53 protein-coding genes (1 of these 53 cut by a window edge) are annotated in these 55,649 nt (G+C 72.7%); 24 read left to right on the forward strand and 29 right to left on the reverse strand.

What is annotated here, in order from left to right; translation table 11 throughout:
• The first annotated feature begins 322 nt into the window (after window positions 1–322).
• The 3 genes from ACFYNP_RS02280 to ACFYNP_RS02290 all read left to right on the forward strand — a co-directional run bounded on the left by ACFYNP_RS02280 (window position 323) and on the right by ACFYNP_RS02290 (window position 3,452).
• Window positions 323–1,927 carry a protein kinase gene (locus ACFYNP_RS02280; RefSeq protein ID WP_388781800.1) on the forward strand — a complete coding sequence of 535 codons (1,605 nt, stop codon included), beginning with the start codon at window positions 323–325 and terminating at the stop codon, window positions 1,925–1,927.
• 185 nt (window positions 1,928–2,112) lie between these two features.
• Window positions 2,113–2,775, forward strand: a complete 663-nt coding sequence (locus tag ACFYNP_RS02285; RefSeq protein WP_388781802.1) for a hypothetical protein — start codon at window positions 2,113–2,115, stop codon at window positions 2,773–2,775.
• A 137-nt stretch (window positions 2,776–2,912) separates the two neighbouring features.
• Window positions 2,913–3,452: a bacterial proteasome activator family protein gene (locus tag ACFYNP_RS02290; protein WP_388413724.1), complete on the forward strand. Its 540-nt coding sequence runs from the start codon at window positions 2,913–2,915 to the stop codon at window positions 3,450–3,452.
• A 111-nt stretch (window positions 3,453–3,563) separates the two neighbouring features.
• Here ACFYNP_RS02290 and ACFYNP_RS02295 read toward each other — a convergent pair whose 3' ends face one another.
• From ACFYNP_RS02295 to pdhA, 7 genes are all read right to left on the reverse strand, one after another.
• Window positions 3,564–4,541: an NAD(P)H-quinone oxidoreductase gene (locus ACFYNP_RS02295; RefSeq protein ID WP_388413727.1), complete on the reverse strand. Its 978-nt coding sequence runs from the start codon at window positions 4,539–4,541 to the stop codon at window positions 3,564–3,566.
• Between the two features lie 10 nt (window positions 4,542–4,551).
• Complete coding sequence (locus tag ACFYNP_RS02300; protein WP_388414276.1) at window positions 4,552–5,607, reverse strand: potassium channel family protein; 1,056 nt, start codon at window positions 5,605–5,607, stop codon at window positions 4,552–4,554.
• Window positions 5,608–5,748: 141 nt separating this feature from the next.
• Window positions 5,749–7,107 (reverse strand): molybdopterin molybdotransferase MoeA, encoded by a 1,359-nt coding sequence (locus tag ACFYNP_RS02305; RefSeq protein ID WP_388781805.1) that lies wholly within the window; start codon window positions 7,105–7,107, stop codon window positions 5,749–5,751.
• Window positions 7,104–8,006, reverse strand: coding sequence for a DUF6457 domain-containing protein (locus ACFYNP_RS02310; RefSeq protein ID WP_388781808.1), 903 nt, complete (start codon window positions 8,004–8,006; stop codon window positions 7,104–7,106). The genes ACFYNP_RS02305 and ACFYNP_RS02310 overlap by 4 nt, the downstream gene beginning before the upstream one ends.
• A gap of 69 nt (window positions 8,007–8,075) precedes the next feature.
• Window positions 8,076–9,419 (reverse strand): dihydrolipoamide acetyltransferase family protein, encoded by a 1,344-nt coding sequence (locus tag ACFYNP_RS02315; RefSeq protein WP_388781811.1) that lies wholly within the window; start codon window positions 9,417–9,419, stop codon window positions 8,076–8,078.
• On the reverse strand, window positions 9,419–10,426 hold the full coding sequence (locus tag ACFYNP_RS02320; RefSeq protein ID WP_388413739.1) for an alpha-ketoacid dehydrogenase subunit beta: 1,008 nt from the start codon (window positions 10,424–10,426) through the stop codon (window positions 9,419–9,421). The genes ACFYNP_RS02315 and ACFYNP_RS02320 overlap by 1 nt, the downstream gene beginning before the upstream one ends.
• Window positions 10,426–11,550: a pyruvate dehydrogenase (acetyl-transferring) E1 component subunit alpha gene (pdhA, locus tag ACFYNP_RS02325; RefSeq protein ID WP_388781814.1), complete on the reverse strand. Its 1,125-nt coding sequence runs from the start codon at window positions 11,548–11,550 to the stop codon at window positions 10,426–10,428. Before pdhA ends, ACFYNP_RS02320 begins: the two co-directional genes overlap by 1 nt.
• A gap of 180 nt (window positions 11,551–11,730) precedes the next feature.
• On the opposite strand from pdhA, the gene ACFYNP_RS02330 reads away from it, so the two are divergent.
• Entirely contained in the window at window positions 11,731–12,219 is a 489-nt protein-coding gene (locus ACFYNP_RS02330) for an Lrp/AsnC family transcriptional regulator (protein WP_100575515.1), read from the forward strand.
• A 108-nt stretch (window positions 12,220–12,327) separates the two neighbouring features.
• Here the strand turns inward: ACFYNP_RS02330 and ACFYNP_RS02335 are convergent, their stop codons facing one another.
• Genes ACFYNP_RS02335 through ACFYNP_RS02345 form a run of 3 tightly spaced genes read right to left on the reverse strand, consistent with a single transcriptional unit; the run spans window position 12,328 to window position 15,315 of the window.
• Window positions 12,328–13,131 (reverse strand): alpha/beta hydrolase family protein, encoded by an 804-nt coding sequence (locus tag ACFYNP_RS02335; protein WP_388781817.1) that lies wholly within the window; start codon window positions 13,129–13,131, stop codon window positions 12,328–12,330.
• Window positions 13,132–13,180: 49 nt separating this feature from the next.
• A complete protein-coding gene (locus ACFYNP_RS02340; RefSeq protein ID WP_388413747.1) occupies window positions 13,181–13,774 on the reverse strand; it encodes a TetR/AcrR family transcriptional regulator in 594 nt (197 codons plus the stop codon).
• The gene (locus tag ACFYNP_RS02345; protein ID WP_388781819.1) at window positions 13,771–15,315 is read right to left on the reverse strand and encodes a 3-hydroxyacyl-CoA dehydrogenase; all 1,545 of its coding nucleotides are present in this window, start codon (window positions 15,313–15,315) and stop codon (window positions 13,771–13,773) included. The genes ACFYNP_RS02340 and ACFYNP_RS02345 overlap by 4 nt, the downstream gene beginning before the upstream one ends.
• Window positions 15,316–15,513: 198 nt before the next feature.
• Here ACFYNP_RS02345 and paaN point away from each other — a divergent pair, with 198 nt between their 5' ends.
• Window positions 15,514–17,178 carry a phenylacetic acid degradation protein PaaN gene (gene paaN / locus ACFYNP_RS02350; protein WP_388781822.1) on the forward strand — a complete coding sequence of 555 codons (1,665 nt, stop codon included), beginning with the start codon at window positions 15,514–15,516 and terminating at the stop codon, window positions 17,176–17,178.
• Between the two features lie 60 nt (window positions 17,179–17,238).
• On the opposite strand, the gene ACFYNP_RS02355 is transcribed toward paaN, so the two are convergent.
• The 3 genes from ACFYNP_RS02355 to ACFYNP_RS02365 form a co-directional block, all read right to left on the reverse strand.
• Window positions 17,239–17,925 (reverse strand): TrmH family RNA methyltransferase, encoded by a 687-nt coding sequence (locus ACFYNP_RS02355; RefSeq protein ID WP_388781825.1) that lies wholly within the window; start codon window positions 17,923–17,925, stop codon window positions 17,239–17,241.
• On the reverse strand, window positions 17,922–19,064 hold the full coding sequence (locus ACFYNP_RS02360; RefSeq protein ID WP_388782228.1) for an HTTM domain-containing protein: 1,143 nt from the start codon (window positions 19,062–19,064) through the stop codon (window positions 17,922–17,924). Before ACFYNP_RS02360 ends, ACFYNP_RS02355 begins: the two co-directional genes overlap by 4 nt.
• 236 nt (window positions 19,065–19,300) lie before the next feature.
• Entirely contained in the window at window positions 19,301–20,206 is a 906-nt protein-coding gene (locus ACFYNP_RS02365; RefSeq protein ID WP_388781828.1) for a DUF5819 family protein, read from the reverse strand.
• A 513-nt stretch (window positions 20,207–20,719) separates the two neighbouring features.
• Here ACFYNP_RS02365 and paaA point away from each other — a divergent pair.
• The 6 genes from paaA (at window position 20,720) to ACFYNP_RS02395 (ending at window position 25,865) form a co-directional block, all read left to right on the forward strand.
• Window positions 20,720–21,853 (forward strand): 1,2-phenylacetyl-CoA epoxidase subunit PaaA, encoded by a 1,134-nt coding sequence (paaA, locus tag ACFYNP_RS02370; RefSeq protein WP_388781831.1) that lies wholly within the window; start codon window positions 20,720–20,722, stop codon window positions 21,851–21,853.
• A complete protein-coding gene (gene paaB / locus ACFYNP_RS02375) occupies window positions 21,850–22,137 on the forward strand; it encodes a 1,2-phenylacetyl-CoA epoxidase subunit PaaB (protein ID WP_100575521.1) in 288 nt (95 codons plus the stop codon). Before paaA ends, paaB begins: the two co-directional genes overlap by 4 nt.
• Window positions 22,134–22,853 carry a 1,2-phenylacetyl-CoA epoxidase subunit PaaC gene (paaC, locus tag ACFYNP_RS02380; RefSeq protein WP_388781834.1) on the forward strand — a complete coding sequence of 240 codons (720 nt, stop codon included), beginning with the start codon at window positions 22,134–22,136 and terminating at the stop codon, window positions 22,851–22,853. Before paaB ends, paaC begins: the two co-directional genes overlap by 4 nt.
• Window positions 22,847–23,359: a 1,2-phenylacetyl-CoA epoxidase subunit PaaD gene (gene paaD, locus ACFYNP_RS02385; protein WP_388413765.1), complete on the forward strand. Its 513-nt coding sequence runs from the start codon at window positions 22,847–22,849 to the stop codon at window positions 23,357–23,359. Before paaC ends, paaD begins: the two co-directional genes overlap by 7 nt.
• Window positions 23,360–24,412 (forward strand): 2Fe-2S iron-sulfur cluster-binding protein, encoded by a 1,053-nt coding sequence (locus ACFYNP_RS02390; protein ID WP_388781837.1) that lies wholly within the window; start codon window positions 23,360–23,362, stop codon window positions 24,410–24,412.
• A 310-nt stretch (window positions 24,413–24,722) separates the two neighbouring features.
• Complete coding sequence (locus ACFYNP_RS02395; protein ID WP_388781840.1) at window positions 24,723–25,865, forward strand: acyl-CoA dehydrogenase family protein; 1,143 nt, start codon at window positions 24,723–24,725, stop codon at window positions 25,863–25,865.
• Between the two features lie 16 nt (window positions 25,866–25,881).
• Here the strand turns inward: ACFYNP_RS02395 and ACFYNP_RS02400 are convergent, their stop codons facing one another.
• The 13 genes from ACFYNP_RS02400 to ACFYNP_RS02460 all read right to left on the reverse strand — a co-directional run bounded on the left by ACFYNP_RS02400 (window position 25,882) and on the right by ACFYNP_RS02460 (window position 40,421).
• On the reverse strand, window positions 25,882–26,226 hold the full coding sequence (locus tag ACFYNP_RS02400) for a rhodanese-like domain-containing protein (protein WP_100575526.1): 345 nt from the start codon (window positions 26,224–26,226) through the stop codon (window positions 25,882–25,884).
• A 44-nt stretch (window positions 26,227–26,270) separates the two neighbouring features.
• Window positions 26,271–27,014: a J domain-containing protein gene (locus tag ACFYNP_RS02405; RefSeq protein WP_388414282.1), complete on the reverse strand. Its 744-nt coding sequence runs from the start codon at window positions 27,012–27,014 to the stop codon at window positions 26,271–26,273.
• A gap of 189 nt (window positions 27,015–27,203) precedes the next feature.
• Complete coding sequence (locus ACFYNP_RS02410; RefSeq protein ID WP_388413774.1) at window positions 27,204–28,670, reverse strand: DUF2252 domain-containing protein; 1,467 nt, start codon at window positions 28,668–28,670, stop codon at window positions 27,204–27,206.
• A 220-nt stretch (window positions 28,671–28,890) separates the two neighbouring features.
• Complete coding sequence (locus ACFYNP_RS02415) at window positions 28,891–29,556, reverse strand: response regulator (protein WP_388781843.1); 666 nt, start codon at window positions 29,554–29,556, stop codon at window positions 28,891–28,893.
• Window positions 29,557–29,626: 70 nt separating this feature from the next.
• On the reverse strand, window positions 29,627–31,321 hold the full coding sequence (locus tag ACFYNP_RS02420) for a sensor histidine kinase (protein WP_388781846.1): 1,695 nt from the start codon (window positions 31,319–31,321) through the stop codon (window positions 29,627–29,629).
• 161 nt (window positions 31,322–31,482) lie between these two features.
• Window positions 31,483–32,958, reverse strand: coding sequence for an FAD-dependent monooxygenase (locus ACFYNP_RS02425; protein ID WP_388781849.1), 1,476 nt, complete (start codon window positions 32,956–32,958; stop codon window positions 31,483–31,485).
• Between the two features lie 31 nt (window positions 32,959–32,989).
• The gene (locus tag ACFYNP_RS02430) at window positions 32,990–33,403 is read right to left on the reverse strand and encodes a PaaI family thioesterase (RefSeq protein WP_388413786.1); all 414 of its coding nucleotides are present in this window, start codon (window positions 33,401–33,403) and stop codon (window positions 32,990–32,992) included.
• On the reverse strand, window positions 33,403–33,819 hold the full coding sequence (locus tag ACFYNP_RS02435; RefSeq protein ID WP_388413789.1) for a PPOX class F420-dependent oxidoreductase: 417 nt from the start codon (window positions 33,817–33,819) through the stop codon (window positions 33,403–33,405). Before ACFYNP_RS02435 ends, ACFYNP_RS02430 begins: the two co-directional genes overlap by 1 nt.
• A 22-nt stretch (window positions 33,820–33,841) precedes the next feature.
• On the reverse strand, window positions 33,842–34,342 hold the full coding sequence (locus ACFYNP_RS02440; RefSeq protein WP_388781852.1) for a nuclear transport factor 2 family protein: 501 nt from the start codon (window positions 34,340–34,342) through the stop codon (window positions 33,842–33,844).
• Between the two features lie 28 nt (window positions 34,343–34,370).
• The gene (locus ACFYNP_RS02445) at window positions 34,371–35,972 is read right to left on the reverse strand and encodes an AMP-binding protein (RefSeq protein WP_388781855.1); all 1,602 of its coding nucleotides are present in this window, start codon (window positions 35,970–35,972) and stop codon (window positions 34,371–34,373) included.
• A gap of 89 nt (window positions 35,973–36,061) precedes the next feature.
• Entirely contained in the window at window positions 36,062–37,558 is a 1,497-nt protein-coding gene (locus tag ACFYNP_RS02450; protein WP_388413797.1) for an MFS transporter, read from the reverse strand.
• A 67-nt stretch (window positions 37,559–37,625) separates the two neighbouring features.
• Window positions 37,626–38,828 (reverse strand): acyl-CoA dehydrogenase family protein, encoded by a 1,203-nt coding sequence (locus tag ACFYNP_RS02455; RefSeq protein ID WP_388413800.1) that lies wholly within the window; start codon window positions 38,826–38,828, stop codon window positions 37,626–37,628.
• Window positions 38,829–38,930: 102 nt separating this feature from the next.
• Window positions 38,931–40,421 (reverse strand): FAD-binding oxidoreductase, encoded by a 1,491-nt coding sequence (locus ACFYNP_RS02460; protein ID WP_388781858.1) that lies wholly within the window; start codon window positions 40,419–40,421, stop codon window positions 38,931–38,933.
• A 295-nt stretch (window positions 40,422–40,716) separates the two neighbouring features.
• Between ACFYNP_RS02460 and ACFYNP_RS02465 the strand changes: the two genes are divergently transcribed.
• Window positions 40,717–41,475, forward strand: a complete 759-nt coding sequence (locus ACFYNP_RS02465; RefSeq protein ID WP_388781861.1) for a ScbR family autoregulator-binding transcription factor — start codon at window positions 40,717–40,719, stop codon at window positions 41,473–41,475.
• Here ACFYNP_RS02465 and ACFYNP_RS02470 read toward each other — a convergent pair.
• Window positions 41,438–42,310 carry an NAD(P)H-binding protein gene (locus ACFYNP_RS02470; protein ID WP_388781864.1) on the reverse strand — a complete coding sequence of 291 codons (873 nt, stop codon included), beginning with the start codon at window positions 42,308–42,310 and terminating at the stop codon, window positions 41,438–41,440. The genes ACFYNP_RS02465 and ACFYNP_RS02470 overlap by 38 nt on opposite strands.
• On the reverse strand, window positions 42,307–43,278 hold the full coding sequence (locus ACFYNP_RS02475; protein ID WP_388781867.1) for a ScbA/BarX family gamma-butyrolactone biosynthesis protein: 972 nt from the start codon (window positions 43,276–43,278) through the stop codon (window positions 42,307–42,309). Before ACFYNP_RS02475 ends, ACFYNP_RS02470 begins: the two co-directional genes overlap by 4 nt.
• A 128-nt stretch (window positions 43,279–43,406) precedes the next feature.
• Here ACFYNP_RS02475 and ACFYNP_RS02480 point away from each other — a divergent pair, with 128 nt between their 5' ends.
• Window positions 43,407–44,171, forward strand: a complete 765-nt coding sequence (locus tag ACFYNP_RS02480) for a ScbR family autoregulator-binding transcription factor (protein WP_388781870.1) — start codon at window positions 43,407–43,409, stop codon at window positions 44,169–44,171.
• 37 nt (window positions 44,172–44,208) lie between these two features.
• Here the strand turns inward: ACFYNP_RS02480 and ACFYNP_RS02485 are convergent, their stop codons facing one another.
• Window positions 44,209–45,123, reverse strand: a complete 915-nt coding sequence (locus ACFYNP_RS02485; protein WP_388781873.1) for a shikimate dehydrogenase — start codon at window positions 45,121–45,123, stop codon at window positions 44,209–44,211.
• A gap of 250 nt (window positions 45,124–45,373) precedes the next feature.
• Here ACFYNP_RS02485 and ACFYNP_RS02490 point away from each other — a divergent pair, with 250 nt between their 5' ends.
• The 11 genes from ACFYNP_RS02490 to ACFYNP_RS02540 form a co-directional block, all read left to right on the forward strand.
• Window positions 45,374–46,987, forward strand: coding sequence for an AMP-binding protein (locus tag ACFYNP_RS02490; RefSeq protein ID WP_388781876.1), 1,614 nt, complete (start codon window positions 45,374–45,376; stop codon window positions 46,985–46,987).
• Window positions 46,984–47,373, forward strand: coding sequence for a hypothetical protein (locus ACFYNP_RS02495; RefSeq protein WP_388781879.1), 390 nt, complete (start codon window positions 46,984–46,986; stop codon window positions 47,371–47,373). The genes ACFYNP_RS02490 and ACFYNP_RS02495 overlap by 4 nt, the downstream gene beginning before the upstream one ends.
• Before the next feature lie 217 nt (window positions 47,374–47,590).
• Window positions 47,591–47,893, forward strand: a complete 303-nt coding sequence (locus ACFYNP_RS02500) for a LysR family transcriptional regulator (protein WP_388413822.1) — start codon at window positions 47,591–47,593, stop codon at window positions 47,891–47,893.
• Window positions 47,894–48,147: 254 nt separating this feature from the next.
• Window positions 48,148–48,687: a flavin reductase family protein gene (locus tag ACFYNP_RS02505; RefSeq protein WP_388413825.1), complete on the forward strand. Its 540-nt coding sequence runs from the start codon at window positions 48,148–48,150 to the stop codon at window positions 48,685–48,687.
• Window positions 48,688–48,789: 102 nt separating this feature from the next.
• A complete protein-coding gene (locus ACFYNP_RS02510) occupies window positions 48,790–50,328 on the forward strand; it encodes an FAD/NAD(P)-binding protein (RefSeq protein ID WP_388781882.1) in 1,539 nt (512 codons plus the stop codon).
• Between the two features lie 58 nt (window positions 50,329–50,386).
• On the forward strand, window positions 50,387–51,205 hold the full coding sequence (locus ACFYNP_RS02515) for a class II aldolase/adducin family protein (protein ID WP_388781885.1): 819 nt from the start codon (window positions 50,387–50,389) through the stop codon (window positions 51,203–51,205).
• A gap of 63 nt (window positions 51,206–51,268) precedes the next feature.
• A complete protein-coding gene (locus tag ACFYNP_RS02520; protein ID WP_388413834.1) occupies window positions 51,269–52,663 on the forward strand; it encodes a class II 3-deoxy-7-phosphoheptulonate synthase in 1,395 nt (464 codons plus the stop codon).
• Between the two features lie 45 nt (window positions 52,664–52,708).
• Window positions 52,709–53,092, forward strand: a complete 384-nt coding sequence (gene aroH / locus ACFYNP_RS02525; protein WP_100575548.1) for a chorismate mutase — start codon at window positions 52,709–52,711, stop codon at window positions 53,090–53,092.
• Complete coding sequence (locus tag ACFYNP_RS02530; protein WP_388782230.1) at window positions 53,092–54,252, forward strand: prephenate dehydrogenase; 1,161 nt, start codon at window positions 53,092–53,094, stop codon at window positions 54,250–54,252. Before aroH ends, ACFYNP_RS02530 begins: the two co-directional genes overlap by 1 nt.
• A 38-nt stretch (window positions 54,253–54,290) precedes the next feature.
• A complete protein-coding gene (aroC, locus tag ACFYNP_RS02535) occupies window positions 54,291–55,475 on the forward strand; it encodes a chorismate synthase (protein WP_388781888.1) in 1,185 nt (394 codons plus the stop codon).
• Window positions 55,472–55,649, forward strand: partial view of a hypothetical protein gene (locus ACFYNP_RS02540; protein ID WP_388781891.1) — the 5' portion only. Its footprint extends 11 nt past the window's final position; 178 of the gene's 189 nt are visible here — the first part of the coding sequence; the start codon lies at window positions 55,472–55,474; its stop codon lies off the right edge, out of view. The genes aroC and ACFYNP_RS02540 overlap by 4 nt, the downstream gene beginning before the upstream one ends.

Here is a 55,649-nt window from a genome sequence, read left to right on the forward strand (position 1 = left end):
AGTCCTCGCCGTCGTATCTGGCCGCGTCAGCGGTCTTCTTTACGGTCTTCCGTCGTGCTCATCACCTGGTTGTGCAGTAGTGCACGCTACAGCGTTCGCGCGGGGCGCCGGTCCGGGATGGACCGGCCATCCAATCGGTTCCGTGTGTACCCATGCAAATCCCGTACGTTTTCCATGCTGGTCCTGTAACGCTTGCGAGACGCTTCCAGCGCGTACGGTCACGGAACGGGCACGCGGCTTGACGTGTCCGACCCCTCGGGCAGACTTGGCCTGAAAAATCGAGGATCAGCACTGGCCGCCGGGCCAAGGGGGAAGCACAGTCATGAGCCAGGACGGCGCACACGGCCGGTATGCGGGCGGTTCCATCGCGGGCGGGCGCTACCAGCTGCGCGATCTCCTGGGCGAGGGCGGCATGGCCTCGGTGTACCTCGCGTACGACTCCGCCCTCGACCGCCAGGTCGCCATCAAGACCCTGCACACCGAACTCGGCCGGGAACAGTCGTTCCGCGAGCGGTTCCGCCGCGAGGCGCAGGCCGTCGCCAAGCTCCAGCACACCAACATCGTCTCCGTCTTCGACACCGGCGAGGACGAGCTCGGTGGTGCCCTCATGCCGTACATCGTCATGGAGTACGTGGAGGGCGAGCCGCTCGGCTCGACGCTGCACCGCGACATCCAGCAGTACGGAGCGATGCCCGCCGACAAGGCCCTCAAGGTGACCGCCGACGTGCTGGCCGCCCTGGAGGCCAGCCACGAGATGGGCCTGGTCCACCGGGACATCAAGCCGGGCAACGTGATGATGACCAAGCGCGGCGTCGTCAAGGTGATGGACTTCGGCATCGCCCGCGCGATGCAGTCCGGCGTCACGTCGATGACGCAGACCGGCATGGTCGTCGGCACCCCCCAGTACCTGTCGCCCGAGCAGGCGCTGGGCCGCGGCGTGGACGCCCGCTCGGACCTGTACTCGGTCGGCATCATGCTCTTCCAGCTGCTGACCGGGCGGATCCCCTTCGACGCCGACTCGCCGCTCGCGATCGCGTACGCACACGTCCAGGAGGAGCCGGTCGCTCCCTCCTCCGTCAACCGGTCGATCACCCCGGCGATGGACGCGCTGGTCGCCCGTGCCCTGAAGAAGAACCCGAACGAGCGCTTCCCGAGCGCCCAGGCCATGTACGACGAGATCCACCGGATCGCGTCCGCGGGCCAGATGGGCGCGGCCCCGGTCATCACCGGCGGCGCCCCGCCGGTCAGCGGCGCGGGACTCGGCGCGACGGTCTTCCCGCCGCTCGACTCGCAGGCCGCGCCCGGCCTCCAGGGCGGTGTGCAGACGCCGTACCAGCCGGGCCCCTACGGTCCGCCCACCCCGGCGCCGACCCCGCAGCACCAGCCCTCGTACGGCTATCCGCAGCAGCACGCCCCGATGGCCCAGACGCCGCCGCCGTACCCGATGTCCACGGCGCAGGCGCCCGCGTCCGGCTCGGGTGGTTCGAAGCGGAACACCCCGGTGATCGTGGGCGCGATCGCGGTGGCCCTGCTCGCGATCGGCGGCCTGATCACCGTGCTGACGCTGAACAACAAGGACAGCGGCGACAGCGGCGGCGGCAGCGCCAAGGCCAGCGGTTCCGCGGTCGCCGGCCACAAGGGCCCGGAGCGCGACCGCACGATGGACACCAACAAGTGCACCTCGCCGCAGATCTCCACGGTGGACCCGGGCAAGGTGCAGGCGCCCGACTTCACGTACAAGGACATCCTCTCGGTGAAGTCCTGCATCCAGGCCGCGGGCTGGAAGGTCAACACCGAGACGATCGACAGCGGCCAGTGGGGACAGGACGTGGTCGTCACCCAGTTCCCGGCGGCCGGGGTGGACGTGGACAAGAAGGAAGCGCAGTTCACGCTCCAGATCTCGTCGGGCAACGCACCCGCCCAGTAGGCGCACCGCTCGTTCCGTGAAGGCCCGGCACCCTGGTGCCGGGCCTTCACGCGTGGGGCCGCGGGTGACGGTCCGGCTCGTTCGGCGCAGGCCCGACGGCTCCCGGGATGCCGGGCAACTCCCCCCGTGTGACGCTGATTCGGTCACCCAGGCGTTTCACGTCCGTACGGGAGGGGGCCCCTCGCATGGCTCCAGGGATCCGGTCGCTGTCCGCGGCCGTTTCACTGACGGGAGCGCTGCTCCTGACGCCCCTGCCGAACGCGGTCGCCGTCGGCATCCCCTCACCCGGTCCGCCATCGAACGCGGCCCCCTCCGGCCTGGCGCACGCGCACCCGTCATCGCGGGCCGACCTCTCGTTGCCGACCGAGCCTTCCTTGCGGACCGGTCCTTCCCTGCGGACCGATCCGTCGCGGCGAACCGACGATCCCTCCGCAGCACGGGCGGACGCCTCACCGCAGGCCGTCTCCGAGGATCAGCACCTCGCCGGCAGCCGTGCGGGGGAGGGCCGAAGACGCCCGGGACGCGTGGAGCCGCAGCAGAATCTGGACCCGTACGCGTTCGAGACGGTGGCACCCGACGAGGTGGCTCCGGCCCAGGACGCGGGAAACCTGCCGCCCTCCCCACAGGTCCAGCCCCCCGAACCCGCGGATCCGTCGCCGCCTCAGCCGCCGCCGACGCCCGCTCCCACCCCGGACGGGGCTCTGCCACCTCCGCGCCACCATCACCGCCAGCCGCAAGCCCTTCCCAGCAGCTCCGACCTGCGCGCCCATGTCCTCTCCCTGGGGGCGGGGCTGACCCTGACCGGCCTGGGACTCGGATTCCTGGCGCTGCGGCTCCGCAGGCCGTGAAACGGGCGCGCGCGGGTGGTCGCCGTTTCACGTGAAACGTCGTCTCCTGGGCGGGAATCACCGCCCGTCAGACGGTGGATCACCCCTTCCCGGGGGCACAACGTGATGTGAGGCACGTGTGCGAGAGAATGGGCGGCATGGAGATGCCGAGGAACGATAAGTCGCCGGACAGCCCCCACATCCTGGTCGTAGGCCAGGACGGTATGGCCATCGGCGGTGGAGACGACGAGTCCCGCGAGGTCCCGGTGACGGAGATGGTCGAACAGCCCGCCAAGGTCATGCGGATCGGCAGCATGATCAAACAGCTTCTTGAGGAAGTCCGCGCGGCTCCTCTGGATGAGGCGAGCCGCGTTCGCCTCAAGGACATCCATGCCTCTTCGGTGAAGGAACTAGAAGACGGTCTGGCGCCGGAACTGGTCGAGGAGCTGGAGCGGCTCTCGCTTCCGTTCACGGAGGAGGCGATTCCCTCCGAGGCCGAACTCCGCATCGCCCAGGCCCAGTTGGTGGGCTGGCTCGAAGGGCTCTTCCACGGCATCCAGACGGCTCTGTTCGCCCAGCAGATGGCGGCCCGCGCCCAGCTGGAGCAGATGCGCCGTGCGCTGCCGCCCGGCACCTCGCACGAGGACGACGACGAGGGCGGCCCGCACGCGGGCGCACGTTCGGGCCCGTATCTGTAAGCCGTATCCGTGAGGCCGTATCCGTCGGCCCGTGTCTGGCAGCGGGCCGACCGGATTCGGCTGTGAGAGGGGGCGCCTTCCCGGCGCCCCCTCTCCACGTTCTGGCTGCCGTCAGGCCGTGAGCAGTACCTTGCCGACGTGGCTGGAGGCTTCCAGCACCCGGTGGCCCTCGGCCGCGTCCGCGAGCGGCAGCGTCCGGTCCACGACGGGGCGCACCCGGCCCCCCGAGATCAGCGGCCACACATGCTCCCGCACGGCCGCCACGATGGCCGCCTTCTCCGCCGCGGGGCGGCCACGCAGCGAGGTCGCGGTGACCGCGGCCCGCTTGGTGAGGAGCGCGCCCAGGTTCAGCTCGGCCTTGGCGCCACCCTGGAGGCCGATGATGGCGAGGCGGCCGTTGACGGCGAGGGCCCGCACGTTCCGCTCCAGGTACTTCGCGCCCATGATGTCGAGAATGACGTCGGCGCCGACGCCGTCCGTGGCCTTCAACACCTCGTCCACGAAGTCCTGTTCGCGGTAGTCGATGAGGATGTCCGCGCCGAGTTCGGCGCAGCGCGCCAGCTTGTCGGGGCCGCCCGCGGTGACCGCCACCTTGGCGCCGACTGCCTTGCCGAGCTGGATCGCCATGGTGCCGATCCCGCTGGCCCCGCCGTGCACCAGCAGCGTCTCGCCGGGCCGCAGGTGGGACACCATGAACACGTTGGACCAGACGGTGCAGACGACCTCGGGCAGCGCGGCCGCCGAGGCCAGGTCCACGCCGGCGGGCACGGGCAGCAGCTGCCCGGCCGGGACGGCCACCTTCTGGGCGTAGCCACCGCCGCTCAGGAGCGCGCACACCTCGTCGCCGACGCTCCACCCGGACACCCCGGGCCCGAGCGCGGCGATCCGCCCGGAGCACTCCAGGCCCGGGTAGGGGGAGGCGCCGGGAGGCGGGTTGTAGAAGCCCTGGCGCTGGAGCACGTCGGCCCGGTTGACGGCGGCGGCGGCCACCTCGACGAGGACCTCGCCCTCACCCGGTACGGGATCGGGCACCTCCGCCCAGATCAGCGCCTCGGGACCGCCCGGCTCAGGAATCGTGATCGCATACATGCGGCCGACGCTACTCCGGCCCGGCCTCCGCCGCCGTGCCGCCGGCTCGAACGATCGTGATGAGCCGGTCGGTCAGCTGGAGCGGGCTCGCCTTGGCGTCGTCGTACGCCAGCAGCCGGTGGCCGCGCAGCACGCTCACCACCAGGTCCTCGGTCTCCCGTACTCCACGCCCGACCTCGCTCTTCCTCACGGGCCGCTCCACCATGTCCAGCCCGCTGCCCTGCTGGATCAGGTCCTCCATCACGGTGCCGGCGCTCGGGCTGAGCACGGAGAGGCCGAGCAGCCGGCCGGCGGCGCTGGCGCTCGTGATGACGGCGTCCGCGCCGGACTGGCGCAGCAGGGGTGCGTTCTCCTCCTCGCGGACCGCGGCGACGATCTTCGCGCCGCGGTTGAGCTGGCGGGCCGTCAGTGTGACCAGGACCGCCGTGTCGTCGCGCTGGGTGGCGATGATGACCCGGCCGGCCTTCTGCACCTCGGCGCGCAGCAGCACATCACTGCGGGTGGCGTCGCCGATGACGCCGACGAAGCCTTCCGCGTTGGCGGTCTCGATCACCTTGGCGCTCGGGTCGACGATGACGACCTGGTCCTTCTTCAAGCCTCTCGCGCACAGGGTCTGGATCGCCGAGCGGCCCTTCGTCCCGAAGCCGACGACGACGGTGTGCTGTCGCAATTGAGCCTTCCAGCGGTTGAGCCGCCACTCTTCACGAGTCCGTTCGGTGAGGACTTCGAGAGTGGTTCCGACGAGGATGATCAGGAACAGCACGCGCAGCGGCGTGACCAGCAGGATGTTGGTGAGCCTGGCGCTGTCGCTGTAGGGGACGATGTCGCCGTAGCCCGTCGTGGAGAGCGTGACAGTGGCGTAGTAGACGGCGTCGAGGAAGTCGACCTTGCCGTTGGCGTTGTCGTGATAGCCGTCGCGGTCGATCCAGACGATGAACGTCGTCAGCGCCAGTACGGCGAGCGCCATCAGGATCCGCTTGGCGACCTGGCGCAGCGGTCGGTCGACGACCCGGCGGGGCAGCGCCACGCGCCGGGTGATCAGGTTCTCGCCCGCCTGGCGTGCCATGACGTCATGGCCGGGCAGTTTCACGTGAAACACCCTTCAGAAATCGGCGAGTTGAGCGGTCGTGCGTGGTGTTTCACGTGAAACGGCCTTCGGGGCGGCGGGAGTTGTCGGCGAGGTCGTTGACGCAGGTGGTCCCGTGTTTCACGTGAAACACCCGCCGCCCGGACCCGACTGAGCCCAGGGAAGGTCGAGGATCTCGACCTCCTCACCTGCCCGCGCCCCGCCGGGCGGCACGACCGCGAGGCCGTCGGCGGCCGCGACACCGCGCAGCATCGCCGGGCCGTTGTAGTGCAGCGGCACCACCTGCTCCGCGCGGTGCACCACCGGAACGAGCCGACTGTCGTGAGGATGCCCCTGCACCTCGTTGCGCAGCGGCGCCGTGTACGTCATCGGCGTTGCCCGCTGGGCGAGTTCACGCAGCAACGGCTCGGCCAGGGTGAGCAGCCCGGAGACGGCGGCGAGCGGGTTGCCCGGCAGCCCCACCAGATGCTTCGCCACGCCGATCCTGGCCAGCAGCATGGGGTGCCCGGGCCGCACGGCGACCCCGTCGACCAGGAGCTCGGCCCCCGCTGTGTGCAGCACGGGGTGGACGTGGTCGAGGGGCCCGGAGGCAGTGCCGCCCGTCGTGATCACCAGGTCGGCCGAGGAGCTGGTGACGGCCGTCAGCAGTGCCCCCGCGTCGTCCTTCAGACGCCGGGTCCCGATGACCTCCGCGCCCAGCGCCCGCAGCCAGAACCCGAGCATCGGGCCGAGCGCGTCGCGGATGAGCCCGTCGTGCGGAAGCCCCCGGGTGAGCAACTCGTCGCCGAGGACCAGGATCTCGGCGCGGGGCCTCGGTACCGTACTCAGCTCGTCGTACCCGGCGGCCGCGGCAAGTCCGAGCACGGCCGGGGTGACCAGGGCGGTGGCGGGCAGCAGTACGTCGCCCGAGCGGCACTCCTGGCCGCGCGGGCGGATGTCCTGGCCGTGCAGCACCACACGGTCGGCATGGAGCTGAGTGCGGGCCTCGTCGCTGCGGGCGTGTTCGCTGCGGATCACCGCGGTGGCACCGGAGGGAATGCGGGCCCCGGTGGCGATGCGTACCGCCTCGCCGTCGGCGAGGGCACCGGCCGCCGCGTGTCCGGCGAGGACGCCGCCGTCCCGCACCCTCCAGGGGCCGGGCCCTGCGACGGCCCAGCCGTCCATGGCGGAGGTGTCGAACGACGGCAGGTCGGTGAGCGCGGTGAGCGGTTCGGTGAGGATCTCGCCCAGAGCCGACTCCAGCGGCACCCGGTGGGAGCGGACCGGCACGGCGCGGCCGGCCCGGGCGGCCACCGCGCGGGCGTCGGTCCAGGCCGCGGCGCGGTGGCGGGGAGCCGGGCGGGCGGCCGCCGGCTCGGGCTCGGCGGCACCCCCGGCGGTGGGCGGCGTCTCGCGTTCCGGGGTCTCGGGCGGCGCTTCGCGCAGCAGGGCGAGGGCTTCGTCGGATCCGTCGTCCGCCCCCGCGCTCCGGGCGGTCATCCGGCGTCGTTCCTCGGGCCGTCTGCCTCGGCCTCGGCCGCCCAGCGCAGGGCGAGCGCGGCGGCTTTGCGCGCCGCGTCCTCCACGTCCTTGCCCGAGCCGCCCGCCTGTGCGGCCGCGTAGCCGACCAGGAAGGTGGTGAGGGGGGCGGCGGGCCGGGCGACGCCGTGGGCGGCGTCCCTGGCCAGGTCGAGCAGAACGCGGGTGTCGACGTCCAGCTCGATGCCGAGTTCGTCCTTGACTGCGGTGATCCATTCGTCCAGCACGTCCCCATGGTCCCTGATCCGGGCCCGAGCGGCGGCGAGGTCCTCCCAGGTGTCGCAGTCGAACGAGGCGAGCGGGTCCGCCTCGACGCGGGCGAGGTCGAGTTCGCGGGTGAGCAGCCGCAGCGGGAGCCCGGCGAGCGAGCCGTGCTCGGTGGCGAGCAGCGCGAGTTCGCGGCGCAGGGGTTCGGCTCGGTAGACGGCGACGAGCGGCTGTTCGCGGCCGTCGGCGTCGGTGCAGAGCACGCCGTCGCGGCCGGTACGGCGCAGTTCGCCCAGGAGGGCGTCGACGGTCGGCGCGGCCAGGAACGGCAGGTCGGCCGAGAGCGCGAGCACGCTGGTGGCCGAGGTGCGGCGCACGCCCGCGTCCAGGGCGGCCAGTGGTCCGCCGCCGGCCGGCTCCTCCCGGGCCCACACCACGGGCCGTGCGGTGGGCCGCGGTACGCCGACCACCACGGTCGTCGCGGCACCGGCGCAGGCGGTGAGCACCCGGTCGAGCAGGGCCCGGCCGCCCACGCTGAGCCCCGGTTTGTCGGCGCCGCCCAGCCGCTTGGCGGCGCCTCCGGCGAGCACTACGGCGTCGTACCCCGGGGATACGGCGTCGTACGCGGGTGCTGCGGCGTCATACGCGGTCATCTTCCGAGTATGGACCGCCGGACGATCACGACTGTCCCCGCGAACGTCCCGAGTTCGCGGGGACGTTCGTCACAGGGTGCGCAGCAGCACGGCCGGGTGTTCCACGCAGTCCGCGACATGGCGCAGGAAGCCGCCCGCGGTACCGCCGTCGCACACCCGGTGGTCGAAGGTGAGCGAGAGCTGGACCACCTGGCGCACGGCCAGCTCTCCCTCGTGCACCCAGGGCTTGGGAATGATGCGCCCCACGCCCAGCATCGCCGCCTCGGGGTGGTTGATGATCGGCGTGGAGCCGTCTACGCCGAAGACCCCGTAGTTGTTGAGGGTGAAGGTGCCTCCGGTCAGCTCGGCCGGGGTCAGCGAGCCGGTGCGGGCCGCCTCGGTGAGCCGGGCGAGTTCGGCGCCGAGCGAGTCGACATTGCGGCTGTGCGCGTCACGGACGACCGGGACGACCAGGCCGCGTTCGGTCTGCGCCGCGAAGCCCAGGTGGACCTCGGGCAGCCGCACGATCTCGCGGGCCGCCGTGTCCACCGTCGAGTTGAGCTCGGGGTGGCGGGCGAGGGCCGCGGTGCAGATCCGGGCGAGCAGCGCGAGGACGGACACCTTGGGTCCACCCGCGCTGTTCATCGCGGCGCGGGCCGCCATGAGTTCCGTGGCGTCCGCGTCCACCCAGCAGGTGGCGTCGGGGATTTCGGTGCGGCTGCGGCTGAGTTTGTCGGCGACCGCGCCCCGGATGCCCTTCAGCGGGACGCGCGTACCGGCCGGGGCCGCGGAGGCGGCGGCAAGTCGGGGGGCGACCGCGGCGGCGGGTCGGGGGGCGACCGCGGCGGCGGGTTCGGCGATGGGCTCGGCGGGCCGGGCCGGCGCTTGCAGGGCCGATTCGACGTCGGCGCGCAGGATCAGCCCCTCGGGCCCCGTGCCCCGCAACTCCCGCAGATCGAGCCCGTGTTCGCGGGCCAGCCGGCGCACCAACGGTGAGATGACCGGCACCGGACCCGTGGGCCGCACCGGGGCGGGGGCCGCCTTGGGGGCGGCCGCCGGGGCGGCGGGCCGCACGCGCGGGCGGCGTCGGGTGGTGGCCGCCGCGGTCCCGTAACCGACCAGGACATTGCCCGAGTACTCGGAGGACTCGACGTCCTCGGCGTCCTCAGCGCCGGAGCGCTCCTGCGGCGGGCCGACCGCGACCGTCAACAGGGGTGCGCCGACGGGGAGTTCACTGCCCTCCTCACCGAAGCGGGCGGTGACGACCCCACCGTAGGGGCACGGCACCTCCACCATCGCCTTGGCCGTCTCCACCTCGACGACCGGCTGGTCCACGGCCACGACTTCGCCGACCTCGACGAGCCAGCGCACGATCTCCGCCTCGGTGAGCCCCTCTCCGAGGTCGGGCAGCTTGAACTCAAGCACCTTAGGCATCAGTGCTCCGCCTCCCACTGAAGCCGCGCCACCGCGTCCAACACCCGGTCCACGCCCGGCAGATGGTGCTTCTCCAGCATCGGCGGCGGATAGGGGATGTCGAAGCCGGCGACCCGCAGCACGGGCGCCTCCAGATGGTGGAAGCAGCGTTCGGTGACGCGCGCGGCGATCTCGCCGCCGGGGCCGCCGAACCCGGCCGACTCGTGGACGACCACGGCCCGCCCGGTGCGGCGCACCGAGGCGCACACGGTCTCGTCGTCGAAGGGAACCAGCGAGCGCAGATCGACGACTTCGAGGTCCCAGCCCTCCTCGCGCGCCGCCTCGGCCGCCTCCAGACACACCGGAAGGGACGGCCCGTAGGTGAGGAGCGTGGCGCTGCTGCCGGGGCGCCGTACGACGGCCCGGCCGATGGGCTCGACGGGTGCGGGATCCTCGGGCGACCAGTCGGCCTTCGACCAGTAGAGCCGCTTGGGCTCCAGGAAGACGACCGGGTCGTCGTCGGCGATGGCCTCCCTGAGCAGGCCGTACGCGTCCTCCACGGTGGCCGGCGTGACGACCTTCAGGCCGGGCGTGGCCATGTAGTAGGCCTCGCTGGAGTCGCTGTGGTGCTCGACGCCGCCGATGCCGCCGCCGTAGGGCACGCGCACCACGATAGGCATCGCCATGGCGCCGCGGGTGCGGTTGCGCATCTTGGCGACATGGCTGATGAGCTGCTCGAACGCCGGATAGGCGAACGCGTCGAACTGCATCTCGACGACGGGCCGCAGACCGTACATCGCCATGCCGACGGCCGTGCCGAGGATGCCGGCCTCGGCGAGCGGGGTGTCGGTGCAGCGGTCCTCGCCGAACTCCTTGGCGAGCCCGTCGGTGACCCGGAAGACGCCGCCCAGGGTGCCGACGTCCTCGCCGAGGACGTGGACGGTCGGGTCCTCGGCCATGGCGTCGCGCATCGCGCGTTGCAGGGCCTGCGCCATGGTGGCGGGTTTCCTGTCGGTGGCGGTGGTCATCACCGGGCCTCGGCTTCCAGCTCGGCACGCAACTGGGCCGCCTGCTCGCGCAGTTGGCCGCTCTGCGCGGTGTAGACCTCGGCGAACAGGTCCATCGGATTCAGGGACGGCTCGGCGTTCATCTGCTCGCGCAGGGCCGCGGCCATGGCCTCGGCGGCCTCGGCGGCGGCGCGTATGCCTCCCTCGTCGATCAGACCGCGGGCGGTCAGCTCGCCCTCCAGGAGGCGGATCGGGTCGTGCTCGCGCCAGGCGTCGACCTCGGCGGAGCCCCGGTAGCGCGTCGCGTCGTCGGCGTTGGTGTGCGCCTCCATGCGGTACGTGACGGCCTCGATCAGGGTGGGGCCGCCACCGCGCCGGGCCCGGCCGATGGCCTCGGACAGCACCTGGTGCACGGCGGGTGCGTCGTTGCCGTCCACCAGGCGGCCCGGCATTCCGTAGCCGACGGCCTTGTGGGCGAGGGAGGGCGCGGCGGTCTGCTTGGCGAGCGGCACGGAGATCGCGAAGCCGTTGTTCTGGACCAGGAAGACCACCGGGGCCTGCCAGACGGCCGCGAAGTTCAGCGCCTCGTGGAAGTCGCCCTCGCTGGTGCCGCCGTCGCCGACCAGGGCGAGCGCCACCACGTCGTCGCCCGTGAGGCGGGCCGCGTGGGCCAGGCCCACGGCGTGCGGGAGCTGGGTGGCGAGCGGGGTGCACAGCGGGGCGATGCGGTGCTCGCGCGGGTCGTACCCGGTGTGCCAGTCGCCGCGCAGCAGCGTCAGGGCCTGCACGGGGTCCAGGCCGCGGGCGACGGCGGCGAGGGTGTCGCGGTAGCTCGGGAACAGCCAGTCGCGCTCCTCCAGGGCCAGCGCGGCGGCGACCTCGCAGGCCTCCTGGCCGGTCGACGAGGGGTACACCGCGAGGCGGCCCTGCTTGGTGAGGGCGGTCGCCTGCGCGTTGAAGCGGCGGCCGCGGACCAGCTCGGCGTACAGCTTCAGCATCAGCGCGCGGTCGAGCTCGGCTCCGGTGCCGAGGACCCGGAACGGCTCGGGGTCCGGGAGGAGCGGCGCGGGGTCGGTGCGGGGCCTCCAGGCGGGGGGAGGGGTCGGCCGGTATGCGGCGGCACCGGGGAGCTCTTGGACCGTCATGCCAATGCACCTCCTTGTCGGAGCGGACATCCATGGGCGAGGCGCGACTGTGACGCCCCTCACCTACCGATTGTTCGGTCGTGGACGCATTTTGGCTACAGGCACCTTCAGCCTGTGGACAAACGGTTCTCCACAGCCTGGGATGGGAACAGGTCGTCCACAACAGGAAGGCGGGGGGACATGGCAGCTGAACAAATGGCCACCGGCGAGAACCGGCCGGTGCCGCCCCGGCCGCTGGACCAGATCGACCACGACATCCTGCGCATCCTCCAGACGGACGGCCGGGCCTCGATACGCTCCGTGGCGGACCGGGTGCACGTCTCGCGCGCCAACGCCTACGCACGCATCAACCGGCTCGTCGAGGACAGCGTCATCCAGGGTTTCACCGCGCGCGTGGACCACGAACGGGCCGGCCAGGGCGCGGCCGCGTACATCACGCTCAAGATCGTGCAGAACTCCTGGCGCACCGTGCGCGAACAGCTCAAGGAGTTGCCGGGGGCCGCCCACATCGCCCTGGTGAGCGGGGACTTCGATGTGCTGCTCCTGGTCCACACGCCGGACAACCGGGCGCTGCGGGAGCTGGTCCTGACCCGGATCCAGTCCATCCCCGAGGTGCTGTCGACGCGCACGCTGCTGGTGTTCGAGGAGACCGACCTGGACCCGGCGTAGCGCCAGCCCGGCTCGGTGGAACCGCCTCGGTAAGCGGCGGATCCGCCCTCAGTAAGTACTGCTCACGCGCAGGTCAGTAGGGACTGCTCACGGGTCCCCGAGGACTGGTCACGTGCAGTACTTCCTCAGGAAGGCGAGGACGGTGTCCCAGTTGGCCGGCGTGGCCAGGAGGGCCACTCCGTGCGCGGCCGAGCCCTTGACCTGGACGAGCCGGTTCTCCGGGGCCCTGTCGCTGGCCGCGCTCAGCTCCCGGGCGGCCGGGGCGAAGCCGCCGTCCTGGTCGCCCGCCATGTAGAGCACCGGCACGTCGAGGGCCGCCACGGCGTCGAGAGCGTCGATCGTGCCGTACTTCTCGGGGGCGGAGAGGGAAACCACCGCGTCCGGCTTCAGCATCATGTGGGCGGCTGCCCGGAGCGTGGCGGTGCCGCCCTTGGAGGCACCCATGAGAAGCAGCTTCCAGGCGCCCTCGGCGCGCAGGGTGCTCGCCGCGCCCTCGATCTCGGCGGCCTCGTCGACGGTCGTGCTGTTGACGGCGAGGACCCGGAAGCCGACCTTGCCGAGCGCGACGGCCTTGTCCTTCCACTGGCAGACGTTCCCGTCCGACTGGTGGGCGAGCACGATCCCGGTGTTGCCGCTGCCGGTCAGAAAGCCGCCCACGGGCGCCCCGGTCGCGCTCTTGAAGACGATGGAACCCGTCGCGGCCTGGGCCGGCGTCAGACACCCGAAGTCGTCGCCCCTGGCCGGCGCGGCGGGGGACGGCTCGGCCTTCTTGACGGCGGCCCGTGTGTCCTGTGGCCGGGGCGCCGCGCCGTCCTTGCCGCCCCCGCCACTGCACCCGGCCAGCGTCAGGCCCACGAGCAGCACCGTGACGCAGCCGGACACGAGGGACGCAGGTGTTCGCGAGGCAGCCATGACCGTGGATGTTGATCCGCTTCGGTGCCTCAGTCAACGGCACCGGGACTCAATGGCCGGTCCGCAACCCCTCGAAGGCCATCCGTACGACGGTGTCGGCCACCTGGTCCCCGTCCGCCTCCCCCTCGCGCTGCGGCCGGTACCACTCCACCAGCGAGTTGACCATGCCGAAGAGCAGCCTCGTCGCGAGGCGAATATCCAGGTCGGCGCGGAGATCGCCGTCCGCCACGGCCGCCTTGAGCAGATCGGCGACCCGCTGGTCGAACTCCCGGCGGCGCTCCATCGCCCAGCGTTCCGTCTTGGTGTTTCCACGGACGCGCAACAGCAGCGTGACGTAGGGAAGTTCGGCCATCAGGACCTCGACCGTACGTCGAGTGACGTACTCGACCCGATCGATCGACCGGCCGCGCCCGGCACCCGGCTCGTCCAGGACGCCGAAGAGCCCTTCGATGGCGCGGCTCACGGCCCGGTGGAGGAGCTCCTCCTTGCCGGCGACGTGATGGTAGATGGACGACTTGGAGATCCCGGCCGCTTTGGACAGGTGCTCCATCGAAGTGCCGTCGTAACCGCGCTCGTTGAAGATCCGCACGGCGACCGTGAGCAGCGTCTCGGGCGTGTAGGTGTCGCGCTTGGGGGTGGTCATGAACCCGTCTCCTCGTCGCCCGCGTACGCCTGCCGGAAGAGCGCGAGCGAGGGGGCGTAGCGGCCGGTGGGGCAGCGCTCGTGCAGTGCCGAGAGCAGGTCGTACGCCCAGTCCTGGCCCAGGCGCCGGTTCCATTCGACGGGCCCCAGCGGGTAGTTGACGCCGAGCCGCATCGCGGTGTCGATGTCCTCGGGCGAGGCCACGCCCTTGGCGACGGCGTCGGCGGCGAGGTCGGCGAGCATCGCGACGGTACGGGCGACGATCATGCCCGGCACGTCCCCGATGACGCTGACCTCCTTGCCGAGCTTCTGGAACAGGCCGACGGCCTCGCTGACGGCCTGCTCGGAGGTGTCCTCGCTCGCGGAGAGCGCGATGCGGGTGGCGCCCCGGTAGTCGAGGGCGAGGTCGAAGTAGACGACGTCGGCGAACTCGACGGACGTCTTGCCGTCGGCGGGTACGAGCTGTCCATCCCCCGGAAGCTCGATGTAGGGACCGCCCTCGTTGACGGTCTTCACCGCGATGCCGGCCTCGCCCATCATCGCCACGAGATCACGGGCCGGCCCCAGGTCGCCGACCACGGTGACGGCCGCGGGCGCCTGGGCGGGTGGAGCGGTGTGCGGGGCGGGCCGCGCCGCCTCTTGGGAGGACGCGCCGGGCGCGTCGTAGGCGTACCAGCCGCGCCCGCTCTTGCGCCCGTGCAGACCGGACTCGACGAGCCGGCGCTGGGCCAGGGACGGCGTGAACTTGGGACTCCGGAAGAAGGACTCCCAGACCGAGCGCGTCACCGCCTCGTTGACGTCCTGCCCGATGAGGTCGGTGAGCTCGAAGGGGCCCATGCGGAATCCGCCGCTCTCGCGCAGCACCGCGTCGATGGTGGCCGGGTCGGCGCCGCGCTCCTCGTAAACCGCGAAGGCCTCCGCGTAGAAGGGCCGGGCGATGCGGTTGACGATGAAGCCGGGGGTGTCGGTGCAGCGCACCGGGGTCTTGCCCCACGCCTTCGCCGTCTCGTACGCCCGGGTCGCCGCGGTCTCGTCGGTGGCGAAGCCGCTGACGACCTCGACCAGCGGGAGCAGCGGGGCCGGGTTGAAGAAGTGCAGGCCGACGAAGCGGCCCGGGTGCCGCAGCTTCCCGGCGATCGCGGTCACCGAGAGCGATGAGGTGTTGGTGGCGAGCAGACAGTCCTCGCCGACCACGTCCTCAAGGGAGCCGAACAGCTCCTGCTTGACCGGAAGTTGTTCCAGTACGGCCTCGACGACGAGCGCCGCGTCCGCGAGCTCGGCGAGTCCGTCGGCCGGACGCAGCCGGGCCAGCGCCGCGTCGCGCCCGGCGGCGTCCAGCCGGCCCTTGTCGACCAGGCGGCCCAGGCGGCCGGCGAGCGCGTCGGCGGCCTCGCGTGCGCGGCCCGGGACGGCGTCGTAGAGCCGTACGGGGTGCCCGGCGACGAGGGCGACCTGGGCGATGCCCTGCCCCATGGTCCCGGTGCCGACGACGGCGACGGTACGGCTCGGCGCGATCGCTGCGGCGCTGGCGGTTTCGGTCATGAACGCGATCCTCCCCTACGGCTTGCCCAGGGGCCCGGCGGGCCCCCTCCCGGGGCCGCACAGCAGGGGCCGCGGGGGGCTTGGCCGGTAGTTGTCCACAGGTTTCCCCGGGCCCCCTTGTCCCGACCGATCGTTCGGTTACTCTAACGGTGTCCGGCTCTCCCTGCCCAGCTCGAAGACTCGACGAGGAGTTGCTCCATGCAGCTGACCGAGAAGCACAGGCCCACCCTGGACGGGGCCCTGGAGGCAATCCGCACGCGTGCGTACTGGTCGCCGCATCCGGAGCACCCCAAGGCCTACGGAGAGACGGGCGCCGAGGACGGCAAGGCGGCCTTCGACGCGCTCCTGAACCGCCGCTTCGACCTCGACCAGCCGGGCACGGACGACTGGACGGGCGCCGAAGTCTCGCCCTACGGGATCGAGTTGGGCGTCCAGTACCCGCACCCCGACCTCGACGTGCTGCTGCCCGCGATGCGCGCGGGCATGGCCGCCTGGCGGGCCGCCGGGCCCGAGACTCGGGCGCTGGTCTGCGTCGAGATCCTGGCCCGCATCGGCGCCCGGACGCACGAGTTCGCGCACGCGGTCATGCACACCAGCGGCCAGGCGTTCATGATGGCGTTCCAGGCGGGCGGACCGCACGCCCAGGACCGCGGCCTGGAGGCCGTCGCGTACGCCTACCAGGAGCAGACGCGCACGCCGTCGGGTTCTGCCGCCTGGTCCAAGCCCCAGGGCAAGCGCGAGCCGCTGGAGCTCGCCAAGACGTTCACGCCGGCCGGCCGCGGCATCGCCCTGCTGATCGGCTGCAACACCTTCCCGACCTGGAACGGCTACCCGGGTCTGTTCGCCTCGCTGGCCACCGGCAACCCGGTCCTGTTCAAGCCGCACCCGCGCGCGGTCCTGCCGCTCGCGATGACGGTGAAGGTGGCGCGCGAGGTCCTGGCCGAGGCGGGCTTCGACCCGAACCTGGTGGCGCTCGCGGCCGAGCGGCCCGGCGAGGGCATCGCCAAGACCCTCGCGGTGCGCCCCGAGATCAAGATCATCGACTACACGGGCTCCTCCGCCTTCGGCGACTGGCTGGAGACCAACGCGCGCCAGGCGCAGGTCTACACGGAGAAGGCCGGCGTCAACACGGTGGTCATCGACTCCACCGACGACTACAAGGGCATGCTCGGCAACCTGTCCTTCTCGCTGTCCCTCTACAGCGGCCAGATGTGCACCACCCCGCAGAACCTGCTGATCCCCCGCGACGGCATCACCACGGACGCGGGAAAGAAGACCTTCGACGAGGTGGTGGGCGACCTCGCGGCGGCGGTCGGCGGCCTGCTCGGCGACGACGCCCGGGCCAACGCGCTGCTCGGCGCCCTGGTCAACCCGGACGTGAAGTCCCGCCTGGAGGCGGCCTCCGGCCTCGGTGAAGTCGCCCTGGCCTCCAGGGAGGTGGCCAACCCCGAGTTCCCGGACGCGGTGGTGCGCACCCCGGTCATCGTCAAGCTGGACGGCGCGAAGCCGGACGCGGAGGCGGTCTACCTCTCGGAGTGCTTCGGCCCGGTCTCCTTCGCCGTCGCCGTCGACTCCACGGCGGACGCGGTCGAGCTGCTGCGCCGCACGATCCGCGACAAGGGCGCGATGACGGTCGGCGCGTACACCACCTCCGAGGAGGTGGAGCGCGCGGTGGAGGACGTCTGTCTGGACGAGTCGGCCCAGCTGTCGCTGAACCTGACGGGCGGGGTGTACGTCAACCAGACGGCCGCCTTCTCCGACTTCCACGGCTCGGGCGGCAACCCGGCGGCCAACGCGGCCCTGTGCGACGGGGCGTTCGTCGCCAACCGGTTCCGCGTGGTGGAGGTCCGCAGGCAGGCCTGAGCCCGCTTCGGCGGCAAACGGCCGGTCCCTGAGCCCGGCCCGGGGTGGAGCGGGGGCGCGTCAGCCGGGAACGACGGCGTGCCTCTGCACCCAGGCGTGCATCGCGATGGCCGCCGCGGCCCCGGCGTTGATGGAGCGCGTGGAGCCGAACTGGGCGATGGAGCACACCAGTTGGGCGTGCTTGCGGGCTTCCTCGGTGAGCCCGGGCCCCTCCTGGCCGAAGAGCAGCACACACCGGCGCGGCAGCTCGGTCCGCTCCAGCGGCACCGCGCCGGGCAGGTTGTCGATGCCGATGATCGGCACGTCCTCGGCCAGCGCCCACGCGGTCAGCGACTCGGTGTCCGGGTGGTGGCGTACGTGCTGGTACCGGTCGGTGACCATGGCGCCGCGCCGGTTCCAGCGGCGCCGCCCCACGATGTGGATCTCCTTGGCGAGGAACGCGTTCGCGGTCCGCACCACGGAGCCGATGTTGAAGTCGTGGCCCCAGTTCTCCACGGCCACGTGGAAGTCGTGCCGCCGGGTGTCGAGGTCGGCGACGATCGCCTCGCGCGTCCAGTACCGGTAGGCGTCGACGACATTGCGACGGTCGCCGTGCGCGAGCAGCTCCGGGTCGTAGCGCTCGCCCTCGGGCCAGGGCCGCGGGTGCGGGCCGACCCCGACCTCGGCCGGGCCGAAGCCTTCGTCGTACTGGATGGGGTCGGCGGCCGGGGCGTCCTCGGCCGGGACCGGATGATCGGTGCTGCTCACCCCACGAGCGTACGTGGCCGCTCGGGCTCCTCCGCCCGCTCCCGGCGCTGCGCGGGAAGGCGCGCGCCCGGCCGCAGCCGGCCCGCGTACGCACCCACCCCGCGCAGGAAGGGCGTCGGCAGGAACACGGCGTCGGCCGCGATCATCGCGAGCGAGAAGAACGGCAGACCCAGCAGGACCGCGATCCCGGCGTGCTCCAGCATCATCGCCACGAGCAGCACGTTCTTGACCCGCCGGTTGAACAGCGTGAACGGGAACGCCACTTGGACCATGACCGTTCCATAGGTGAGCAGCATCACGATCACCCCGCTCGTGCCCAGGAGGGAGGAGAGTTCGGGCCACGGCGAGAAGTAGTCCAGCTTCAGCGGGTAGAACAGCGCGGTGCCGTCCTGCCAGCGGCTGCCCTGGATCTTGTACCAGCCGGCCGTCGCGTAGACCAGGCAGACCTCCGCCATGATCACGACCATGGCCGCGTTGTGGACGAGGTTCGCGAGGATGTCGAGCAGCGCCCGTGCGTCCGCGTCGCCACGACGCCGCACCGCCCACCACAGCCCCTGGGCGGCCCACATGCCCCAGAACACGACCCACAGCCACCACTCGCCGCCACCGAAGACGCCGGACCCGGACGTGCGCCAGGTGGCGACCAGCAGCCCGAGGCCGCACACCACCCACAGCACCGGGCCGACGCGGTCGCGGGTCACTCCGCGCGCGGCGCGCCGCGCGTCCAGGGACCAGACCCGCGCACAGCGCGTGAAGACCAGATACATCGCCATCAGGTGGATGACGTTGTCACCGCCGTCCCCCATGAAGACGGAGCGATTCTGCAACGACAGCACGCCGATCATGAAGAGCACGGACATCGTGCGGGTGCGCCAACCGACCAGCAGCAGCGCGCTCGACACGATGGCGAGGGCGTACACGAACTCGAACCAGAAGGCGCTGTCGGTCCAGAGCAGCGCGGTGAAGGCGTGGTTGCCGGACACCAGACGGTTGCCGAGGCCGAAGCTCCAGGGCCCGTCCGGGCCGTACAGCTGGTGGCGGTTGGGCAGCTCGCGCAGCAGGAAGAACAGCCAGGTCGCGGAGAAGCCGATCCGGACGACGGCGCTCTGGTAGGGGCCGAGGGCGACGCCCGACACCATCCGCACCGCCCGCGCCGCCCGCGTCTCGCCGGTGTCGGCGGCGGAGCCGGACGGCTTGGCGGCCGCGGCGGAGGCAGGAACGGTAGGGGCGGCGGGAGAGGGAGAGGGAGAGGGAGCGGCAGCCGGATCGGCAGCGGAAGTAGCAGCGGGAGTGGTGTCGGGATTGGGGGCCGGGGGGTGAACGGCCGGAGGGGTGGCGGGGGCGGTCCTGGTCGGGCCGTCGTGGTCGTACGTGCTCAACGCTTCGCCTCCGTACGTGCGTCACCGGCGCCCGAGGGCAGGTCGGCCGGGGTCACCGTCCACCACGGCACCTCCCGGTAGGACGGCCGCGTATCGCTCTTCTCGTCGCTCCACGGCGGGTTCTTGACCGAGGTGGTCATGGACCTGACCTGGATCCGGTCGACGGTGCCGCCGTCGCGGTGCGTGCCGAGCCGGAGCACCAGGATCCGGCGCAGATACTCCTCGGACAGCTCGCCGCGCAGGCCGTTGGCCTTGTTGTCGTCGGTGTGCGACCCCACGAAGAAGTCCCAGGCGCGGCGCAGTTCGTTCTGCTCGGTGTGGCTGGGCAGCGGGTTGTGCCGGATCGCGGCGCCGTCCTGTGCCGAGAAGTCGATCCAGCCGGTGGTACGGACGCTGCCGTCCGGCATCTTGAGCTCGGCGCGCGCCTGGACGTCGATGTTCTGCTGGAGCGGATTGGGCGCGAAGAGCTTCCAGTTCTGCTCGAACTCGGGGTAGATCCAGTCGTCCACGGCCTTGCCGTACTGCTTGCTGACCGTGTTGGGCGGCGCCACGTGCAGGAAGACCATCCCTATCTGCACGCAGGCGATCACGCCGATGACCGCGAGCGCGAGTGCGGCCACCACCTGGAAGCGGAAGGGCAGCCCGGCGATCCCCCGCGAGGGAACGCCTCCGCCGGGGCCCGCGGGGCCGATCGGCTGGGGGTCGCCGGGGCCGGTACTGGTGCTGGTTGCGGGAGCGGCCGGGTCGGGGTCGGTGCCGAGGCCGGTGCTGGTGCTGGTTGCGGGAGCGGCCGGGCCGGGGTCGGAGGCGGCGGCGGCCGATCCGGCGGAGCCGGGGCCGGGGGCAGGGGCAGGGGCGGGGCCGGTGCTGGCGGCCGCGGTCGGCTGGCGGCCTGAGGCCACACCCGCGTCCAGCTTCGGCCACGAGGCGCGGCCACGGCCCGGCCGCGTGGACTCGGCGGGCTGTGCGGGCTCGGCGGGCTCGGCGGGCCGGGTGGGCTCAGTTGGCTCGGTCCCGGACGGCCCCGTGGCGGGATCCGGAGCCTGATCGGGCGCCGCCCGCATGGCGGAAGGTGGGTCGGAGACCGCCGCCGAATCGAAACCGGCGTCCTCCGCAGGGCCGGACGTGGTTTCCGGTCCGGCGTCCCCACCCCGTTCGGCCGAACCCCCGCCCCCGCTCCCCGCAGGGCCGACGGCCTCGGCCGCAGTGGCCTTGACCTGCCCGGATTCCGCTCCGTCGGCCTTGCCGCCGGCTTCGGTCCCGTCCTTGTACGAATCCATCCCGCCCCGATCGGCACCCGCTGAGTTATCCACAGGGTTGACACCCTACGGGCCGTCGACTCACCATTGAAGTCATTGAACCGAACGATCGGTCGGTTGGTGGACAGCCGCACAGCAGCTCGGCAGGGGGCCGGAATGACCGGAGTGACCGCGACAGCCACGGCAGCCGCAGGTACGGACGCGTCGTACCTGGCGGTGTTCGACGCGGCGGTCGCCGCGGACGAGCGGATCGAGCCACGCGACTGGATGCCCGAGGAGTACCGCTCCACGCTGGTCCGTCAGATGGCACAGCACGCCCACTCCGAGATCATCGGCATGCAGCCGGAGGCGAACTGGATCACCCGCGCCCCGTCCCTGCGGCGCAAGGCCATCCTGATGGCCAAGGTGCAGGACGAGGCGGGCCACGGCCTCTACCTCTACAGCGCCGCCGAAACGCTCGGCACCGGCCGCGACGAGCTGCTCGACAAGCTGCACTCGGGCCGCCAGAAGTACTCGTCGATCTTCAACTACCCCACCCTGACCTGGGCCGACGTCGGCGCGATCGGCTGGCTGGTGGACGGCGCGGCGATCACCAACCAGGTCCCCCTGTGCCGCTGCTCCTACGGGCCGTACGCGCGGGCGATGGTCCGCGTCTGCAAGGAGGAGTCCTTCCACCAGCGGCAGGGGTACGAGCTGCTGCTGGCCCTGTCGCGGGGGACGCCCGAGCAGCACGCGATGGCGCAGGACGCGGTGGACCGCTGGTGGTGGCCCTCGCTGATGATGTTCGGCCCGCCGGACGACGAGTCCGCCCACTCGGCGCAGTCGATGCTCTGGAAGATCAAGCGGCACTCCAACGACGAGCTGCGCCAGCGCTTCGTGGACATAGCGGTCGGCCAGGCCGAGAGCCTCGGCCTCACCCTGCCCGACCCGGATCTGCGCTGGAACGAGGAGCGCGGCCACCACGACTTCGGCGCGATCGACTGGACGGAGTTCTGGGAGGTCCTCAAGGGCAACGGCCCCTGCAACGAGCAACGGCTCTCGCAGCGCCGCCGAGCCCACGAGGAGGGCGCCTGGGTACGGGACGCGGCCGCCGCGTACGCCACGAAGGAGCAGGGGCGGCAGGCACGGCGGAGCCGGCTGAGCGAGCCGGGCGAGCCAGGTCAGCCGGTCCGGTCAGGCCGGCAGGGCGAGCAGAGCGAGCCGGGCCGGCAGAGCGAGCCGAGCCAGCAGAAGCAACAGGGACAGCAGGAACAACAGGGGCAGGACGCGAACGGGGAGGCGACGGCATGAGCACGCACGACTGGCCGCTCTGGGAGGTGTTCGTGCGCGCGCGCCGCGGGCTGTCCCACACCCACGCGGGGAGCCTGCACGCGCCGGACGCCGAGATGGCCCTTCGCAACGCCCGCGATCTGTACACCCGCAGGTCGGAGGGCATCTCGATCTGGGTCGTGCCGTCGAGCGCGATCAGCGCGTCCTCGCCCGACGAGAAGGACTCCTTCTTCGACCCGGCCGCCGACAAGCCCTATCGCCACCCCACGTTCTACGAGATCCCGGAAGGGGTGAAGCACCTGTGACCGCCACCGTCCCGGCACAGGCCGCCCTCGCCCTCGGCGACGACGCCCTGGTGCTGTCGCACCGGCTCGGTGAGTGGGCCGGGCACGCCCCTGTCCTCGAAGAAGAGGTCGCCCTGGCGAACATCGCCCTCGACCTGCTCGGCCAGGCCCGGCTGCTGCTCTCGCAGGTCGGCGACGAGGACGAGCTGGCCTACCTCCGCGAGGAGCGGGCCTTCCGCAACCTCCAGCTCGTCGAGCAGCCCAACGGCGACTTCGCCCACACCATCGCCCGCCAGCTGTACTTCTCGACGTACCAGCACCTGCTGTACGGCGAACTGGCGGCGGGCGGCGGCGAGTTCGCCCCTGTCGCGGCCAAGGCCGTCAAGGAGGTCGAGTACCACCGTGACCACGCCGAGCAGTGGACGCTGCGGCTCGGCGACGGCACCGAGGAGAGCCACGGCCGGATGCGGCGGGCCTGCGAGGCGCTGTGGCGCTTCACCGGCGAGATGTTCCAGCCGGTGCCCGGTCTGGACCTCAACTGGGCCGGTCTGGAGGCACGTTGGACGGCCTCGGTGACCTCGGTCCTGGGCCGGGCCACCCTGACCGTCCCGGAAGGCCCCCGCACCGGAGGCTGGGCGGCGGGAGCGGGCCGGCAGGGCCTGCACACCGAGACGTTCGGGCGGATGCTCGCCGAAATGCAGCACCTGCACCGCAGCCACCCGGGGGCGTCATGGTGACCGGCACGGCCCCCACCGCCCCCACCCCCCTGGAGACCGAGCTGCGCCGCCTCGCCGGCTCCGTCCCCGACCCGGAACTGCCGGTGCTGAGCCTGGAGGAGCTGGGCGTGCTGCGGGCCGTGCAGGTCGAAGGCCCGGGCCGGGTGCGCGTCGAGCTCACCCCCACCTACACCGGCTGCCCCGCCATCGAAGCCATGTCCTCGGACATCGAGCGCGTGCTGCACGAGCACGGCATGGAGCACGTATCGGTGGTCCGGGTGCTCTCCCCCGCCTGGTCGACGGACGACATCAGCGCGGAGGGACGGCGCAAACTGGCCGAGTTCGGCATAGCTCCGCCGCGTCCGCACACCGCCGAGGGTCCGGTCGCGCTCACCTTGTCGGTGCGCTGTCCGCACTGCGGATCCACCGACACCGAGCTGCTCAGCCGCTTCTCCTCCACCGCCTGCAAGGCGCTGCGCCGCTGCGTGTCGTGCCGTGAACCGTTCGACCACTTCAAGGAGTTGTAGATGTTCCATCCGCTCCGGGTCAGCGAGGTCGAGCGGCTCACCGACGACGCGGTGGCCGTCACCTTCGCCGTGCCGCCCGAGCTCCGCGAGGCCTACCGGCACGTCCCCGGCCAGCATCTCGCCCTGCGCCGCGGCGTGCGGGGCGAGGAGATCCGCCGTACGTACTCGATCTGCGCGCCCGCCGTGGAGGCACCGGGGGAGCCGGTGCTGCGGGTCGGCATCCGCCTGGTGGAGGGCGGCGCCTTCTCCACGTACGCCTTCAAGGAACTGGCCGTCGGCGACACCGTCGACGTCATGGAGCCGATGGGCCGCTTCGTGCTGCCCCCGCGCGCCGGGCACTTCGCGGCGATCGTCGGCGGCAGCGGCATCACCCCGGTCCTGTCGATCGCGGCGACCCTGCTCGCCCGCGAACCGGAAGCGCGGTTCTGCCTGATACGCAGCGACCGCAGCGCCGCGTCGACGATGTTCCTGGAGGAGACGGCCGACCTGAAGGACCGCTATCCCGAGCGGTTCCAGCTGGTCACGGTGCTGTCCCGGGAGGAGCAGCAGTCCGGGCTGCCTTCGGGCCGGCTCGACCGCGAGCGCCTGAGCGGGCTGCTGCCCGCGCTGCTTCCGGTGGCGGACATCGACGGCTGGCTGCTGTGCGGCCCCTTCGGCCTGGTCCAGGGCGCCGAGCGGGCCCTGCACGGGCTCGGCGTCGACCGCGCCCGCATCCACCAGGAGGTCTTCCACGTGGACGCGGCCCCGGTACCCGCCGCCCCGGCCGCCGCGCCCGCACACGCCACGCTCACCGCGACCCTGGACGGGCGCTCGGGCAACTGGCCGGTGCGGGAGGGGGAGTCCCTCCTGGAGACCGTGCTGCGCGCCCGCGCCGACGCCCCGTACGCCTGCAAGGGCGGCGTGTGCGGGACGTGCCGCGCCTTCCTGGTCAAGGGTGAGGTGCGGATGGAGCGGAACTTCGCGCTGGAACCGGAGGAGACGGAGGCCGGCTACGTGCTGGCCTGCCAGTCGCATCCGGCGACGGGAGAGGTGGAGCTGGACTTCGACCGGTGAGGTGGACGCGGGCGGGGTACGGACGCGAGTCCCTGAGTGCGCCGCGCCCCGGGGCCGGCGGGATCCGTGGGACGGCGGCATGGCCCGAGGATGTCGGCATGCCCCCGGGGACGGCGGCATGCCCCGGGGACGGCGGGCCCGTTCCCAGGCCCTTGGGCGGGCCCGATCCCATCCCAGGGGCGGGCCCATTCCCATCCCGTAGAACCTGTTCTATCTTGACGAACCGTCAGATCCGTTTGGAGAGCGCGCTGTTCGTGCTGTGGCGCGCGCTCGGACCGGACGGAACCGGTGCGTGCGGGAGGACTGAGCCGTGGACTTCACCTTCACCGAGGAGCAGCTGGCTGCCGTAGAGGCGGCCAAGGCGGTCTTCTCGGGCGTCGCCCCCGACGCGGTACCCAGCCCCGCGCTCACCGCGGGCGCCGTAGCCGAGGACTTCGACCGCCCGCTATGGGCCAGGCTCGCCGCGTCCGACCTGCTGAGCCTGGTTCTCGACGCCGAGCACGGCGGGGCGGGGCTCGACCCGATCGCCCTCTGCCTGGTGCTGCGCGAATCGGCCAGGGTCCTCGCCCGGCTGCCGCTCCTGGAGACCAGCGCGGTCGCACTGACCGTACAGCGTTACGGGCAGGCCGAGTTGAGGCGCGAGCTACTGCCCGCGGTCGGTCGGGGGGAGCTGGCGCTGACCGTCGCCGCCAACGGCCGCACCGGCCACGACGGCGCCGAACTCGCCGTCACCGCCGGCCGGGACGGCGACCACTGGGTGTTCGACGGCGCGCAGACGGGCGTGCCCTGGGCCCCGACCTGCGACCGCATCGCCGTACCCGCCCACACCGCCGACGGCCACACCGTCCTCGCGCTGGTGCCCCGCGCCGAGCGGGGCGTGACTCTCGCCGAGCAGATCTCCACCAGCGGGGAACGGTTCGCCGAGCTCCGCCTCGAAGCGGTACGCGTCGACGCGGGCGCGGTCATCACCGCGGACGGCGCCTGGGAGTGGCTGCGCGACCTGCTCGCGACCGGAACCTGCGCCCTGGCCCTGGGCCTCGGCGAGGCCGTGCTCGCCCTGACCGGTCACTACACCGGAAAGCGCGAGCAGTTCGGGCATCCGGTGGCGACGTTCCAGGCCGTCGCCGTCCAGGCGGCCGACCGCTACATCGATCTGCGCGCCATGGAGGCGACCCTGTGGCAGGCGGCCTGGCGCATCAGCACCGGCGCCGACAGCGCGCTGCCCGTCGCCGGTGATGTCGCGGTCGCCAAGATCTGGGCCTCCGAAGGGGTGCGCCGCGTCGTGCAGACCGCCCAGCACCTGCACGGCGGGTTCGGCGCCGACACGGACTACGCGCTGCACCGCTACCACGCCTGGGCCAAGCAGCTGGAGCTCTCACTGGGCTCGGCCGCGGCCCACGAAGAGGCTCTGGGCGAGCTCCTCGCCTCCCACCCCCTCGGGCAGCCCGCGTAAGCCTCCTCCGACGGGGTCAGACGACCGTGCCCGGCGCGCCCTGGTCGTCGACGACCTTGCGGCCCGAGGCCTCCCAGACCTGCATGCCGCCGTCGATGTTCACCGCGTCGATGCCCTGCTGGACCAGGTACTGGGTGACCTGGGCCGAGCGTCCGCCGACCCGGCACATCACATAGGCCCGACGCCCGTCCGCCACCGCTTCGGTCACCTCGCCGAAGCGGGCCACGAAATCACTCATCGGCACGTGCAGCGCGCCCTCGGCGTGCCCCGCCGCCCACTCGTCGTCCTCGCGGACATCGAGCACCAGGGCATCGGCCGGCACCTCAGCGACATCCACCGAGGGCAGCTGGGCGAAATTCATGGGTCATGCCTTCTCTCGTACGAACCCGGCAGGTCCCCCGAACGCTACTGCACCAGCTTCGCGAGCTCAGCCTCTCGACCGGACACCTCCGCCAGCAGCTGCTCGGCGATCTCCTCAAGGAGCCGGTCCGGGTCGTCCGGCGCCATCCGCAGCATCGAACCGATCGCGCTGTCCTCCAGCTCCCGGGCCACCAGCGCGAGCAGTTCCTTGCGCCGGCTCAGCCACTCCAGCCGGGCGTACAGCTCCTCGCTCTCGCTGGGCCGCACCTCCTCCGGCGCCGGACCGGCCTCCCACTCCTCGGCCAGCTCGCGCAGCAGCGCCTCGTCGCCCCGCCCGTACGCGGCGTTCACCCGGGCGATGAACTCGTCCCGGCGCTCACGTTCCTTGTCCTCCTGCGCCAAGTCCGGGTGCGCCTTGCGGGCCAGCTCGCGGTAGAGCCTGCGCACCTCCTCGCTCGGCCGGACCCGCTTGGGCGGACGCACCGGCTGGTCGGTGAGCATCGAGGCGGCCTCGGGGGAGAGCCCGTCGGAGTCCATCCAGTCATGGAAGAGCTCTTCGACGCCCGGCATGGGCATGACCGCCGCCCGGGCCTCCTGCGCCCGCCGCAGATCCTCGGGATCACCGCTCCGCACGGCTCTGGCCTCGGCGATCTGGGCGTCCAGCTCGTCGAGGCGGGCGTACATCGGGCCGAGCTTCTGGTGGTGGAGGCGGGAGAAGTTCTCCACCTCGACCCGGAAGGTCTCCACCGCGATCTCGAACTCGATCAGCGCCTGCTCGGCCGCCCGCACCGCCCGCTCAAGCCGCGCCTCGGCCCGCTCACCCCCCGCACTGGGCGGGGTGGCCTGCGGGTCCGCGTCGTTCCGGGCAGTCGTACCGCCAACACCTTCGTCCGTCACGGCTCCAGCCTACGGGCGCCGGCTCATCCGTCAGTCCTCGGCCGGTCGAAGCCGCTGCCGAGCGGCCTCAAGCAGCCGGCCTCAGACCCCCAGCTCCGCCGCCACGCGGCCCGCGCGGATTGCCGCGGTCAGGGTGGCGTGGTCGGACTCGGTGCGGTCGGCGTAGGTCACCGCGAAGGCGGCCACCGCTTCGTCCAGTTCTTCGTTCTTGCCGCAGTAGCCGGCCACGAGGCGCGGGTCGACGCTGTGGGCGTGGGCCCGGGCGAGGAGCGCGCCCGTCATGCGGCCGTAGTCGTCGAGCTGGCCGGGGGCGAGGGCAGCGGGATCCACGCTGCCCTTGCGGTTTCTGAACTGCCTTACCTGGTAAGGCAGTTCGTTCAGTGTCGTCCAGCCGAGCAGGATGTCGCTGACCACCTGCATCCGCTTCTGGCCGAGCACCACGCGGCGCCCCTCGTGCTCCGGCTCGGGCGTCTTGAAGCCGGCCTTCGCCAGGTGCGGCAGCAGCGCCGAGGGCCTGGCCTCCTTGACCTGGAGCACCAGCGGTTCGCCCCGGTGGTCCAGGAGCAGCACCACGTACGACCGTGTCCCGACGCTCCCGGTGCCGACCACCCGGAACGCCACGTCATGGATCGCGTACCGGGCGAGCAGCGGCAGCCGGTCCTCGGACAGGGTGTGCAGATACTGCTCCAGCGAGGCCGTGACCGCCGCCGCCTCGGCGTCGGTCACGCGGCGCAGCACCGGGAGCGCGTCGACGAACCGCCGGCTGCCGTCCGCCACCTGCTCCGTCGCCTTCGCCGCGAAGCGCGCACTGGTGTTGTTGCGGGCCTTCCCGGAGACGCGTTCCAGCGTGCCGAGCAGGTCATGGGCGTCCGCGTGGGAGACGAGCTCCTCGTCGGCTATCGCGTTCCAGGCGTCGAGCACCGGCAGCTTCGCCAGCAGGCGCATGGTGCGACGGTAGGCGCCCACCGCGTCGAACGCGGCTGCCCGGCACGTCTGTTCATCGGCGCCGGCCTCCCGCCCGGCCAGCACCAAGGACGCGGCGAGCCGTTTGACGTCCCACTCCCAGGGTCCGGTCACGGTCTCGTCGAAGTCGTTCAGGTCGATGACGAGGCTGCCGCGGGCGTCGCCGTACAGGCCGAAGTTGGCAGCGTGCGCGTCGCCGCAGATCTGTGCGCCGACGCCGGTGACGGGGGTGCCGACCAGGTCGTGGGCCATCAGACCGGCGGATCCGCGCAGGAACGCGAACGGGCCGGCAGCCATGCGGCCCACCCGTATCGGGGTGAGCTCGGGTACCCGGCCGGTGTTGGATTCCTCCACCGCGCGGACCGCGTCCGGGCGGTCGGCGGACAGCAGGAGCGAATCGTGCGAGGAGCGCGGGAAGCGTTCCCGCAGCGCCTTGCCCTCGGCCTTGGGTGACACCCGCGCCCGACGGTCTCCCGCCCCGGCCGCATGCCGGTGCCGGGCGAATCCGGGGACCTGGGGAATCCGCACCCGCCCGTCGTCCACTCCGCCCCGCTGTGCCGGAACCGCCGTCTCGACCTCGCCCATGGCGCGCCGCCTCCCCCGTCTCGTACAACGCCCAGACCACAAGACCAACATCAAGAGTTCAACTGCCCCTGACCGTACAGGCGCTGGCCGAAGGCCGTATCCCCCTGTGGACAACTCCGCCGCCGCCACGGCCCCGCCGATGTTTCACGTGAAACGGCGGTACGCCCCGGGACCGCGCGGGCACCGCCGCACAACCGCCCCGGACCATCGCAGGCCCGCCCTACAGCCCCGCGTCGCGTGCGAGCAGCGCCGCCTGCACCCGGTTCTCGCAGTCCAGCTTCGCCAGGATGCGGCTGACGTACGTCTTCACCGTGGCCTCGCTCATATGGATCCGCCTGCCCGCGTCCGCGTTCGAGAGCCCCTCGCCGAGGAGGGCCAGCACCTCCCGCTCGCGCTCGGACAGCACACCGACGCGGCGCCTGGCCTCCTCGGCGCGGGCCGCCGCCCGGCCCGTGGCGAGCTGGTCGACGACGTGCCGGGTCGCGCCGGGCGAGAGGTAGGCGTCCCCGGCCGCGGCGGCCCGTACCGCCCGGATCAGTTCGGCGGGCGCGGTGTCCTTGAGGAGGAAGCCCGCGCCCCCGTGTTCCAGGGCGCGCAGGACGTTCTCGCGTTCTCCGAACGTCGTGAGGATGATCACGCGTGCCGCCGGTGCGGTCCGGCGCAGCTCGGCCAGCGCGGCGAGCCCGTCCATCTCGGGCATCTGGATGTCGAGCAGCACCACGTCCACGGCGTGGGAGCGGGCGAGGTCGACGGCTTCGCGGCCGTTGGTGGCCTCCGCGACGACCTCGATCGCCGCGTCCGAGGTGAGGATCATGCGGATCCCGGCCCGGATGAGGGGCTCGTCGTCGGCGATCACGACCCTGATGCGAGGTCCCGTCACACCCATCCCGTTCTGGTCCTGTCCGGTACGTCGTCCCGGGCCACACCCCGGTGTCCCGGGCCGCCCGGTGCCGCCGCTAGCGCGACACCTCGTACGACTTCTTCTCGATCAGCTTGCCGTCCTTGAAGCAGAACCGGAACACCGGCTCGGTGTTCAGGTTGTCACCGGTCTCGGAGGACATCAGGACCAGGCACCGGGAGCCTTCCGGTTCGGCGGGACCCTTTCCGGCGAGACCGGAGACCAGGACGGTGTCGCCGCTCGGCAGTTCCTCGCGGACCGCCGCCTCGGACGCGCCGACCCTGATCCTGTCGTACTCGGCCGGGTCGATCATGCCCTTCTGGGCCGAGCCGGCCAGGAAGAACAGGCCGACTCCGACCGCGATCGCGAGCAGCACCACCGCCCCCACGGCGATTCCGCACCCCAGCGCGATGCCGCCGCCCCTGTTTCTGGCGCCCATGCCCAGCTCCTTCTCCGCGATGTTCCAGTCCACGACCGGACCACCGTCGCCGAGGGGCGGGGCGGGTGACTGCTGGCGGAAGTCGTCGGGGGCGTCGACGAACGTCGCGGCCTCGGCCGTCCCGTAGGGCAGTACGCCCGCTACGCGGAAGCCGCCGTCGCCGCTGGGGCCGGTGTGGACCATGCCGCCGACGAGCCGGGCCCGCTCGTGCAGTCCGGTCAGGCCCTGTCCTCCGCTGACGACTTCGCCGGCCTGGTCCGCGGCCGTGCGGTCGACGATGCCGTTGACGACCTCGACCACGAAGGAGTCCGGTTCGTAGCGCAGTTCCACCGTGATGGGTGCGCCGGGCGCGTGCTTGTAGGCGTTGGTCAGGGCCTCCTGGACGATCCTGTACGCCGCGTGGTCGGCGGCGGCCGCCAGCGGGCGCGGCTCGCCGCCGGCGCGCAGGTCCACGGCGTTCCCGGCGGCCCGGGCGGCCGTCACCAGGGCCTGGATCCCGGCGGTGCCACGGGTCGCGGGCCGGGCGCCGTCCGGTGCGGCAGGGGCTTCGACGCCGTCGCGCAGGATGCCGACGACCTCGCGCAGTTCGTGCATCGCGGCGACCGACGCCTGCCGCAGCACGCCCACGGCTTCGCGCTGGCGGCCGGTGAGTTCGGGGTCCACCTCCAGGGCGCCGGTGTGCACGGAGATGAGGGCGAGCTGGTGGCCGAGGCTGTCGTGCATGTCCTGGGCGATGCGCTGGCGCTCGCGCAGCCGGGCCTGGCCCGCGACCATGGCGCGTTCGCGCAGGAGTTGGGCGTTGTGCTCCTGCATGGCGCGCAGCAGGGTGCGCCGCTGCGACCAGTACCGGCTGGTGATGCCGGGTACGACGGCGATGGCCAGGAAGAACAGGGTGCCGAAGACGGCGATGAGGATCGGCTGGGGGATGGGCCACATCGTGAGGAGTCCGAGCACCTCGTAGAGGGCGAAGGCTCCGCTGAAGGCGGCGAGCGCCCGCCCGGCGCCGACGATCCGGCGGCCCGCCGTCCAGGCCGCGACCAGCAGCAGCGGGGTGGCCTCCGCGGCCGTCGCGGACAGCGCGGCGGCCGCGAGCAGCACTCCGGCGGGCAGTGAGCGGCGCAGCAGGGACAGCGCGGCGACGGCGAGCGCCACGGCGGTGCCCCCCACGGGATCCCCGCCGAGCAGCACGACGGCGCCCGCCATGAGAGCCAGGGCGAGCGAGAGCGCGGCCTCGCCGGCGATCCGGCGCCGCGACCAGGGCTCGGGCCCCTTCAGCAGGCGCCAGACGCTACGGGCCCTCGATGACACATCCACGTCCGCACCCTAGACAGCGCCCGCCGGCGAGTGCGGCTCTCTTTCGTCGCGCCTCGCCGCGACAAAGGTCGCGGGCCCGGGGACGCCGCCGCGTTCGGACACGGCCGTCTCCCGGGGACGCCGCCACGTTCGGACACGGCCGCGTCCAGACACCGCTGTGTTCAGCGGGCCGGACCGAACCACGTGCCGAGCAGTCCTTCGAGGCCGTCGTCCGAGGAGGTCCAGGCGAGGTAGCCGTCCGGGCGCAGCAGCAGGGCGTCCCGCGCGAGGGGGCGCTCGCCGTGGACGCGCACCGTCCGCACCAGGGGGTCCCAGGCCCGTACCGCCGACGCGTGCACGGAGCCGGAGTCGGCGTGGTGCAGCAGCAGCGGACGCCCCTCCCGGAGCAGTTCGGTGACGCTTTCGGCGCCGCGGTCCGTCTTGAACCACTGCTGGGCAAGGAATTCGCCGGGCCGCGCGCACGCGCTGTCGCGGCCCGCGGCGGCGACCGGCTCCTGCGCGCTGACGGCGCCGCCGAGGAAGGAGCTGACGTCGTCCAGGGTCAGGAGCCGCGCGAACAGCTCGCGCAGCGGGTCGAGTTGGGGATCGGGGCGCATCAGGGCCAGCTGGGCGCGGGTGTGGTGCACGACCTGCTCGACGACGGGGCGGCGTTCGGCGTCATAGGTGTCGAGCAGGGTGTCGCCCGAGCCGGTCCGTACCGCGGACGCGATCTTCCAGGCCAGGTTGAAGCCGTCGCCGATCCCGGTGCTCAGTCCCTGTCCGCCGATGGGGAAGTGGATGTGCGCCGCGTCGCCGGCCAGGAAGACCCGGCCGCGCCGGAAGTCGCGCACGACGCGGGTGAAGTCGCTGAACCTGCTCAGGTACGGGGCCTCGGTCATGGGCACGTCGCGTCCGAGGACGTGACGGACCTGGGTGCGCAGGGCGTCGAGCGTGGGGCGCTCCCGCCGGTCGGCCGGCCCGTCGTCGAAGTTCAGCACGCGGATCACCCCCGTCCCGTCGGACTCGGGCCGGCACACCACCCAGCCGCGCGGGGTGCGCTGCCAGCCCCGCGGCGCGGCGCCCGGGTCGGCGAAGCGCACCTGGCCCATCAGGGCGGAGACCGTGGCGGCGCTGGTGTCACTGGCGAAGCCCGTCTGCTCGCGCACGGTGCTGGAGCCTCCGTCGGCGCCCACCAGGTAGCGCGCCGCGAAGGAGGCCGTACCGCCCGGGGTGCGGGCTTCGACGTGGACCCGGTCCGCGTCCTGGGTCACCCGGGTGACCTCGTGGGACCGCAGCACGCGCACCCCGAGGGCCACCGCGCGCCGCTCAAGGCGGCGTTCGAGGTCGGCCTGCGGGAGCTTGAGGATCGCCGTCGGCTCGTCCGCGGGGGCGGCGATGTCGAGGCCCGGTATGCCGGCGAAGTGGAACGGCTGCGGCCCGGCCCGCCCCACGTCCGCCACCCCGTCCAGGTAGCCGCGCCTGGCCAGGCTCTGTACGGCCCGGGCGTGCAGGGTGTTGGCCTTCGGCCGGGCCGAGACGGCGGCCCGTGCCTCCAGGACGACCGCCCGCACGCCGAGCAGCCCGAGTTCGGCCGCGACGAGCATCCCGACGGGGCCGCCCCCGACCACGGCCACCTCGGTGTCAACGATCTGTTCCATGCCGCCCCTCCCGTGCCGATGCCGCCACATGCTAAGTGGGCCGGGTTTCGCTCCGCCGACCCGGGGCGGGCCTGAGCAGGCAGGTCAGACGGGCCGTGCAGATCCGCCGGTCCTGCTGGTCCGTGAGGACGATCTCGTACGTCGCCGTGGTCCGGCCGCGGTGCACCGGGGTCGCCACGGCCGTGACCGTTCCCGCGTCCGCACCGCGGTGGTGGGTGCAGTTGAGGTCGACGCCGACGGCGATGTGCGTGGGCCCCGCGTGCAGCGCGGCGCCGATCGAGCCGGCGGTTTCGGCGAGGACGGCGGACGCGCCGCCGTGCAGCAGTCCGTAGGGCTGGGTGTTGCCCGCCACCGGCATGGTGGCGACGGTCCGCGCGGCGGACGCCTCGGTCAGTTCGATGCCCATGCGCCGGGCGAGTTCGCCCAGCGGGAAGGAGTCCGTCATCACAGGCCCCAGACGTGCTGGCGCAGCGGCGCGATGCGCAGGATGACGCGGTCGGAGCCGATGTCCTCCTGCGGGTAGGGACGGCCGTTGTACCGCATGGCCAGTTCGTCGATGTGGGCGCGGGCGGTGGGCCCGGTCTCCTCCGCCACGACCCGGCCGCGCACCTCCGCGTAGACGTAGGGGTTGTCGCGCTTCCAGATCATGAGGGTGGCCCGGGGGTCGCGGCGCAGGTTGCGCACCTTCTGGCGCGCCACCTCGCTGTTGATCACCAGCAGATCTCCCTCGGCCGCCACCCACACGACCTGGGACTGCGGGGTGCCGTCGGGCATCAGCGTGGTCAGGGCGGCGAAGTTGGCGCCGAGGGCCAGTTCGCGGACCGCCGGCTCCAGCGGGCGGAAGGCGTCGTCATGGGTCATCGCTCGGATTCCTTTCCGGCCGTCATCGGCCGATGATCACCTGGGGGTCGCCGGTCGACCAGACGTTCTCGACGTGCACCCGGCGCATCCGCCAGCGGGCGCCGTCGGGCACCAGGTCGACCGCGTAGAGGTTCTTCAGGAGCAGCTGCCGCGCGTGGTCGGCGCTCGGCCGGTGCTGGGCCTCGACCAGTGCGGTGAGGCGGGCCCCGTCCTCCTCGATCCGGGTACGGCAGTTGGTGACGGTGTGCGTGGTGTCGAGCGGCACGGCCGGGTCGAGCACCACGTCCGCGATCACGGCCCGGCCCGTCATGAGCGGCAGGTCGAGGCCGAGCCGCCGGGCCACCGGGCGGAAGTCGAACGTGGCGTCCTCGGTGAACGCGGACTCCAGGAGCGCGCGGTCCCGCAGATCGCGGCCGAGCGCGAAGCGGTACAGCGCGTCGATGACCTCGGTCCGGTCGACGAGTTCGCGCAGCACCGCGTCGCCCTCGTGCGACGACAGCGCCTGGGGTCGGGTCACGTACATGGGAGCGTCCTGCTTTCTCGGTCGTGGGTCAGTGCGCCGGGGGGCGGAACCCGGCGCGCAGCACGGCCCGCCGGGGCTTGCCGGTCGGGGTGCGGGGAATGTCGGCGGCGGCCATCGGCACGACGTGGGCCACCCGCACGCCGAACCGGTCCAGGATCAGCTCCGCGATCCGCCGGCCGGCCTGCTCCGGTGCCGGTCCTTCGGGGCGCGGCACGCAGAAGACGGCGAGTCCGCCGTCGTCCAGGACGCAGGCCGCGGTGCCGCCCGCCTCCACGAAGTCGAGCGCGTCGACCTCGGCCTCGACCTCGTGGCCCTGGCAGCTGCGGCCGTCCTGGGTGATCAGGTCGTCGGCGCTCCCGGTCACGGTCAGGGCCCCGTCGCGCACGAAGGCCATGTCGCCGGTGCGGAACCAGCCGTCGGGCGTGAACGCCCGTCCGCTCAGGGCCTCTTCGCCGTGGTAGCCGCCGAAGACCGGCACCCCCTTGACCTGCAAGTGGCCCAACTCGCCCAGGGGAACCACCTGTTGGGAGTCGTCGACGACCCGGACACTGACCCCGGGGTGGGGCCGGCCCACCGGCACGTAGCGGTCGCTGTCGTGGACGGAGCCGAGGTCCATGCGATGGTCGACGACACCCGACGAGGTCTCGGACATCCCCCAGCCCGGGCGCATGGCGTCGCCCGGCATGCCGTGCGCGGCCAGCGCCGCCACGGCCCGGCGGACCGTGCGCGGCCGCACGGGCGCGCCGCCGTTCATGACGTACCGCAGACAGCTGAGGTCCCAGCGGCGCTCCCCGGTCCGCCCGGCGTCCTCCAGGCGCGCGGTGAGTGCCTCGAAGGCGGAGTTGGCGGCCCAGGTGGTGTCCACCCGGTGGCGGTGGACCACGTCGAGCCAGCGCAACGGGTCGGCGAGCACCCAGTCCCGGGGGGCGTGGATCTGGGTGGCGGCCGTGACGACGTCGCGGATGTGGAACATGACGAGGCCGCTGACGTGGTCGAGCGGCATCCAGTTGAAGGTGACGCTGTGCGGGCCGAGGTCGTTGGCGCGGGCGGTGCCGTGGGAGCGGCCGAGCACCTGGCCGTGGGTCAGCGCCACCGCCTTGGGGGTGCCGGTGCTGCCCGCCGTCAGGACCAGGACGGCGGGAGCCGGCCGGCGGTCCGCGTCCGCGTCCCACCGGGCCGGCCCGGGGTGGCGCAGCCCGTTCGGGTCCGTCAGCAGGCGGGCACCGCCGAGGCGGCGGCGGATCGCGTCCACCGCCGGGGCGTCCAGGGACCGGCTGACCGGGACGGGGACGAAGTCGCCGAGCACACAGGCCCAGAACGCCCCCAACAGGGCCCGGTCGTCGGCCGGTTGAAGCACCACGAGGTCACCCGGGGCGGTGCCGGTCGCCCGCAGACCGCCGAGGACGCGGGCGGCGTCGTCCAGCAGGTCGGCGTAGCGCAGCAGGCTCTCCCGGCCCTCGCCGTCGATCAGCCGGATCGCCGGCTCCGGGCGCAGCCGGGCCGCCCGGGCCAGCGCCTGCGCGAGGGAGGTCACCCCCGGGTCGGTCAGCTCACCGCCGTGCAGGACCGACTCTCCGCCCGCCTCCTGAACGCGCGGCTCGGGCGCGCGCGTCTCCTGAACAATCCGCACTGGGTCACACCTCTGGTCTCGGACGGCGCGCGCACGCACCCGGGACCGGCCGTGCAGGGCCGGTCCCGGGTGGGTGGCGCGTAGGTCGGTCAGTTGCCGGCGGTCTGCCGCGCCCGGCGCTTCGCCGCCCCGCGCAGCGCGGAGACCAGGGCGAGCACCATGGTGACCGCGGCGATGCCCGTCACCACGTACACACCGTCGCGGTAGCGGTCCATCAGGGACGCGGCGGCACCGGCCCCCTGGCCGGCCTTGTCGTCGACGGCCATCGTGGCGGTGACCACGGCGAGCACAACGGCCGCGCCCACCTGGTAGCCGGTCTGGAGCACACCGGCGGCCAGCCCCTGCTCGGAGTCGGCGACGCCGGACGTGGCCTGGACGTAGGCGCCGGTGAAGGAGAACGGGAAGGCGACACCGATGAGGAGCATCGTCGGCAGCATGGTGGCCACATAGCCGGAGTCCGTGTCGGCCTGGAGGAACAGCAGGTAGGCCCCGGTGTAGGCGACGAAGCCCGCGAAGATCATCCATGCCGGGCCGAACTTGCCGACCAGCTTGCCGGTGTTCGGGGCGACGGCGGCGATGAGCAGACCGGCGGGCAGGAAGGCCAGAGCCATCTCCAGCGGGGACCAGCCGCGCAGCGTCTGCATGTAGAGCGACCCGACGAACTGGAAGCTCATGTACGTGCCGAGGATCGCGGCGGCGGCGAGGGCGGCACCGACAAGACCCTTGTTGCGCAGCAGCCCCAGGCGCAGCAGCGGCTCCTTCACCCGGAGCTCGACGGTGACGAACACGGCCAGCAGGACGGCGGTGCCGGCGAACTGGCCGATGGTGCGGGCGCTCGCCCAGCCGAAGGTGGGGGCCATGACGATGGTGTAGACGAGCAGCAGCATCGCCGCGGAGACGGTGACGGCGCCGACGACGTCGTAGCTCCGCCTGCCGGGCGCACGGGCCGCGTCACGCGGAACGAGGGCGGTGGCGCCGAAGAAGACCGCGAGGGCGACGGGGACCGGGAGCAGGAAGGTCCAGCGCCAGCCCAGTTCGGTGAGCAGACCGCCGAGGATGAGGCCCAGCGAGAAGCCGGCGGCGCCGCACGCCGTGTAGATGCTGACCGCCCGGTTGCGCGCCGCGCCCTCCGGGAACGTCGTCATGATGATGGCGAGACCGGCCGGTGCGGTGAAGGCGGCGCTCGCGCCCATCACGAAGCGGGCCGCGATCACCAGGGCGCCGTTGTCCGCGATGCCGCCGACGAGCGAGGCGAGCGCGAAGACCGCGACCGCCGAGAGCAGGATCTTGCGGCGGCCCAGCAGGTCCGCGAGGCGTCCGCCGAGCAGCAGGAAGCCGCCGAAGCCGAGCACGTAGGCGCTGACGACCCACTGCACGGACGCCGTGGACATGTGGAGGTCGGACTGGATGGGCGGCACGGCGATGCCGACCATCGCGTTGTCCAGCGCGTCGAGGAACATCGCGCCGCACAGCACGATCAGCATGCCCCACAGCCGGCCGCCCCAGCGGCCGTCGGTCTGCTCGGGGCCCGGTTTCCGTGCGGATGCGACGTCGAGGTCGATCGCGGGTTCGGTCGTGGTTGCCATCAGGCTGGTCCCAATTCCTTCGTCGGTGGTGGTGGGGGTCCGGCGTGGGGCCGGTGCGGGCGGGCGGTCAGACGACGCTGCCGACCGTGTACGCGTTCTGCGGAGTGCCGCCCAGCAGATGGGCGCCCGCGGACTGGATCACCTGGTCCTGGGCGATGACGTGCTGGCACATCGTGTTGAGGTCGCGCAGCCAGCGGTCCAACGGCGAGGGCCGGTACACGGCCGGGGTCGCCACCAGGTCGAAGAGGCGGGCGACGACATCGCGCGCGGTGCGGAAGGCGCCCACCCGGGCGAGCACGGAGGCCACCTGCTCGTCCGGGGTCTGCCGGCCGCCGGCCTCAAGGAGCTCCCACTGCTCGCGCAGCGAGCCGTAGACCGCGTAGCGGGCGGCGCCCAGGTCCATCTCGGCCTGGGCGATCACCGTCTGCACCCGGTAGCTCTCGGCCCAGGGCGTCTGCGCGGCCCGGTCGAAGCGGGTGGTGGCCATCTCGCGGACGTGGTCGAGCGCGGCGCGGGCCACGCCGAGCGGCACGCCCGGCATGTTGCGCAGTACGGCGTCGGAGGTGGCCGCCGCGCCGGTGACGCGCGGTGTGGCGAAGCTGAAGGTGTGCTCCTCGGGCACGAACAGGTCCCGCACCGTGTAGTCACGGCTGCCGCTGCCGCGCAGGCCGGTGGTGTTCCAGGTGTCCTGGATCTCGAACCTCTCCTGCGGCGCCACCACGATCCGCCAGTGCGGGCCCTCGCCGGTGCGGGGGTTGGTCTCCAGCTCGCCGTCGACGGTCACGAGCACCCCGCCGACGACCCACCTGCTGTGGGTGATGCCGCTGCCGAAGTACCACTGGCCGCTGACCCGGTAGCCGCCGGGCACCCGCTCCGCCCGGCCCATCGGCATGATCGCGCCCGCCGTGACGACGTCCGGGTCGTCGAACAGCTCGCGGGCGACGGCCTCGTCGAGGAAGCCGGCGTAGATCGGGGTGTCCATGCCGATCATGGCGCACCAGGCGGCGGAGGCGTCGCCGACGGCGAGGGCCTCGATGACCTCCGTCTGCTGGACGGCGTCCAGCGCGGGGCCGCCCCAGGAGGTGGGGACGGCCATCCGGAAGACACCGGTGCCGCGCAGCAACTCCACGATGTCCTGCGGCAGTTGACGGTTGTCCTCGATGCGCTGGGCGTTCTCCCGCAGGATCGGGGCGATGGCCTTGGCGCGGGCCAGGATGTCCTCGGCCGTGTGCGGGACCACCGAGGTCTCGGGGGCGTCCAGGATCGTCATGCAGCGTTCTCCCAGCGTGCGTGGTGACAGTGACGGGGTACGGGAACGGGGGGTTCGGTATGAGGGATGCGGGGTTACGGGATGCGGGCCGCGGGGCCGGTCTCAGGCGTAACGGCCGGGCGCGATGGCCTGGTTGGGGTCGATGGCGGCCTTGATCCGGCGGCCGAGCTCCCGGGCGCCCGGATCGACGGCGAGCGCGTCCGCGTAGCGGGTGTGCTCGATGTCCAGGCGGTAGGGCAGATAGCCCTGCGCGGTGAAGAGTTCGTGGACGCGGTCCAGGGCCCGGTGGGCGCGGGCCGACTCGTCCGCGTCGGTACGGTCGAACTTCATCGTGACGACGCAGTCGACGACGTCCGCGTTGAGCGCGTTGAGCGTGGCACCACAGCGGATGCCCGTCTCGGCCCGCACCTGGTCGAGGAGTTCGACGGCGCGGGCGAGGTCGGTGCCGGTGAACGGCACCAGCGGCAGGAAGAACAGGAAGCCGCCGTCCGGGTCGATCCGGCCCGCCGGACGCCCCATCTTCGCCTCGAACAGGGCGTCGCCGCGGTCCGGGTCACCGGCGTAGGCGCGCTCGACGCGGACGGCGACCTCGTGGTTGGGGGCGTCGGGGTCGGTCGCGTCGGTGGTGGACACCGCGGTGAACAGGCCCGACGCATGGGCGGCCGCGACCACGACGCCGGTCATCGCGGAGACGGACTCGGGGGTGCCGTCGACGCACACATGGAGCAGGAAATCGTCCCCGGTGTGGCCGTAGGCCCGCGCCGCGGCCGGGTTGTAGGCCTTGACCACACCGCTGGCCAGCCCCTGGGCGACCCACCGGCGCACCTCGTCGAGGGCCGCGGCGATCGTGTCGGGGGCGAAGCCGAGCCGGACGACCGTCAGCGCCTCGGGGCGCGGAAGCAGCCGGACGGCCGCCGCCGTCACGATCCCGAGGTCGGACTGGACGAAGGTCTGGAGCAGGGACGGACCCAGGCCGTACGGGTAGACCGGCGTCGAGCGATCCGGCCGCGGCCACCAGCCGATGTGCACCAACTCACCGTTGGGCAGGGCGACTTCGAGACCGACGAGGTCCTCGACGCGCTGGTGGCGCAGCCCGACGCCGCGGTCCAGCGCGTTGCCGACCACACCGGTGTGGGCCGACGACACGGTGACGTTGATCATGCGGTCGGTGTCGCGCAGCGCCTCGGCCAACTGCGCCTGGGTGACGCCGGGTTCGACGACCGCCCAGCCCTCGTCGGTGTTGAGCTCGCGGATCCGGTCCAGGCCGCTCAGATCCAGCACCACGGCCCCGTCGCGGGCCGGCTCACGGGAGCCGAGGCCCCAGTTGCCGCCGGTGCTGTAGGCGTGCAGCGAACCGGATCCGGCGGACTCGCCGTGGATCTCGACAATCCTGCGGACCTCGTCCGCCGTACGCGGTCGCAGGAGACCGCGTATCTCGCGGGAGCGGAAGAGGCTCGCGTTCGGGCCCAGGTTGGTGGCCGCGGACGCTTCGGGGCCGACGGAGGGGGACGGAACCACGCGGTCGGCTCCGGCCGCCCGAGCCGCCAGGTCAAGGACGTCCTGTCCGGTGGTGGCAGAGCTGAGCACGGTCATGAAAGCACCTCGGGGTTCCCTCGTCTCCGGGCCTGATCGGCTGGTCGGTGGCGACGCTAGAGAACATGCGGAGGCGTTTCTTTCTGGATCGCGCACGCACTGTGCCTGGTTCGCGCACGCGCATCGGGGGAGGGACGTGAATCAGCCAAGAGCGATCACTGCGGGCCCGTACGCCAATACAGACCTTTGCGCTGGTTTTATGATCGTGAAGACGGCCGCCGGGGAAGTCCGTGTCGCGCCACGAGGCCACCGGCCTCCCCCAGGTCGTGCCCACCCCCATCAACTGGAGCCCTCCATGAAACAGGAACGTGCCGTGCGGACTCGGCGGGCGCTCCTTCAGGCTGCATCAGAGACCTTCGAGCGCCACGGCTACGACCAGGCGCGGCTCTCGGACATCAGCACCGGGGCCGGGGTCAGCGTCGGCGCGCTGAACTTCCACTTCAAGACCAAGGCCGCGGTGGCCGAGGCCGTGGAGAACGAGGCGGTCGCCACGCTGCGGCGCGTCGCCCGGGCCACCGGCCGCCACGAGCAGGCACTTCAGCGGCTGACCGACATATCCCACACGCTCGCCGACCGGCTGATGCGCGATGTGGTGGCACGCGCCGGTCTGCAGCTGAGCTACGCGGCGAAGGACCGCACCAGCCTGGACCTGCTCCAGGAGTGGCAGGGCTGTGTCCAGCAGCTGATCGCGGAGGCCGCCGACCAGGGTTCGCTCGCCCGGACGGTGGACCAGCAGGAACTGGCCGCCACGATCGTGGCGGCCACCACCGGAATCGAGGCGTTGGGCCGGCGGAACAGCGAGTGGCTCTCCCCGCCGACCCTCACCGCGTTCTGGCGTCTGATGCTGCCTCAGATCGCCACCGAGGACGTGCTGGAGGAGCTCATGCCGGCCGGCAGCCCCCATGCCCGGCCCAAGCCGGTGCCGCTGCCCGCGGCCGTCGGCCCCGAGGACTCCCACGACCCGGACGAGGCGACGGAGTCCGTCGAGGCGGCCGGCCGGCCCCGGCGGACGCCGCTCACCGGGCCGGCCGAGGGGCGGCGGCGGACCGCGTGAAGGCGCTCCGGTGGTCGGCGGCCCACCCCTCGTAGGAGCGGGGCGCGCGCCCGGTGATCTCCCGTACGGTGTCGCGGACCTGGGCCTTGGCACCGTCCCGCTGCCGTGCCGCGCTGTCCAGGAGTGCCCGCACGATCGGCGCCGGATAGCGCAGCGACAGCGCGTCCCGGGCCGCGTCGACGTCCAACTCCTCGTATCGGAGCGGCAGTTCGAGTACCCGTGCCAGCGTCGCCGTCTGCTCCACGGCCGTGATCGCGGTCGGTCCGGTCAGCGTGTACGTCCGGTGCGCGTGCCCCGGCCCGGTCAGCGCGTGGACCGCCGTCTCGGCCACGTCCCGCGGGTCCACACAGGCGTTGACGGACGTTCCGTACAAGGCCCGCACGACGCCGGCCTCCTGGATGGACGTGCGCCAGGACAGCGTGTTGGACATGAACGAGCGCGGCCGCAGGATCGTCCACTCGCACCCCGAGGAACGCAGGATCCGCTCGTTCTCCCGCTGGTGGCGGGTGATGGGGTCCTGGGCCGCGGGGTCCTCGACGGCGGCGGCCGAGAGCTTGACCACCCGCTCGACGCCGGCGGCTGCGGCCGCGGCGAGGAACCGCGCGTCGTCCCCCTCGCCCGACGGAAGGGTGACGAGGAAGGCTGCTCGCACCCCGCGCAGGGCCCGGCGCAGGGAGGTCTCGTCGGCGTAGTCCCCCCGCACCACCTCGGTGTGCGGCGCGGTGACGGTGATGCGCTCGGGGCTGCGGGTCAGCAGGCGCACCGGGTGCTCGGCCGCCAGCCGCCGGGCCACGACCCGGCCGATCGTTCCGGTCGCTCCCCCGACGAGGATCACATCGACCGCCCGCCGGTGCCCACGAGCACGCCCGCGTCGGCCGACGGGTCGAGGAGCACCCGGTCGTGAAGCATCGCGGAAAAAACCGGTGCTCCGTTTTGTTCTCCGCTGACACGAATGCCGCCATCGGTGGCCTGACGCTCGGCGCGCATCAGGCACGGGACGTCGAACTCCGCGTAGCGCTGGAAGGTGATCTCGCCCCCGGCCGGCACGAAGGGTGCCGGCGACCGCAGCGCGGACGCGGCCTGCCGGGCCGCCTCAAGCAGCAGCATCCCGGGCACGTGGTCCTTGCGGCCCTGGAAGAGCACGGGGTGCGCGGTGTCGACCCGCAACAGCCACTGGCAGGGGTCCGGCGTCGGCGCTATCAGGACGTCGTCGGCCCGGGTGCGCCCGGCCAGCAGCGGACTGACCGGGGCGGCGGGGGAGACCCAGGAGCGCGGGACCGCGCGGTCACCGCGCAGCCGGACGTAGGTGCCGGGGTTGATGAACTCCGCGTCCACGTCCCCCCGCGCCACCACGTTCCCCCCGCGGCGCACGGTCATGGCAACCTTCATGGACCGGGGACGCAGCCCGCGCCAGACGATGTCGGAGCACCGCACGAGGATGTCGACATCGGCGGGCCAGGCGTCCACCCTCAGCAGTTCGGGCACACAGGAGTAGCTCAACTTGCTGAGCAGGAAACGATATTCGAGCGGCAGGGCGTAAGCGGCGTGGACGATCAGGATGCCTGCCTGACGCATGGTCTCGGCGACCAGGAGCGGGTCGTAGGTGAGATCGACGGATGGGGTGAAAGGGTGCGCTCCGGGCCAGCGGCCGCTGACCGCGAACGACCCCTCGGCCGCCGTACGCTGCCAGTCGGTGACGAAGGCGTCCTCACCCCTGGCCCGGTGCACGAAGGCCAGGGGCACGCCGGGGCGCCCCGTTTCCTCGCGTTGTTCGCTGATGGTGCACTGTGCCGCATCGGACATGATGCCCCCCAAGTCCTTATGCGCCCGTGCGGCTCCCCGCCACGAAAAAATACAGGCGCACTGGTTTTTTTAGAATGATGCACACAGTCGTCGCAGGATTCAAGATCCAATTTTCAACAGGAGGAGGCATGGCAGTGCAGGACCGCGCCATCCGCACGCGCAGGGTCATCCTGGAAGCCGCTGCGTCGGTCTTCGAGAAGCGGGGGTTCGAAGCCGCCACCATTTCCGAGATCTTCGCCACCGCGGGCGTGACCAAGGGAGCGCTCTACTTCCACTTCCAGTCCAAGGAGGACCTGGCCCTGGGAGTGCTGTCGGAGCAGGACTACACCCTGAAGGTGCCGCGACGGGCGTACAAGGTCCAGGAGCTGGTCGACGTGGCGATGCTGCACGCCCACCGCATCATGACGGACCCGCTCGTGCGCGGCGCCGTGCGGCTCTCGATGGACCGCAAGGCCCAGGAGCTGGACCGCGGGGGCCCGTTCATCCGGTGGAGCGAGGTCGCCCTCGACCTCCTGGACGAGGCCCGGGCGCGGGGCGAGCTGCTCCCCCATGTGGTCACCTCGGAGACCGCCGCCACCTTCGTCGGCTGCTTCGCGGGCGTGCAGTCGATGTCCCAGGCGGTCGGTTACTCGGACCTCACCGAGAAGGTGAGCTGGCTCCTTCGGCACATCATCCCGTCCGTCGTGGCGCCGCCTCTGCTGCTGTCGCTCGACCTGTCACCGGATCGCGGTCGCGATGTGCACCGGGAGGTCCTGGAGAACCCGCCGCCCACCGACCCGCCGCCCACCGACCCGGGCAACGCCGACGCGGGGAACGCGGACGCGGGGAACGCCGAGCCGGCGGCGCCGAGCCGGCCGCCGCGCCGGGCGTCCGTCCCCCGGTCCCGGAAGTGATCCGAGCCGGCCGGTCGGCACGACGGGCGCAAGGCGCTCACCTCGCGCCGCCCACCGTTGAACTCCCTTTTACGACAGGGGAGTTGGCGAGGCCGACACCTGCACGTCGGGCGCGTTCCGCGGCGGCGGCCCGTCGCATGGCTCCGGTCACCCGCTCGGTGCGGCCGGTCATCATCGCGACCTGCACGGCCGCCTGACCGATCAGCATCGGCAGTCCGTCCACGGCCCGGCCGCCCCGCGCGGTCACGGCGGCCACCAGCGGCGTCGGCGCCACGCCGTAGACCACGTCGAGCAGCGCGGCGCCCGGGCGGGCGAGGTCGCGGGCGAGCGCGTCGGCCGCGCCCGGGGGGAGGGTGGAGACCGTGAGGGCGGCGCCCGCGGCGAGCCGTCCGGCCCGGTCCAGGGCGTGCACGCGCAGGTCCAGGCCGAGGCGGGCCGCCACCTCGCGCAGCCGGGCGGCGCGGGCCGGTTCGCGCACCGCCGCGTCCACGTTCCGCGCACCGAGCGCGTACAGCGCCGCCAGGGCGGAGCACGAGGTGGCCCCCGCGCCGAGCAGCAGCGCGCCGTCCACCCGCGGGGGCGCGAGGTGTTCCAGCGCGGCGACGAGTCCGGCGACGTCCGTGTTGGCGCCCTCCCAAAGGCCGTTCGCGCGGACGAGCGTGTTGACGGCGCCGGTGACGGCCGCCTGCTCGGAGACCGCCTCGGCGAGGTCGAGCGCCGCGTACTTGAGCGGCATGGTCAGCGAAAGACCGACCCAGGAGTCGTCTAACTCCCCGACCAGGCGCGGTAGTTGCTCGGCTCGGCAGTCGATCGCCGTATAGCGCCAGTCGAGGCCGAGCGCGTCGTACGCGGCCCGGTGCAGCACCGGTGAGAGCGAGTGCGCGACGGGGGATCCGAGGACCGCGCAGCGGGGGTGGGGGGCGGGGAGGGGAGCAGGGGGCGGGGAGTTCAAGGCGGACACCGTTCTTCGGTCGGGACACCCACGGGTGGTCGCGTGGAGGGCCTGTCGGCAGTGTGCACGCGCGTCCGCCCCGGGCCGCCGTCCGGTGGGTTCAGGGATCGCAGTTTCCGATACCGGTTGGAAACCAACGCTGGAGATTGTTTTATCGACAGGACCTCTGCGGGTGACGGACGCCTCCCGGGATCGATCGGGAACAGCGTCTCGGCCGACAACGCGGGTGCACCGACCATGGAGTAGCCACATGATCAACCTTGATGACATCCGCCGGCACGCCGCCGGCTGCCCCGGGGGAGTCGCGCTCACCGACGGGGAGAAGCGGCTCACCTGGCAGGAGTTCGCCGAGGCCGTGGAGCGGGTGGCGGCCGGGCTCGCCGGGCGGATCCCGCGGCAGGGGCCCGTCCGCGCGGTCTTCCTGGCGGACGGGGGCTGGGAGCTGGTGGTCGTGATGGCCGCCTGCGCCACCCTCGGGGTCTCCTGCACGGGTCTCGACCCGGCCGCGGACACCGATCGGCTCACCCACGTCCTGGACCGGCTCGAACCCTCGCTGGTGTTCACCAGCGGCGCCCACCGCCCGGTCCTCGACCGGTGCCTGTGGCCGGCCGGCTCCCAGGCCCTGCACATCCTGCTCGACGGCCCGGTGACCGAGCGCACCCCGGGCCAGCGCACCGGGCCGTGCCTGGTCGGCCTCCCCGATCTGCTCGGCACCCCGCCGCCCGCCGAGCTGCCCGCGGCCCGGCCCTACGAGTCCTTCGCCGTGGCGCCGGACCACGGCCACACGCGGGTCGCGGTCCGGCGCACCCCCGGAGAGCAGCGTCAACTGATCGACCTGGTCGACGAGTTCGGCTTCGACTCCACCGATGTCCACCTGGTCGCGGCGCCGCTGTGGCAGCAGACCGCGCAGGACCTGACCCGGGCGATGCTGGTGCTGGGCGCCCGCGTCGTCATCGGCGCCGAACAGGACCCGGCCGCCCTGGCGGCCACCTTGCGCACGGCCCGGGCGACCACCGGCGTCATCGCCCCCACGACGCTGTCCGAGCTGCTCGCCCACCCGGATTCGGCGGGCCTCGCCGACACCGGACGGCTGCGCTGCCTGGTCACGCCCGGCCGGCACGTGGGCCGTTGGGTGGTGAACGCCGCCTGGGAGCGCCTGGGCCCAGCGCTCCACCTGGCGCACTGCTCCCCGGAGACCGGCCTGACCGGCATCATGACCCCGGAGGAGTCGCTGGTCGTGCCGATGCGCTCGGCACGTCCCACGCTGGGCAACACCGTCGTCGTCCTGACCGAGGACGACGACGCCGCCGCCCCCGGCGTCACCGGGCGCGTGGCCGTGGCCGGGCCCCGGGTGATGGACGGCTACCTGGACGACGACGGTCCGCGGCGCTTCCTCGCCCTCGACGTCGGCCAGGGTGAACAGCGCTTCCTCGTCACCGACGAACTCGGGCACCTGGACGAGCAGAGCCGTCTGGTGGTGACCGGCCGGGCCGGCGGGGCGCCGCTGCTGGAGCGGGACACGGCGGTGGACGCGGCGCTGCTGCGCCTGGAGGCCGACCTGCTCAACCTGCCGTGCCTGCGCGACACCGCGGTGATGCGGGTCAACCACCCCGAGCTCGGGGACAGCCTGGTGGTGCCGTTCGTCGCGGTCGCGGTGGGCCGCGAGGCGACCGGGGTGAAGGCCCTGACCGCCACCTGCGCCCGCCGGCTGCCGTCCCTGGCGACCCACGTCCTGGCCGTCGACGACATCCCGTACAGCCCGACGGGCCGGATCAGGGAGACCGAGCTCCTCGACTCGGTCGTCCCGATCATCGCCCTGAACCTCCAGTTGGAACAGTCCATGCACCAGGAGATGTCCTCATGAGCACCGCCCTCGACGAGCTGTACGCCCACGACCGGTTCGAAGCGGACGAACAGACCGGTTTCGACGAGGGGTTCGCCGCGCTGGAGCGGGAACTGCTCGAACTGCCCTGCGTGCGCGACTGCGCCGTCGTCCACACCCGCCTGCCCGACCTGGGCGAGACGGTGGTGGTGGCCTTCATCCCGGTCGCCGGCGAGCAGGAGGCGAGCGGACGCCGTGCCGTCCTCGCGGCCTGCGAGCGCTGCCTGCCCTGGCTGTTCGGACACGTCGTGGCCGTGGACGCCATCCCCCGCACCGCCGACGGCGAGGTGCGCGCGAGTGCGCTGATCGACCGCGCGCTGCCTCAGATCGCGCGGGATCTGATGTCCCCGGTGGCCATGTCCGACTGAACGCGGTACCGGTGCCCGCGGTCCTCGCTCCCGCCGGAGCGGGGGCCGCGGGCTTCCTCGTACGGCGAGCCCGGTCCGGGCGCCCGTACGGCGGGCGCAACCCAGTCGTCCAATAACCGGATCGCTGGTATGTTTTTGGCCAGGGCATCGGGGTGGGGACAGCGTCGTCCGGCAAGCCATCCGCGAGACAGGAACCATCGACCCGAAGAGGATGGCCGTGCAGTTGCAGCACTTGCGCGCATTCTGCGAGGTGGCGGACGAACTGAGCTTCACCCGGGCCGCGAAGAACCTCAACTATGCGCAGTCGAGCATCACCGCGCAGATCCGCAGCCTGGAAGCGTCCTTCGGCGTGCCGCTCTTCGACCGCGGCGGACGCCGGATCGCGCTGACCCCCGCGGGTGAGCGGCTGCTGCCGCACGCCCGCCGCGTCATCCGGCTCCTGGAGGAGGCGCACCAGGACGTGCGGAGCGCCTACGCCTCCCGGACCCTGCGCCACCGGCACCGCCCCCAGCGCGTCTGAACGCCCCCGGCGGCCGGCCCCGGCGCGGGCCGGCCGCCCAACTCTGCGACGAGGGCGCGTATTTGAGCTAGTCGCCGTGCGCTGCACAGCAACTCGCGACGCGTGGGGCTTCCTAAGGTGTTGGTCATCGAACCGTTCCCCTCGGTGGGACAGCCGGTTCCAGCGAAGACCGTCGTCCGCCGGGCAGCACCGCTGTTCTCCCGGGCGGACCGCGCAGTCCCTGCCGCACCTTCCCGTCCCGGAGAGGACCAACCATGGGTCACGTCCCAGCAGTGGACCACGAGGCCAGTGCCGCCGAAGCGTCGAGCGACCTGCGTGACGTGATGCGTCACTTCGCCACGGGGGTCTGTGTCGTCAGCACCTACGAGGAGTGCGACGGCGACCGGGTGCACGACGCGATCACCGTCAACTCCCTGACCTCGGTCTCCCTCACCCCTCCCCTGATCTCCCTGAGCTTCCGCAGCGACTCGGGCTTCCTGGCCAAGCTGATGGGGACTCAGCAGTGGGGGATCTCCATCCTGGACGCCGACTCCGAGCACACCGCCCGGCGTTTCGCCCGCCCCCGGCAGGAGCGCGAGGCGGCGCTGCGGACCCTGCCGTCCGAGGCCGGCCACCTCACGGGCGCCCTGCTGTTCGGGGCCTCGGGCTGGATGGAGTGCCGTTACCGGGACCACCTGGTCGTCGGCGACCACGTGATGGTCATCGGCGAGGTGCTCGGCCTCGGCGTCCACGACTCCCCGGCTCCGCTGATCTTCCTCCAGGGCGGCTTCCACCGCTTCGAGCCGCAGCGCTGACCGCTTACCCGTCCCGCAGCAGACAAGGAAGGCGCACGAGGCGGCCGGCCCCAGCCGGCCCGCCGTCCCACGCCTTGCGCACAGTGATAGGTGACTGAACACATGCCCCGTGGATTCTCGCTCGGTGTCGTCGGCGGCGGCGCCTCCGCCGTCTGCCTGATCGACGCCCTCGCCCAGGCCGAGGTCGAGCCGGGCACGCTCACCGTCTTCGAACCCTCGCCGCACCTGTGGCGCGGCCGTGCCTACCAGGTCGACACCGAGACGCTCAAGGTCAACGCGACACCGGACGACATGTCGGTGCGCGCCCACGACCCCGGGCACTTCGAGCGCTGGCTGGAGACCCGGGACCGGGTCGTCGGCGTCAAGCAGGGCATCGACCGGCACTCCGGCGCCCGGTTCGCGCCGCGGCCCGTCTACGGCGACTACCTGGAGCAGTCCGCCTACACCGCGCTGGGTGAACTGCGGCGCAAGGGCTGGAAGGTGGACATCATCGGCGAGGCCGTGACCACGGCGAGCCGACAGCCCCACCAGGTGCTGCTGCGCACCGGGCACGGCCGGGCGCGCGCCTTCGACTACGTGGTGCTCGCGGTCGGCGGCGACAGCCCCAAGGACGTCTACGGGCTCTCCGGCACCCCCGGATTCGTGGGCGACCCCTACCCGCTGTCCGCGACCCTGGAGAGCGTCGGGGAGAACGACCACGTCGCCGTCATCGGCAGCGGCCTGACCTCCGTCGACATCGTGCTCACCCTGGCGGCCCGGGGGCACCGCGGCCCCATCAGCCTGCTGTCGCGGCGCGGCGTGCTGCCGGGAGTGCGCCAGCGGCCCGTCTCGTTCGAGCTGCGGCATCTGACGCCGGACCGGATGAAGGCCCTGGCCGAGGACCGGGGCGAGCTGGCCATCGAGGACATCGCCGGCGTGCTGCGCGCCGAGTTCCGCGACGCGGGCGCCGATCTCGACGCCGTCGTCGGCGAGATGCTCCGGGTGGACCTGGAGGACCCGGTCGACCGGCTGCGCCGCCACATCGACGACGTCGACTCGCCGCACCTGGGTCTGCGCATCCTCCAGCGGGCGGTGCCGGAGACCGGCCCCGACGTGTGGCCCACGCTGCGCGAACAGGAGAAGGTGCAGATCCTGCGCGCCCACTACCGCACCATCATGAGCCTGTGCTGCCCGATGCCGCCGGCCAGTGCGAGCGTGCTGCTCGAACTCGTCGACAACGGCCAGCTGCGGATGCTCTCCGGTCTCCAGGACATAGCCGCCGCCGAGGGGGCGGGCTTCGACGTGATCGCCGCCGACGGCACGGAGTTCCACGCCGACAAGGTGATCAGCGCGGTCAACGCCTCCGAGGGACGCATCCCCACCAGCGCCCTGCCGCTGGCCACCTCCCTGATCCGGGCCCGGGCCGCCAGCCGGCACCCGCACGGCGGTCTGCACCTGGCGCGCGCCACCAGCCGGCTCACCGTCAACGACCGCCCCGACCCGCGGCTGTACGGCCTCGGCAACATCGCCGCCGGTTCGCTCTTCTTCACCTTCGGCATCCCCTCCCTGGTCGACCGCAGCGTCGACATCGTCGCCGCGGTCCGGGAGCACGCCGCCACCGTCGAGGCGGCCCGCGCCGACCGCCAGGCCCTCGCCGCCTGACCCCGGACCGCATCCACCCTCCGAGCCATGCCCGCACGGGGCAGGAAGGCCGTATCCCATGACGCCCACGACCGCCGTCGCCGCACCCCGGCCCGAGTTCCTGGCCGACACCCACACCGGTCTGCCCATCCCCGGGGAGCCGGAGTTCGCCACCTACGAAGACGCCCGGCGCCACCGCAAACAGCGCCTGGCCGCCGCGCTGCGCCTGTTCGGCAAGTACGGCTTCGGTGAGGGGATTTCCGGCCATATATCCGTGCGCGACCCGGAGTTCGCCGACCGCTTCTGGGTCAACCCCTTCGGCGTCTCCTTCAAGCACGTCCGGGTCGCCGACCTGATCTGCGTGGACTCCGCCGGACACGTGGTGCACGGCACGCACCGGGTCAATCCCAGCGCGTTCGTCATCCACTCCGCCATCCACGAGCTGAACCCCCACGCGGAGGCCGCGGCCCACGGTCACACCGCGCACTCCCGGGCCCTCGGCGCGCTCGGCCGGCTCCTGGAGCCGATCGACCAGGAATCCGCCGCGTTCTACGGCAAGCAGGTCCTGTACGGCGACTACGAGGGCCCCTCCACCACCGTGGAGCAAGGCCGGGACATCGCCGTGAAGCTCGGGGACAACCGGGCGATCCTGCTGCGCCACCACGGCCTGATCACCGTCGGGGGCACCCTCGACGAGGCCGTCCACTGGTTCTTCACCTACGACAGCTGCGCCCAGGTCCAGCTGCTCGCCCAGGCCGCCGGCACCCCCCAGACCTTCACCCACGAGCAGGCCCTGGCCGCCGGGGACGGGTTCGGCGACGAGCAGCTGGGCTGGTTCAGCTTCCAGCTGCTGTGGGACGAGATCGTCCGTGAACAGCCGGATCTGCTGGAGGAGTAGCCCTCCCCCGAACCCCGTCCCGTACGCCCGCCGACGCCGACACAGATGGAGGCACAGCCCACCATGAACCTTGCCCAGACCGTCACGGAACCGGACACCTGGCGGCGGCTGCCGGCCGCCCAGCAGCCCGACTGGCCGGACCGGCAGGCACTGCGGTCCGTCACCGACGAGCTCACCGCCTTCCCCCCGCTGGTCTTCGCCGGCGAGTGCGACCAGCTGCGCGGGCGGCTCGCCGCCGTGGCCCGGGGCGAGGCCTTCGTCCTCCAGGGCGGCGACTGCGCCGAGACCTTCGACGGCGTCTCCGCCGAGCAGGTGCGCGACAAGGTCAAGACCCTGTTGCAGATGTCGGCCGTCCTGACGTACGCGACCTCGGTCCCCGTGGTCAAGATCGGCCGGATCGCCGGCCAGTACTCCAAGCCGCGCTCCAAGCCGGTCGAGGTGCGCGACGGCGTCGAACTGCCCGTCTACCGCGGGGACGCCGTCAACGCACTCGACTTCACCCGGGCGGCACGCACCCCGGACCCGGAGCGGCTGAAGCGGATGTACCACGCCTCCGCCGCGACCCTGAACCTGATCCGCGCCTTCACCACCGGCGGCTACGCGGACCTGCGCCAGGTGCACGAGTGGAACCAGGACTTCGTCGCCAAGTCCCCCGTCGGCGAGCGCTACGAGAGCATCGCCAAGGAGATCGACAACGCGCTGGCCTTCCTCGCCGCGTGCGGCGCCGACCCGGCCGAGTTCCACTCCGCCGACGTCTTCTCCAGCCACGAGGCGCTGCTCCTGGACTACGAAGCGGCCCTGACCCGCACCGACGAGCGCACCGGGCTGCCGTACGACACCTCGGGCCACATGATCTGGATCGGTGAGCGCACCCGTCAACTGGACGGCGCACACGTCGAGTTCGCCGCCTCGGTCCGCAACCCGGTCGGGGTGAAGCTGGGTCCGAGCACCACCGCGCAGGAGGCCCTGGCCCTGGTCGAGCGGCTCAACCCGAACAACGAGCCGGGCCGGCTGACCTTCATCACGCGCATGGGCCGGGACAAGGTCCGTGACGTACTGCCCGGCCTGGTGGAGGCCGTCACCGACGCGGGCGCCACGGTGGCCTGGATCTGCGACCCGATGCACGGCAACACCTTCGAGGCGACGTCCGGCCACAAGACGCGCCGCTTCGACGACGTCCTGGACGAGGTCAAGGGCTTCTTCGAGGTGCACCGCTCGCTCGCCACCCACCCCGGCGGCATCCACATCGAGCTGACCGGCGACAACGTCACGGAGTGCGTGGGCGGCGGCGACGCGATCCTCGTCGACCATCTGCACCGGCGCTACGAGACGGCCTGCGACCCCCGTCTGAACCGCCTCCAGTCGCTCGACCTCGCCTTCCAGGTGGCGGAGTTGTACCGCGAGCGGAACCTGCCGCTCGACGAGCTGCTCGAACCGGCCGTCCCGGCCGCGGCCTGACCCACCCAGCGAACGAGCGGCGACAACAGCAAGGAGGAGAGCACAGTGGCGGTACGAGCGGTGCGCGGCGCGATCCAGCTGGAGCGGGACGACAAGATGCTGCTTCTGGACGCGGTGAAGGAGCTGTTCCAGGAGGTACTCGACGCGAACGGCCTGGACCGGGAGAGCCTGATCAGCGTCATCTTCACCTCGACCCCGGACCTGCGGTGCGGGTTCCCCGCGGTCGCGGTACGCGAACTCGGCCTGTCCGACGTCCCGTTGATGTGCGCCCAGGAACTCGACATCCAGGGCGCGCTGCCCCGGACCGTACGGCTCCTGCTGCACGTGGACACGGTGCGCGCGAAGTCCGAGATCCGGCACGTCTACCTCGGCGGTGCCGCGGCGCTGCGCCGTGACCTGGCGCCGCTGGCGGCCGGGGCAGCCGCGTGATCCGTACCGCCGCCGTGGTCGGTACCGGGCTCATCGGCACGTCCGTCGCGCTCGCCCTCACCCGCCGGGGCGTCCGGGTGCACCTGCTGGACGCCGACGAGTCCGCGGCCCGCACCGCGGAGTCGCTGGGCGCGGGTGTGTGCCGGATGCCGGACGGGACGGTCGACCTGGCCGTCCTCGCCGTGCCCCCCGGGCGCGTCGGCAGGGTGCTCGCGGACAAGCAGGCCTGCGGGCTGGCCCGCAGCTACACCGACGTCTCCAGCGTCCAGGCGGGCCCGCAGGCCGAGGTCGTCGCCTGCGGGGCCGATCCGGCCCGGTTCATCGGCGGCCATCCGATGGCGGGCCGGGAGCGCTCCGGGCCGCTGGCCGCCTGCGCCACCCTCTTCGAGGACCGGCCCTGGGTGCTCACGCCCTGCCCGGCCACGAACCGGGAGACGCTCAATCGCGCGCTGGAGCTGGTCGCCCTGTGCGGGGCGACCCCCGTCCTGATGGAGGCCCCCGCGCACGACCGGGCCGTTGCGGTGGTCTCGCACGCCCCGCACGTGGTGGCCGCGCTGATGGCGGCCCGGCTGATCGGCATCGAGGACGACGCCTCCCGTCTCGCCGGGCAGGGCCTGCGGGACGTCGTCCGCATCGCGGGCGGGGACCCCCGGCTGTGGACCGACATCCTGGCGGCGAACGCGGCGGCCGTCGCCGACGTGCTCGCCGAGCTGGCCGACGACCTGTCCACCACGGTCGTCGCGCTGCGCGCCCTGACCTCGGCCGACCCGGCCGACCGCGCGCTCGGCGACCGGCTGGTGTCCGGGCTGCTGGCCCGGGGCGTCGAGGGCCGGGCCGGCCTCCCGGGCAAGCACAGCGACGTCCTGCCCGTCTGCGCCCCGGTGCGGGTGCTGATCGGTGACCAGCCGGGCGAGCTCGCCCGGCTCCTCGCCGCCACCTCCGAACTCGGCGTGAACATCGAGGACATGAGCATCGACCACTCGCCCGGCTCGCCGAGCGGTCTGGTCGAGCTGGCCGTCACGGCCACGTCCGCCACGCACCTGGCCCAGCGGCTCCGGGCGGACGGCTGGAACGTCCAGCGCGTACCCGCCGTCCTGGGTGACCGGTCGACCGCACCGGTCCCCGCCCCCGATCCGGAAACCGCCGCGACCGCGGCCTGACCGCCACCGGCCGTACGGCCCCTGACGAAGGAAACGCATTGACCACGCTGCGATGGCTCACCGCCGGTGAATCGCACGGACCGGCCCTGACCGCCGTCCTCGAAGGACTGCCCGCCGGGGTGGAGATCACCACCGAGCGGGTGGCGGACGCCCTTGCCCGGCGCCGCCTCGGGCACGGCCGCGGGGCCCGCATGAAGTTCGAGCGCGACGAGGTGAGCTTCCTCGGCGGAGTGCGGCACGGCCGCACCCAGGGCGGCCCCGTGGCCGTCCAGGTGGGCAACACCGAGTGGCCCAAGTGGCAGACGGTGATGGCCGCCGACCCGGTCGACGGGGCGACGCTCGCGGGCCTGGCCCGCAACGCGCCGCTGACCCGGCCGCGCCCCGGCCACGCCGATCTGGCCGGCATGCAGAAGTACGGCTTCACCGACGCCCGGCCGGTCCTGGAGCGGGCCAGTGCCCGGGAGACCGCCGCCCGGGTCGCCCTGGGCGAGGTCGCCCGCGCCTTCCTCGCGCAGGCCTACGGCATCGAACTCGTCAGCCACGTCGTGGAGTTGGGCGGCGTCGCCGGCGCCGGCACCGCGCTGCCCGGGCCGGACGACGTGCAGTGCCTGGACGCCGACCCCGTGCGCTGCTTCGACCCGGCCGGCTCGGCCGCCATGGTGGAGCGCATCGAGCGGGCCCACGCCGACGGCGACACGCTCGGCGGGGTGGTGGAGGTGCTGGCGTACGGTCTGCCGCCGGGCCTCGGCAGCCATGTGCACTGGGACCGGCGCCTCGACTCCCGGCTCGCCGGAGCCCTCATGGGCATCCAGGCCATCAAGGGCGTGGAGTTCGGCGCGGGGTTCGGGCTGGCCCGGGTGCCGGGCTCGGCGGCCCACGACGAGATCCTGCCCGGCGAGGGCGGACTGCGCCGGCGCACCGGGCACGCGGGCGGAGTAGAGGGCGGCATCACCACCGGGGAACTGCTGCGGGTGCGGGCCGCGATGAAGCCGATCGCCACCGTGCCGCACGCCCTGGCCACCGTGGACCTGGCCACCGGCGCGCCGGCCGCCGCCCACCACCAGCGCTCCGACGTGTGCGCGGTGCCCGCGGCCGGGGTGGTCGCCGAGGCCATGACCGCGCTGGTCCTCGCCGAGGCGGCGCTGGAGAAGTTCGGCGGCGACAGCCTCGCCGAGACGGCGCGCAACCACGCCGCCTACCTCTCCCACTTGGTCGTCCGATGAGCACCGCACCAGGGCCCGTCCGGCCGGTCACGCCGCGCCACCACCGGCCCCACGGCCTCGTCCTCGACGCCGGCCACACCGGCGGTCAACTCCCGCTCCCGCTGGGCGAGTCGGTGCCGCGCGTCGGGCTCGTCCCCGACGGGGCGCCGCCGGAAGCGGCGTTCGCGAAGGCGG

This window comes from Streptomyces sp. NPDC006691, assembly GCF_042869955.1.
Lineage (GTDB): Bacteria > Actinomycetota > Actinomycetes > Streptomycetales > Streptomycetaceae > Streptomyces.

What these genes read in the sequence shown, in the direction of transcription:
- ACFYNP_RS02280 (WP_388781800.1), top strand. Translation starts at nt 323, where the DNA reads ATGAGCCAGGACGGCGCACACGGCCGGTATGCGGGCGGTTCCATCGCG.
- ACFYNP_RS02285 (WP_388781802.1), top strand. Translation starts at nt 2,113, where the DNA reads ATGGCTCCAGGGATCCGGTCGCTGTCCGCGGCCGTTTCACTGACGGGA.
- ACFYNP_RS02290 (WP_388413724.1), top strand. Translation starts at nt 2,913, where the DNA reads ATGGAGATGCCGAGGAACGATAAGTCGCCGGACAGCCCCCACATCCTG.
- ACFYNP_RS02295 (WP_388413727.1), bottom strand. Translation starts at nt 4,541, where the DNA reads ATGTATGCGATCACGATTCCTGAGCCGGGCGGTCCCGAGGCGCTGATC.
- ACFYNP_RS02300 (WP_388414276.1), bottom strand. Translation starts at nt 5,607, where the DNA reads ATGGCACGCCAGGCGGGCGAGAACCTGATCACCCGGCGCGTGGCGCTG.
- ACFYNP_RS02305 (WP_388781805.1), bottom strand. Translation starts at nt 7,107, where the DNA reads ATGACCGCCCGGAGCGCGGGGGCGGACGACGGATCCGACGAAGCCCTC.
- ACFYNP_RS02310 (WP_388781808.1), bottom strand. Translation starts at nt 8,006, where the DNA reads ATGACCGCGTATGACGCCGCAGCACCCGCGTACGACGCCGTATCCCCG.
- ACFYNP_RS02315 (WP_388781811.1), bottom strand. Translation starts at nt 9,419, where the DNA reads ATGCCTAAGGTGCTTGAGTTCAAGCTGCCCGACCTCGGAGAGGGGCTC.
- ACFYNP_RS02320 (WP_388413739.1), bottom strand. Translation starts at nt 10,426, where the DNA reads ATGACCACCGCCACCGACAGGAAACCCGCCACCATGGCGCAGGCCCTG.
- pdhA (WP_388781814.1), bottom strand. Translation starts at nt 11,550, where the DNA reads ATGACGGTCCAAGAGCTCCCCGGTGCCGCCGCATACCGGCCGACCCCT.
- ACFYNP_RS02330 (WP_100575515.1), top strand. Translation starts at nt 11,731, where the DNA reads ATGGCAGCTGAACAAATGGCCACCGGCGAGAACCGGCCGGTGCCGCCC.
- ACFYNP_RS02335 (WP_388781817.1), bottom strand. Translation starts at nt 13,131, where the DNA reads ATGGCTGCCTCGCGAACACCTGCGTCCCTCGTGTCCGGCTGCGTCACG.
- ACFYNP_RS02340 (WP_388413747.1), bottom strand. Translation starts at nt 13,774, where the DNA reads ATGACCACCCCCAAGCGCGACACCTACACGCCCGAGACGCTGCTCACG.
- ACFYNP_RS02345 (WP_388781819.1), bottom strand. Translation starts at nt 15,315, where the DNA reads ATGACCGAAACCGCCAGCGCCGCAGCGATCGCGCCGAGCCGTACCGTC.
- paaN (WP_388781822.1), top strand. Translation starts at nt 15,514, where the DNA reads ATGCAGCTGACCGAGAAGCACAGGCCCACCCTGGACGGGGCCCTGGAG.
- ACFYNP_RS02360 (WP_388782228.1), bottom strand. Translation starts at nt 19,064, where the DNA reads ATGGTGTCGGGCGTCGCCCTCGGCCCCTACCAGAGCGCCGTCGTCCGG.
- paaA (WP_388781831.1), top strand. Translation starts at nt 20,720, where the DNA reads ATGACCGGAGTGACCGCGACAGCCACGGCAGCCGCAGGTACGGACGCG.
- paaB (WP_100575521.1), top strand. Translation starts at nt 21,850, where the DNA reads ATGAGCACGCACGACTGGCCGCTCTGGGAGGTGTTCGTGCGCGCGCGC.
- paaD (WP_388413765.1), top strand. Translation starts at nt 22,847, where the DNA reads ATGGTGACCGGCACGGCCCCCACCGCCCCCACCCCCCTGGAGACCGAG.
- ACFYNP_RS02390 (WP_388781837.1), top strand. Translation starts at nt 23,360, where the DNA reads ATGTTCCATCCGCTCCGGGTCAGCGAGGTCGAGCGGCTCACCGACGAC.
- ACFYNP_RS02400 (WP_100575526.1), bottom strand. Translation starts at nt 26,226, where the DNA reads ATGAATTTCGCCCAGCTGCCCTCGGTGGATGTCGCTGAGGTGCCGGCC.
- ACFYNP_RS02410 (WP_388413774.1), bottom strand. Translation starts at nt 28,670, where the DNA reads ATGGGCGAGGTCGAGACGGCGGTTCCGGCACAGCGGGGCGGAGTGGAC.
- ACFYNP_RS02415 (WP_388781843.1), bottom strand. Translation starts at nt 29,556, where the DNA reads ATGGGTGTGACGGGACCTCGCATCAGGGTCGTGATCGCCGACGACGAG.
- ACFYNP_RS02425 (WP_388781849.1), bottom strand. Translation starts at nt 32,958, where the DNA reads ATGGAACAGATCGTTGACACCGAGGTGGCCGTGGTCGGGGGCGGCCCC.
- ACFYNP_RS02430 (WP_388413786.1), bottom strand. Translation starts at nt 33,403, where the DNA reads ATGACGGACTCCTTCCCGCTGGGCGAACTCGCCCGGCGCATGGGCATC.
- ACFYNP_RS02435 (WP_388413789.1), bottom strand. Translation starts at nt 33,819, where the DNA reads ATGACCCATGACGACGCCTTCCGCCCGCTGGAGCCGGCGGTCCGCGAA.
- ACFYNP_RS02440 (WP_388781852.1), bottom strand. Translation starts at nt 34,342, where the DNA reads ATGTACGTGACCCGACCCCAGGCGCTGTCGTCGCACGAGGGCGACGCG.
- ACFYNP_RS02450 (WP_388413797.1), bottom strand. Translation starts at nt 37,558, where the DNA reads ATGGCAACCACGACCGAACCCGCGATCGACCTCGACGTCGCATCCGCA.
- ACFYNP_RS02455 (WP_388413800.1), bottom strand. Translation starts at nt 38,828, where the DNA reads ATGACGATCCTGGACGCCCCCGAGACCTCGGTGGTCCCGCACACGGCC.
- ACFYNP_RS02460 (WP_388781858.1), bottom strand. Translation starts at nt 40,421, where the DNA reads ATGACCGTGCTCAGCTCTGCCACCACCGGACAGGACGTCCTTGACCTG.
- ACFYNP_RS02465 (WP_388781861.1), top strand. Translation starts at nt 40,717, where the DNA reads ATGAAACAGGAACGTGCCGTGCGGACTCGGCGGGCGCTCCTTCAGGCT.
- ACFYNP_RS02475 (WP_388781867.1), bottom strand. Translation starts at nt 43,278, where the DNA reads ATGTCCGATGCGGCACAGTGCACCATCAGCGAACAACGCGAGGAAACG.
- ACFYNP_RS02480 (WP_388781870.1), top strand. Translation starts at nt 43,407, where the DNA reads ATGGCAGTGCAGGACCGCGCCATCCGCACGCGCAGGGTCATCCTGGAA.
- ACFYNP_RS02490 (WP_388781876.1), top strand. Translation starts at nt 45,374, where the DNA reads ATGATCAACCTTGATGACATCCGCCGGCACGCCGCCGGCTGCCCCGGG.
- ACFYNP_RS02495 (WP_388781879.1), top strand. Translation starts at nt 46,984, where the DNA reads ATGAGCACCGCCCTCGACGAGCTGTACGCCCACGACCGGTTCGAAGCG.
- ACFYNP_RS02505 (WP_388413825.1), top strand. Translation starts at nt 48,148, where the DNA reads ATGGGTCACGTCCCAGCAGTGGACCACGAGGCCAGTGCCGCCGAAGCG.
- ACFYNP_RS02510 (WP_388781882.1), top strand. Translation starts at nt 48,790, where the DNA reads ATGCCCCGTGGATTCTCGCTCGGTGTCGTCGGCGGCGGCGCCTCCGCC.
- ACFYNP_RS02515 (WP_388781885.1), top strand. Translation starts at nt 50,387, where the DNA reads ATGACGCCCACGACCGCCGTCGCCGCACCCCGGCCCGAGTTCCTGGCC.
- ACFYNP_RS02520 (WP_388413834.1), top strand. Translation starts at nt 51,269, where the DNA reads ATGAACCTTGCCCAGACCGTCACGGAACCGGACACCTGGCGGCGGCTG.